The 52,484-nt window shown below is 63.1% G+C and carries 44 protein-coding genes and 6 pseudogenes; 23 read left to right on the forward strand and 27 right to left on the reverse strand.

Going from position 1 to position 52,484, the window contains the following annotated elements; genetic code table 11:
- Positions 1-331 (forward strand): annotated as a pseudogene (locus tag HNO88_RS22380) (transposase); the annotation flags it as partial.
- Between the two features lie 359 nt (positions 332-690).
- Here HNO88_RS22380 and HNO88_RS17985 read toward each other — a convergent pair.
- Complete coding sequence (locus tag HNO88_RS17985) at positions 691-993, reverse strand: hypothetical protein (protein ID WP_184248908.1); 303 nt, start codon at positions 991-993, stop codon at positions 691-693.
- 390 nt (positions 994-1,383) lie between these two features.
- Between HNO88_RS17985 and HNO88_RS17990 the strand changes: the two genes are divergently transcribed.
- Together HNO88_RS17990 and HNO88_RS17995 are read left to right on the forward strand one after the other, a co-directional pair.
- Complete coding sequence (locus HNO88_RS17990) at positions 1,384-1,731, forward strand: hypothetical protein (protein WP_184248911.1); 348 nt, start codon at positions 1,384-1,386, stop codon at positions 1,729-1,731.
- Positions 1,732-2,141: 410 nt separating this feature from the next.
- A complete protein-coding gene (locus HNO88_RS17995) occupies positions 2,142-3,011 on the forward strand; it encodes a substrate binding domain-containing protein (RefSeq protein WP_376768786.1) in 870 nt (289 codons plus the stop codon).
- Between the two features lie 1,066 nt (positions 3,012-4,077).
- Here the strand turns inward: HNO88_RS17995 and HNO88_RS18000 are convergent.
- Positions 4,078-4,707, reverse strand: coding sequence for a PEPxxWA-CTERM sorting domain-containing protein (locus HNO88_RS18000; RefSeq protein ID WP_184248914.1), 630 nt, complete (start codon positions 4,705-4,707; stop codon positions 4,078-4,080).
- A gap of 615 nt (positions 4,708-5,322) precedes the next feature.
- Between HNO88_RS18000 and HNO88_RS18005 the strand changes: the two genes are divergently transcribed.
- From HNO88_RS18005 to HNO88_RS18020, 4 genes are all read left to right on the forward strand, one after another.
- Positions 5,323-6,564: an NF038132 family protein gene (locus HNO88_RS18005; RefSeq protein ID WP_184248917.1), complete on the forward strand. Its 1,242-nt coding sequence runs from the start codon at positions 5,323-5,325 to the stop codon at positions 6,562-6,564.
- Between the two features lie 484 nt (positions 6,565-7,048).
- On the forward strand, positions 7,049-7,906 hold the full coding sequence (locus tag HNO88_RS18010) for a VgrG-related protein (RefSeq protein WP_184248920.1): 858 nt from the start codon (positions 7,049-7,051) through the stop codon (positions 7,904-7,906).
- Positions 7,903-8,130, forward strand: coding sequence for a hypothetical protein (locus tag HNO88_RS18015; RefSeq protein WP_184248923.1), 228 nt, complete (start codon positions 7,903-7,905; stop codon positions 8,128-8,130). Before HNO88_RS18010 ends, HNO88_RS18015 begins: the two co-directional genes overlap by 4 nt.
- 280 nt (positions 8,131-8,410) lie before the next feature.
- Positions 8,411-8,704, forward strand: a complete 294-nt coding sequence (locus tag HNO88_RS18020; RefSeq protein WP_184248927.1) for a hypothetical protein — start codon at positions 8,411-8,413, stop codon at positions 8,702-8,704.
- Here HNO88_RS18020 and HNO88_RS18025 read toward each other — a convergent pair.
- From HNO88_RS18025 to HNO88_RS18050, 6 genes are all read right to left on the reverse strand, one after another.
- The gene (locus HNO88_RS18025) at positions 8,688-9,089 is read right to left on the reverse strand and encodes a hypothetical protein (protein WP_184248930.1); all 402 of its coding nucleotides are present in this window, start codon (positions 9,087-9,089) and stop codon (positions 8,688-8,690) included. The genes HNO88_RS18020 and HNO88_RS18025 overlap by 17 nt on opposite strands.
- 127 nt (positions 9,090-9,216) lie before the next feature.
- Entirely contained in the window at positions 9,217-9,402 is a 186-nt protein-coding gene (locus HNO88_RS18030) for a hypothetical protein (protein ID WP_184248933.1), read from the reverse strand.
- On the reverse strand, positions 9,392-9,715 hold the full coding sequence (locus HNO88_RS18035; protein ID WP_184248936.1) for a patatin-like phospholipase domain-containing protein: 324 nt from the start codon (positions 9,713-9,715) through the stop codon (positions 9,392-9,394). Before HNO88_RS18035 ends, HNO88_RS18030 begins: the two co-directional genes overlap by 11 nt.
- Positions 9,716-9,809: 94 nt before the next feature.
- Positions 9,810-14,660, reverse strand: a complete 4,851-nt coding sequence (locus tag HNO88_RS18040; RefSeq protein WP_184248939.1) for a hypothetical protein — start codon at positions 14,658-14,660, stop codon at positions 9,810-9,812.
- Between the two features lie 3 nt (positions 14,661-14,663).
- Positions 14,664-15,728, reverse strand: coding sequence for an AAA family ATPase (locus HNO88_RS18045; protein ID WP_184248941.1), 1,065 nt, complete (start codon positions 15,726-15,728; stop codon positions 14,664-14,666).
- On the reverse strand, positions 15,725-17,119 hold the full coding sequence (locus tag HNO88_RS18050; protein ID WP_184248944.1) for a toll/interleukin-1 receptor domain-containing protein: 1,395 nt from the start codon (positions 17,117-17,119) through the stop codon (positions 15,725-15,727). Before HNO88_RS18050 ends, HNO88_RS18045 begins: the two co-directional genes overlap by 4 nt.
- Positions 17,120-17,218: 99 nt before the next feature.
- Here HNO88_RS18050 and HNO88_RS18055 point away from each other — a divergent pair, with 99 nt between their 5' ends.
- Entirely contained in the window at positions 17,219-18,640 is a 1,422-nt protein-coding gene (locus tag HNO88_RS18055) for a hypothetical protein (RefSeq protein WP_184248947.1), read from the forward strand.
- Positions 18,641-19,474: 834 nt separating this feature from the next.
- Here HNO88_RS18055 and HNO88_RS18060 read toward each other — a convergent pair.
- Together HNO88_RS18060 and HNO88_RS18065 are read right to left on the reverse strand one after the other, a co-directional pair.
- The gene (locus tag HNO88_RS18060) at positions 19,475-19,957 is read right to left on the reverse strand and encodes a hypothetical protein (protein ID WP_184248951.1); all 483 of its coding nucleotides are present in this window, start codon (positions 19,955-19,957) and stop codon (positions 19,475-19,477) included.
- A complete protein-coding gene (locus tag HNO88_RS18065; RefSeq protein WP_184248954.1) occupies positions 19,923-20,510 on the reverse strand; it encodes a hypothetical protein in 588 nt (195 codons plus the stop codon). Before HNO88_RS18065 ends, HNO88_RS18060 begins: the two co-directional genes overlap by 35 nt.
- A gap of 1 nt (position 20,511) precedes the next feature.
- On the opposite strand from HNO88_RS18065, the gene HNO88_RS18070 reads away from it, so the two are divergent.
- Positions 20,512-20,748: a hypothetical protein gene (locus HNO88_RS18070; protein WP_184248957.1), complete on the forward strand. Its 237-nt coding sequence runs from the start codon at positions 20,512-20,514 to the stop codon at positions 20,746-20,748.
- 303 nt (positions 20,749-21,051) lie between these two features.
- Here the strand turns inward: HNO88_RS18070 and HNO88_RS18075 are convergent, their stop codons facing one another.
- The 5 genes and pseudogenes from HNO88_RS18075 to HNO88_RS18095 form a co-directional block, all read right to left on the reverse strand.
- Entirely contained in the window at positions 21,052-21,570 is a 519-nt protein-coding gene (locus HNO88_RS18075) for a hypothetical protein (protein ID WP_184248960.1), read from the reverse strand.
- Between the two features lie 25 nt (positions 21,571-21,595).
- The gene (locus HNO88_RS18080) at positions 21,596-22,765 is read right to left on the reverse strand and encodes a patatin-like phospholipase family protein (protein ID WP_184248962.1); all 1,170 of its coding nucleotides are present in this window, start codon (positions 22,763-22,765) and stop codon (positions 21,596-21,598) included.
- 1,072 nt (positions 22,766-23,837) lie between these two features.
- A pseudogene (locus HNO88_RS18085) lies at positions 23,838-24,212 on the reverse strand (SDR family NAD(P)-dependent oxidoreductase); the annotation flags it as partial.
- On the reverse strand, positions 24,209-24,700 hold the full coding sequence (locus HNO88_RS18090; protein WP_312857112.1) for a cupin domain-containing protein: 492 nt from the start codon (positions 24,698-24,700) through the stop codon (positions 24,209-24,211). The pseudogene HNO88_RS18085 and the gene HNO88_RS18090, both read right to left, overlap by 4 nt.
- On the reverse strand, positions 24,697-25,623 hold the full coding sequence (locus tag HNO88_RS18095; protein ID WP_184248967.1) for an alpha/beta fold hydrolase: 927 nt from the start codon (positions 25,621-25,623) through the stop codon (positions 24,697-24,699). Before HNO88_RS18095 ends, HNO88_RS18090 begins: the two co-directional genes overlap by 4 nt.
- A gap of 113 nt (positions 25,624-25,736) precedes the next feature.
- Between HNO88_RS18095 and HNO88_RS22385 the strand changes: the two genes are divergently transcribed.
- Both HNO88_RS22385 and HNO88_RS18100 read left to right on the forward strand, forming a co-directional pair.
- Positions 25,737-25,847: a LysR family transcriptional regulator gene (locus tag HNO88_RS22385; RefSeq protein ID WP_246381999.1), complete on the forward strand. Its 111-nt coding sequence runs from the start codon at positions 25,737-25,739 to the stop codon at positions 25,845-25,847.
- Between the two features lie 3 nt (positions 25,848-25,850).
- Entirely contained in the window at positions 25,851-26,636 is a 786-nt protein-coding gene (locus tag HNO88_RS18100) for a LysR family transcriptional regulator (RefSeq protein ID WP_312857113.1), read from the forward strand.
- 32 nt (positions 26,637-26,668) lie between these two features.
- Here HNO88_RS18100 and HNO88_RS18105 read toward each other — a convergent pair whose 3' ends face one another.
- The 5 genes and pseudogenes from HNO88_RS18105 to HNO88_RS18130 form a co-directional block, all read right to left on the reverse strand.
- Positions 26,669-26,971 carry a UBP-type zinc finger domain-containing protein gene (locus HNO88_RS18105; protein ID WP_184248970.1) on the reverse strand — a complete coding sequence of 101 codons (303 nt, stop codon included), beginning with the start codon at positions 26,969-26,971 and terminating at the stop codon, positions 26,669-26,671.
- A complete protein-coding gene (locus HNO88_RS22390; protein WP_312857114.1) occupies positions 26,968-27,348 on the reverse strand; it encodes an oxidoreductase dimerization domain-containing protein in 381 nt (126 codons plus the stop codon). The genes HNO88_RS18105 and HNO88_RS22390 overlap by 4 nt, the downstream gene beginning before the upstream one ends.
- Positions 27,349-27,668: 320 nt before the next feature.
- Positions 27,669-28,735, reverse strand: a pseudogene (locus HNO88_RS22395) (IS3 family transposase); the annotation flags it as partial.
- A 288-nt stretch (positions 28,736-29,023) separates the two neighbouring features.
- Complete coding sequence (locus HNO88_RS18125; RefSeq protein WP_312857115.1) at positions 29,024-30,184, reverse strand: IS110 family RNA-guided transposase; 1,161 nt, start codon at positions 30,182-30,184, stop codon at positions 29,024-29,026.
- A 1,097-nt stretch (positions 30,185-31,281) separates the two neighbouring features.
- On the reverse strand, positions 31,282-31,536 hold the full coding sequence (locus HNO88_RS18130; RefSeq protein WP_221420090.1) for a hypothetical protein: 255 nt from the start codon (positions 31,534-31,536) through the stop codon (positions 31,282-31,284).
- Between the two features lie 63 nt (positions 31,537-31,599).
- Between HNO88_RS18130 and HNO88_RS18135 the strand changes: the two genes are divergently transcribed.
- Complete coding sequence (locus HNO88_RS18135; protein ID WP_184248980.1) at positions 31,600-31,779, forward strand: hypothetical protein; 180 nt, start codon at positions 31,600-31,602, stop codon at positions 31,777-31,779.
- Between the two features lie 80 nt (positions 31,780-31,859).
- Here the strand turns inward: HNO88_RS18135 and HNO88_RS18140 are convergent, their stop codons facing one another.
- Complete coding sequence (locus tag HNO88_RS18140) at positions 31,860-32,246, reverse strand: toprim domain-containing protein (protein ID WP_184248983.1); 387 nt, start codon at positions 32,244-32,246, stop codon at positions 31,860-31,862.
- 350 nt (positions 32,247-32,596) lie between these two features.
- On the opposite strand from HNO88_RS18140, the gene HNO88_RS18145 reads away from it, so the two are divergent.
- Positions 32,597-32,926, forward strand: coding sequence for a PilZ domain-containing protein (locus tag HNO88_RS18145; RefSeq protein ID WP_184248986.1), 330 nt, complete (start codon positions 32,597-32,599; stop codon positions 32,924-32,926).
- A 1,201-nt stretch (positions 32,927-34,127) separates the two neighbouring features.
- Here HNO88_RS18145 and HNO88_RS23235 read toward each other — a convergent pair.
- The gene (locus HNO88_RS23235) at positions 34,128-34,385 is read right to left on the reverse strand and encodes a hypothetical protein (RefSeq protein WP_512698571.1); all 258 of its coding nucleotides are present in this window, start codon (positions 34,383-34,385) and stop codon (positions 34,128-34,130) included.
- Between the two features lie 935 nt (positions 34,386-35,320).
- Entirely contained in the window at positions 35,321-35,560 is a 240-nt protein-coding gene (locus HNO88_RS18155; RefSeq protein WP_184248992.1) for a hypothetical protein, read from the reverse strand.
- 468 nt (positions 35,561-36,028) lie between these two features.
- Between HNO88_RS18155 and sciP the strand changes: the two genes are divergently transcribed.
- Complete coding sequence (gene sciP / locus HNO88_RS18160) at positions 36,029-36,337, forward strand: CtrA inhibitor SciP (RefSeq protein ID WP_184248994.1); 309 nt, start codon at positions 36,029-36,031, stop codon at positions 36,335-36,337.
- Between the two features lie 410 nt (positions 36,338-36,747).
- A complete protein-coding gene (locus HNO88_RS18165; RefSeq protein ID WP_184248996.1) occupies positions 36,748-37,002 on the forward strand; it encodes a hypothetical protein in 255 nt (84 codons plus the stop codon).
- 413 nt (positions 37,003-37,415) lie between these two features.
- Here HNO88_RS18165 and HNO88_RS18170 read toward each other — a convergent pair.
- A pseudogene (locus tag HNO88_RS18170) lies at positions 37,416-38,242 on the reverse strand (IS5 family transposase).
- Between the two features lie 636 nt (positions 38,243-38,878).
- Positions 38,879-40,327, reverse strand: a complete 1,449-nt coding sequence (locus HNO88_RS18175) for a sigma-54-dependent transcriptional regulator (protein WP_184248998.1) — start codon at positions 40,325-40,327, stop codon at positions 38,879-38,881.
- Between the two features lie 399 nt (positions 40,328-40,726).
- Here HNO88_RS18175 and HNO88_RS18180 point away from each other — a divergent pair.
- The 8 genes and pseudogenes from HNO88_RS18180 to HNO88_RS18215 all read left to right on the forward strand — a co-directional run bounded on the left by HNO88_RS18180 (position 40,727) and on the right by HNO88_RS18215 (position 51,295).
- Positions 40,727-41,936, forward strand: a pseudogene (locus HNO88_RS18180) (IS256 family transposase).
- A 753-nt stretch (positions 41,937-42,689) separates the two neighbouring features.
- Complete coding sequence (locus HNO88_RS18185) at positions 42,690-44,321, forward strand: sensor histidine kinase (protein WP_184249001.1); 1,632 nt, start codon at positions 42,690-42,692, stop codon at positions 44,319-44,321.
- Positions 44,318-44,980, forward strand: a complete 663-nt coding sequence (locus HNO88_RS18190; RefSeq protein WP_184249004.1) for a response regulator transcription factor — start codon at positions 44,318-44,320, stop codon at positions 44,978-44,980. The genes HNO88_RS18185 and HNO88_RS18190 overlap by 4 nt, the downstream gene beginning before the upstream one ends.
- A gap of 1,828 nt (positions 44,981-46,808) precedes the next feature.
- Positions 46,809-47,222 (forward strand): nuclear transport factor 2 family protein, encoded by a 414-nt coding sequence (locus HNO88_RS18195; RefSeq protein ID WP_184249007.1) that lies wholly within the window; start codon positions 46,809-46,811, stop codon positions 47,220-47,222.
- 167 nt (positions 47,223-47,389) lie between these two features.
- Positions 47,390-48,558 (forward strand): IS3 family transposase gene (locus tag HNO88_RS18200; RefSeq protein ID WP_184249010.1). Its coding sequence is split into 2 segments (ribosomal slippage): positions 47,390-47,642 and positions 47,642-48,558, totalling 1,170 coding nucleotides; the frame shifts between segments, so codons are not numbered across the junction.
- A 302-nt stretch (positions 48,559-48,860) separates the two neighbouring features.
- Positions 48,861-49,319 (forward strand): hypothetical protein, encoded by a 459-nt coding sequence (locus HNO88_RS22400; RefSeq protein WP_312857116.1) that lies wholly within the window; start codon positions 48,861-48,863, stop codon positions 49,317-49,319.
- 14 nt (positions 49,320-49,333) lie between these two features.
- Entirely contained in the window at positions 49,334-49,858 is a 525-nt protein-coding gene (locus tag HNO88_RS18210) for a hypothetical protein (protein WP_184249013.1), read from the forward strand.
- Positions 49,859-50,212: 354 nt separating this feature from the next.
- On the forward strand, positions 50,213-51,295 hold the full coding sequence (locus tag HNO88_RS18215) for a helix-turn-helix transcriptional regulator (RefSeq protein ID WP_184249016.1): 1,083 nt from the start codon (positions 50,213-50,215) through the stop codon (positions 51,293-51,295).
- A 14-nt stretch (positions 51,296-51,309) separates the two neighbouring features.
- Here HNO88_RS18215 and HNO88_RS18220 read toward each other — a convergent pair whose 3' ends face one another.
- Together HNO88_RS18220 and HNO88_RS18225 are read right to left on the reverse strand one after the other, a co-directional pair.
- Positions 51,310-52,065 carry an outer membrane protein gene (locus HNO88_RS18220; protein ID WP_184249019.1) on the reverse strand — a complete coding sequence of 252 codons (756 nt, stop codon included), beginning with the start codon at positions 52,063-52,065 and terminating at the stop codon, positions 51,310-51,312.
- 185 nt (positions 52,066-52,250) lie between these two features.
- Positions 52,251-52,484, reverse strand: a pseudogene (locus HNO88_RS18225) (hypothetical protein); the annotation flags it as partial.

The raw sequence follows: 52,484 nt of genomic DNA on the forward strand, positions 1-52,484 counted from the left end.
TTGCACCGACCCTCAAGCCCGGCGACGTCGTGGTGCTCGACAACCTGCCCGCGCACAAGGTCGCCGGCATGCGCGAGGCGATCGCCGACCGCCGTGGCCAGATCTTCTACCTGCCGCCCCCGGCCTTCGCCGGGGCAGGCTCTACAGCCCAGACATGAACCCGATCGAGATGGCCTTCTCCAAGCTCAAGGCGCTCCTACGGCAGGAGCCGGCGCGAACTGTCGACGGCCTCGTCGAACGTAACGGCAGCCTACTCGATCGCTTCCTGCCCAACGAGCGCCAACTTCTTCCATGCCTCGGCCTATCAAAGGTCATGGTGAAAGTGCTCTAAACGTCCAATCAGATTAGCACCGGCGCCTTGAACTCATTAGAGTTAGCTTGGTGACAAGAGAATGCAAACGGGGGACTTTGCCGCGCATGACCGAGGCCGTTGCGCGCGAGATAATTGTAAACCGATCTTCGCACTGGCAGCCTCGGTCAGGCTATCAAGAACCAGCAAACCGCATCACCAGCACGCCTGCTCAGCGCGACATCCTCGCCGAGTTCTGGGCGGCTCACGACAGTGTGCCGCTGTCGGCCATCGCTAATGCGCAACGACGCGCAAGCGCTGCTCCGCAGATCTTGCAGCGAACCAGAAGGCGTGGCTGATTAACGTTGCCTGCGCCCGTCGCGCAACAGGCGATAGCCAGTTCAGCAGCGCCTTCCACTTGCTACAGTAGCGTTCAAACGGCTGCCAATAATTGCGAGCTTCTTTCTCGCTCGTTTAACCAGGTCGAGCTTTGCATCGGCTTGTTGATGCGGGTCGCTTAGGCTGATCGAGCGATCCGGGCTGATGATCGTACCGATGCCGGCTGAGATCGAGACGATCGACTGCTTGATCTCGAAGGCTGCTCGATGACATTCCTGATCCTCCAGCGAGGGAGTGTCGCGGTCGCGCTCACCCGAAGCTAATTTTCGGTAGCCGATCCTGTGACATCTTGCGGGCGCCGCCACCGCGGGTCTGCCACGGGTTGGGCGGTCCCTAGTCGCTTGCGTCTGCGCATCTAAGCGAGTGCAGTGAAAGCCCGCTCTGGTCTCTGATCTGAGTCATGGCTTGCGTCGGAAAGACCAAACCAGGGCAGAGATGCTGGTAACCAGCGTAGATAAGGCAACAATGTAGGCAGGAACTATGGTCATCATCGGACGACTCCTCTCTGCCACCCTCATAACCGTTCTGGTTCTCTGTAGGAAAGTTTTATCTCTCGTGGGCGGTTTAGCGCAGCTGCAGAGCATGCGGCTTTAATCGCGATGGCGGCAAGCTGTAGCTGCGCTCCAATCAATGAGAGCTTACGTGCGAATTTATCCGGATAGCTCATTGCCGTAAACATCGCCTAAATTGGCGGGGTGAGCCGTCATCCCGCAGCCAAACCCAAAAACCTGCCGGTGTCGATGCCGCACGGTCGCGGCCGCCATTTGATTACACTGTACGAGGCGCAGATCCGCCGGCTTGCCACCCGACAGGTACATCGCCGAGCTTCGGTGATGGACTTCATCCGGCTTGTTCAGAAGATAGCGACTGAGCTGCCAATGTGTCCGGCAGCCGAGCCGTCTGCCGCCACTATCCAGCTCCAGGCCAGGCTCGAGCAGCTGCAAGAGGCTGCAGCAAAGGCTAACACGACAGACAACGATCGAGCTGTTGTGAGTTTCTTCGAGATGCTGCTCGGCATGCTCGGGTCCAGCGAGCGCCGCTGACAGCACACGCGTGCTCTCTTTCATCATCAGGTGAGGGTAACAGGTCGGCCTTGATTATCGCCCGACAACTCACTGATCTCTTGATCAGAACTAGCGTAAAACAGGATCCTTCCAAAGTCCCGATGTTGCAGGCCTGCTACCCGCGCTATGCAGGCCTGCGCGTCGCGTGCAGATCGGGGTTATCAACGTGTGAGCCGCCTGCTCTTGTTCCACGGTAAGCCCTTCCGCAGAGTAACCCGAGCAGCGGAAAATAGCCGTTTGCAGACCTAACACAATCGCAGCACCAGCAAAAATTAGGCCGGAGAAACTGCTCTCTGCGCCGAATGGTACTGCGCCATGGGGAGCGGAGAAAATAGCAGAGATAAAGTTGCGATTGGCGTAAGGCTGACGCTCTGCAGTACCAGTCGAGACTGACAAGGCCCCATTCTGCGCCAAAATTCAGCGCGACAGCGAATCGAGTCAATGGGTTAGACAAGCTGGCGGTGAGTGAGCGCGTGGCCGAGCTCGAGCGCTTGCCGGGCGCAAGCCTGATGCAGCGAACCACGCGCAAACTGACGCTGACCGTGGAAGGGGAGCTGTTCCTCGAACGCGGGCGCAGGATCCTGGGCGAGGCGGCCGAGGCGCGCGCCGAGATCGCCGAGCGTCGCGGGTCGCTGTCCGGTCCGCTCCGCGTGGCCGGGCCGATCGGGTTCGGCACGCTTCACCTCGGCCGCATCCTGAGCGAGTTCCTGAAGGCACATCCCGGGATCGAACTCACCGTCGATCTCGATGACAGGTTCATCGACGTCGCGGCGGACGGATACGACGCTGTCATCCGTCATGGTCCGGTCGAGGACTCGCGCCTGATCGCCAAGCCGCTTGCGTCCAGTCGCCGCCTGCTCGTGGCGGCGCCTTCGTACCTGGGGGAACACGGGACGCCGTCATCGCTGAGAGAGCTGGGCGACGCCTGCGCCATCCTCTACTCGAACCGGGCGGCGGACTGGCGCTTCCGGTCCCGCGAAGGAGAGACGATCCTGCGTCCCCGCGCCTGCTTGCGCGTCAACAACGGCATCATGATGCGAGAGGCAGCCATTGCAGGCCTGGGCATCGCCCTCCTGCCGACGTTCTTCATCGACGCGGAACTGGCGAGCGGCAGCTTGCGCGTAGTCGACGTCGGTGCGGAAGCGGAAGGCGCGCAGCTGTTCGTGGCCTATCCACGCAATCGCAGCACCTCGGCCAAGGTCACCGCGCTGTTAGCCCACCTGAAGCACGCCATCGGATCGCCGCCCCTTTGGGGATGAAGGTATCGGTGCTCGGCGAAGCTCCTGAAGGGCGGCCAAGAAGCATCCTTTGTCATACGTACCGCGGTACCGGTCCGAGCTGCGGAGGCTCGGTCCGGCAAATCGACTACGGCCTCGTCTACGTAGCACCATCCCCCAGCCTTCCCACCATCCCCAGCGTTCTGGAGGGTCATGACTTCCGATGATTTCCGCGCTCCGCCGGTGCTCCGCGCCCACGCATGCTTGCAGGTTTCGGAGGCGGATTTCGGAAGACTCCCTCATAATTTCGGCCGTCGGGCGACGGCCCGTGTCTCGAGCGGTACCGGCCACACTGGGTACAGCCTTGAAGATTGCAATATGTGTGAGAGCGTCGGCTTTAGCTTCTTCGAGCAGCGGCCAGCATCGCGGTAAGCGGCCGCAACTGTGGAGGGGTTGCAATCGGCAGCCAGCGTCGTATTCACGGCGGGAGAAGGGTCGCGATCACCGTTCGTAAGCTGCAGGGTTTGATCGTGTATAATACAGATGAAACCGCCTGTTACGGCGATTGTTCAGCCGTTGTTCTAACCGAACGCGATAGGCTCAGGCGCATCGCACGCTTGATCGAACTTCGAGAGCTATATCGCCTTCGAGCCCGTCGAAACTCTCTTGCTCAGCTCGAGAAGATCATAGCGCTTGAAGCGACGCCCTCTGGGTTTAAGATCGCGGCTGACTAAGCGGGAGCCCTGCCAAGCCACTAAGCGCCTAGTAAAAGAGGCGCTTCAGCCGAAACTGGAGCGCCTGCAAGGTGGTTTCGCAGATTTAGAACTTGCTGCTCTGCTGCTTGTTCCGTGCTCTGTCGCGCTTACGCAATGTTAACATGGATCAGGCAATCAGGCCCGCCATGGACTACGCAGAAGCATCGTTCTTCGAGGGTGCTTACTTCGCACATATAGCTGCTTGGCAGAAGCACAAGCGCCTTCGAGCGCTCAATCGCCAGCGCCTAGCCTATCTGAAACGAAAAGGCCGTCCCAGCCGAAGGTGGGGCGGCCTCTAAACCTTGTCATCAGGGTTGATCCGGAGCAGCGCTATCTACAACCTCAATTACTGGTCAGGCAAAGTTGGTTTGGTGCTTGCCCATCGACACTCGCTTCTGCCGAAGAGACCAGCCGACTGCGCCCATACCGAGGATCATCATCGCCCATGTGCTCGGCTCGGGAACGCCGGAGACAGGCGAGCCGAAGAAAGTCAAGTGAGACAAGTTCTGCGATTGGCCGGCATTCGGTCCGTTAAGGATGCCAGGAAGGTCGAAGGTATCCCATGTGCCGGAGCTTGCTGGCGCACTGAGCGCATATAGAACGAAGTTATTGCCAGCCTTGACCGCGAAGTAGCTCGCTATAAAGTTATCAAGCATCCAAGTTCCGCTGGTGGCGCCCGCCCCGGTGGTGCTGCCAAACGAATCGAAATTCGGATCATCGCTGGAAACGATCGGCGTCAGAGTGATGTCGGGGTTAGCGCTCGGATGCGTGTTGTTATAAAGATTATAGGCGCTTTGAGCGTTAAGGTAGCTGTTATTACCGTTCGCAGCAGTATTGATGTTTCCCTTGAAAAGGCAGCCGCTAGAAGCGGTTACAGAGCTGCAGGAGCCGTCGACGACCGTCGTCGCCGCTTGACTGACCGCCGGGACCGACAGAACTGAGAACAGCCCGATTGCTGCGAGCTTGACCAGTAACGCACGCATGGAAACCTCCTCCCGAAGACGACTCGATCATTGTTAACAACAAAGTAACTACACCATTTTCGCGGGACTAGATTAGCGAAAATGAGTCCCTGATCGGGACGTTGCTGTACAGGAGGCGGAACTGCACGACCCTTCCTGAAGTACCGACGCGACCAACATGATAAAGATTTCAGTGGCTTGCTCTCGAGTTTCGAGATCTTTAGCTGAGGCGCTCAGCCGAGCGCCAGGGAGGGGGGTAAAGCGTCCACCCTGGGCAGCCGTGCGAGACGAAATACTATCCGCGTCGATCGCCGTGGTAGATCAAGACACCCCGCCTCCACTAGGGTTCCAGTTTCCGGAAGCTCCTAGCTAACCCGAATATTTGACCTAGCCGTCTTATTACGCCGGCTTCAACCATCGATCGGCGTGTAAGTAGATCGGCCGCATGGGCGATTGTGCAGATCTAAACTGGCGCTCAAAGTCACCCCGTCATGCGACAGATCGATCCAGAACGGTGCAATGCGCCCTACGTCGAAAGTTTTATGGTTGGTTGGTTAATAATGTGTTAGCCTGAAGTACGGTCGCCACATAGATCAAGAAAAATCTAACGTTGTCTTAGTCTTAAAGGGGGCTCTCATGAAATTTGCAAAAAGGTTGATCCTTTGTTCTATCTTAACGGGGTGGATGGTATCCCCCTCCACGGCAATTGCAGCCACGTGCATTGGCAACTGTGGAAAGGTCGAAGGTTCGTTCAGCGGGAGCGTCACGCCCGCGCCAACCAACTCCGGATCGTACGATTGGGTCTCGACGACAAACGGTCAGTCCGGGGCCGCAAGGATACCCGGCTTCACCGGTTCTGCAACAACCGGTTCTGAACTGATCTCTGACTCATTCTTCGGCGCTATCGGGCAGAAGGTGAGCTTCTACTTCAACTACATCACATCTGATGGTTCTGGATTCGCAGACTACGGCTTCGCACAGCTGATCAACAGCACGACGGGCTCTGTAGCCAATCTGTTCACTGCCCGCACGCAGCCCAGCGGGACGATCGCGCCAGGACTCAACCTTCCCCCTGTCGAAGCGACGCTTACGCCGGCCAGCGTCCCGATTATCCCGGGCTCGCCCGTCTGGCAGCCGCTCGGCGGATCATCTGGTACGTGTTACAGCGCGGGCTGCGGTTATACAGGCTGGATCCAATCTGAGTATGAGATCGCTGAAGCTGGCACATACCAATTGCGGTTTGGAGCAGCTAACTGGAGCGATACAGCCTATCAATCAGGCCTAGCGTTTTCCGGGCTTGTACTTGATGGCAACGTAATTGGCGATGGAAGCTCATTTGAGAGCCCACTACTGCCTTCGGAGATTGATCCGGAAACCGGCGCCTTCGAGTTTGAGTTTATCGCATCTCCTAACATCCCAGTTGTCGTCGATCCTGATGTCGCAACTGGGTATGATTTCAGCTCATCCTTGGGAATTCTGACAGCCGAATTTGAGTTCCTTGGAGACAACGAGTATTCTCTGTCGTTTCTCGACGGTCTCGGTGTCCTTCAAAACACCACCTTTGCGCCTGCCGTCGGCAAGATATTTGATTTTTCGCAGTACAGTCCACTGGGAGTAACCGACTTCACTGTGACGGGCATCGACACGTCTTTGATGCTCGATCCTACGGACACAACGGCATTCAAGACAAAACTGACCTTCGCCGCGCAGAGCGCCACGCCAGTCAATTTGACTCAAACGCCACTGACTACTTTCGTCGATCCTGTAGCCGCAGTGCCTGAAACTTCGACCTGGGTCATGATGATTATGGGTATCGGCTTCGTCGGCTTCACCATGCGGCGTAGAGCCGGCCAGGTCATGAGCCCTACTGTCGCCTGATCGAAGAACAAGGGGCCGCTTGGATCTGCGGCCCCTTTTCTACTTGCAGCAGTCGCTCAGAACGGCACGAGCCTAGTCGCGTGACCGGCGAATACGTGATAGCTGAAGATATGGATCCAGCTCTGCCGATATCTTCCAAGCGATTTGCCTTGGCGAAACGATGCGGTACGGCTGCTCTGATCCTACTGGCCCTAGCGAACTGTGACCAAGTGAGCAGAGGCGACCTAGCCGCGAACGAGTATGCGCATTTACCGAGAGGGGCGGGCACCGCCGCAAGCGTCGAGCGGTGCCGTGTTGCACGTAACGCTGCAGAGGCCTTCTTGGCCGAACGCAACGGCAACGAATACGAGTTCTGGCTTATTCGAGTGAAGAACGACTGCTCCGAAGCCGCACGCTTGCGTCAGCGATTATAGCGCGAGCCTCCTTGACGTTGTTGCGAGGTTCGCCCGTCCAACCGAGCGGCCCTTAATCTCGGCAGCCCAACATGACGGCGCAAGCGAAGATCGCCACGACCACCGGGCTGAACGTCACCACCCGCAGCCGCGCCTTGCAGGACGTCGTGTGGTCTACCGCGGTCCAGCATGGGCCGTCGTCGGGCCTGATCTCCGGCGTAATCGGCGAGCTCGGTCTGGCGCCGACCCACGCCGCGTTCGACAAGGCGCTGATCATGGCAGTCTACGGCGAGCGCGGTCGGCGCGGCGCCGACGGCAAGCTGCATTACTTCCGCAAGAGCAGCGACACGTTTCAGGACGGGGTCGCCAAGCGCTTCGGCAGAGAGGTCAAGGACGCGCTCGACATCCTGGCGGCCGAGCAGGCCCTAAGCTCGGCGTCAAAAGCCTTGCCGCAGCCGGCGACGGCGGAAACCGCAACGGTCGTTGATATTGCGCCGCCGGCTGCGGTTGCCCCCGTTGTAGCCGATGGAGCGGTGGCGGCGGTCAAGCGGGCGAAGATCAAGCTTTCCGACGACGACGTGCGCCGGACCATTGAGAAATACGGCGATGCCGAGGCGAACGCCGAATTTCTGGGCCGCAGGAAGGTGCTGATCGTGCTTCGTCAGAACACCATTACCCGGCAATACCGGAAGGGTTGCTACGATCTGTTGTTGATCGTGCATCGCCAGGCGGACGGCTCGGTCAAGCCCTCCCGCATGCCAATCAACACCGAGCCCGCCGGCGAGTACGCATTCGACTTGGGCAACAAGAACCGCGCGAAGTATGGGTGCGACACCGATCGCGAAGGTCGCCAGGATCTCGGCCGTCTCGTCGCCGGCACCTATGATTACACGCGGCAGGCGAGCAATTTCCTAATGCTCCCTATACCAAGGCGGGCGACATCTAGGTGACGGAGCGCGACACCAACCAGGACGGCGACTTCACGCCGGGGACCGGAGACAACCTCGACCTCACCAGCGCGCAGCGGTCGATGTACATCCACCGCGGCGGGGCGGAGGGTGTCGCCACCTGGTCTGCCGGCTGCCAGACCGTCCCCAAGAACCGTTACTCCGCGTTCCTTTCGGCACTGAAGGGGCAGGACAAGCTGAGCTACATCCTGATCGATGCGCGCTAGCTTTCCGTCATGGGCCGTGCTGGCGCTGGTCGCGTGCCGGGAAAGCGCATCCGTGCCGACAGCCTCCGCTTCGCTGCAAGCCGATGCCGCAGCGCAGCAAACCTCCGCGCCGGCGGCCCCTGTCGGTGTGGTTCCACGGGAATCCAGGAAGAAGTCCAATTCGAGAGCCTCGCCGGAATCTGGCGGGTGACGGGGTCCTTCCGGGACAGGAGACGGGCTTCGAGCTCAACGATCCGCGGATCGTCGGCGCGCTGATGGACGCCTTTCCCGAAGGGTTACGGTGGAGCTACACGCCTGGCCGGACTTCGCGCCGCGCGAGATGTGCCTCGGCCCGGTGTCGGGGCTCATCGCCAGCGCCGAAATCGCCGAAGAGGCACGACCTGCGCTGCGACGCGCGCTGCTGCGCGTGGCGACCGCAACCAAGCGCCTGTCGCGTCCCCACCAATGGCTGTGCGGCGACGGCGGCAGTTGGGGGGACGATGCCGAATTCCAAGTCGTCGGCGAGGACCGGATGGTCATGCGCTGGCCCGGCGATCTGACGCTGACGCTCGAACGGGTCAGGCGTATTCGGTGACCGCGTCCGCCGGCCGTATGGGGATGTGCCGGATCGCCATTCCCGACACTCCGGCAAGCCCGGCGAAATCGGCGGTGTGGTCAAAGGTGCTCGCCTTGGGGCCGTCCCACACGACCAGCGCCAGCGCGGGTTCGGGCGCCGCAGTTACCGTTGCCAGTTCGAGCAGCCGTCGCGTCACAGCCCGGTAAAGCGCATCGTAGCTTCCTGCCGACACGGTCTCGATAGCGCTCGAGGATACGACCCGGTCGAACAGCCATTGCCACTCAGGCGCCACCGACCTCGCGCGAAAATCATCGACATCGCCCGCCAGCACGATGTGGCGGGCGATGTCGAGTTCCATGGCCAAGTCGATCGCGATCAGATCCGCACGTCGGCCCTCGAGCATATCAGGCTCTCCACACGGTCCTCGACCAGGACCCGGCGCAAGCGCGCGCGGACGTCGGGCACCCGCGACCGCGGGAAGGCGCCCGCATCGGCGCTGACACGCCGGCCGGCCAGAACCGCGACGCGCATCAGGCCGGAGAGGTCTGGAAGTCGAAATGATCGGGTTTGATTTTGTGTTTGCCGACCATCCGGCTGACTTTAAGCAAGCTGTAGATCGAGCCCACCGCATCGAGCGCCTGAACCTTCTTAGGAACGACGCCTCTGCAACCGATCTCCCGCAGCCCGGCTTCGGTCAGTTCGGCGTTAACCCACATAGCGGAACAGCTTCCCGGTCAGGGGGCCGCGCAACCCGATCAGCGTGTCGACCTCCCGGTAGATCGGATCGCCCGACACGCACTCGCGGAGAATGCGGCACAACGGATCCTGCTCGTTGAGGGCCAAGAACATCAGCTGCGAAGGGATGTTCTTGGCGTTGAAAAGAAGGTGCATGTCGTTCTCGTCGAGATCGTCGCTCACGCCCGGTGCCGTTCCCGTCCCGACCGACATCAACAGCATCCTGTCGGCGCCGGCCGGCCAGGGCTGAACCTGCGCGGTCTTGCCTTTCCAGTAGCGGTCGAGCGTCATCATCGCGCGCCCCTGCTTCGCGTAACCGCGCCTGACATCCCAGACTGCATCGGTTCTTATAATGGCCCTCCTCGCACCATCACGCCGCCGCCCGCGGTCACTGCGTGTTCGGAGTGAGCGCCGCGCGCAGCGCCGCCTCGAACATGCGCGCCCGCTCGGCGATCTTTTCGGCATTGTTGAGCCCGCCGCCCACGACGCGCCTGGCGCCTACGTAATCGTTGGTTTTGGGCGTAATGTATCTGGTCACACCTCTACCCGTGAACGAATCGTCCAACACCACCGCCAGAGCGATCTCGAGCGCGATGGCCGGTTCGAGCGCGCGCTCGGGCTCCTCTTCTAAATCGATGCCGAGGAGCTTGCCGACACGTGCGTAGTTGTCCCGGCCGACGATCTGCACATACCCCCTGCCGCGAAAGAGCGATGCGTCGCCCTCTTTCACATTGCGCAGGCTCCTACGCCTGGCTCCGGAAGCTCCATACATTGTTGCGAGCGCCTGATCGGAACCCAGTTCCGTAGTAGGCACGAATTGCCCTGCGGTTTCCTGATCGATCGTTGCCAGGAGATAAGCCGAAAGCCGGATCGTCCAGTCGGCATCCTGCGACGTCGCCGATCCTTCCGCCGTCAGGTTCCGCGCCGCAATCCGGCTGACGATGTCAGACGCAAGATTGGGCAAAGCCTGAAGTGCCGTTCCGTTGATCACCTGCTTGCCACGCCCGGCGCGGTAGCGCGCCATGAACTTGCCGGCGTCGAAGCAGGCTCTTTCAATGCATGCGCGGGTCGGGGGAGGGCTGCCGCAATCCGGGCCCGTGCATACTCCCGCGGTCTTCACGGGCGCCGATTGCGCGGTCGTATTAGGGGCGGGCTTGGCCGCGGCGGAGGCTCCTCTTCGCGATGGCGCAGCCTCCTGGGAGTTTGGCGGCACTATCGGCGAGGTCGCCGCGACCGCCTCGCGGTCCCGCCACGGGGGCATGTCGCCCAGCTTCAGTTCGGGCATAGCGGCCACGCTGCGGGTACTGTAGCCGGTCTGGCAGTCGAGCGTCAGGTGCGCGGCGGTGCCGTCATCGGCGACGAGGAGGAAGCGGTTGGTGTCGCCCGTGCCCCCCATCGGCCGGATCAGGCGTGCGCCGCCGGCGAGCCGCTCCTGCCGCCAGCCGGGGTGGGGCGGAAGCCAGATGCCCGTGATCACGCCGGCACGGCGCTCGACCCGCAGCGCGCCGACCGCGCCGTTCGCCAGCGTCCACACGAAGCAGCCGGTGCCCGCCGGCGCAGCGGCGGTCATGCGCGGCGCGTCGGGCAGGTGCAGCGTGTAGGCCGTCTTCGCCGCCATGTCGGTGAGCGTGATGTCGATCCGATCGTCGAACTTGCGCGCCGCCAGGATCGTGCCTTGCGCGTTCACCGCCAGTACCGGGGCCGCGAGCAGCGCACCGCGGCGGGCTGCGGCGACGACCAGCTTGGGCGGCAGGGCGCCGTCGACGGCGACGACCGCGCCTGTCGACGAGCTCGCCACCAGCTTGGGCCGTCCGTCGGCACCGCCATCGGTGAGCGCCATCGCGGCAATGCGGAAGGGCTCGGCGGCGCCGGTACTTGATTGGATGCCGGACCGACTGGCGGGGCGGAACACGATATGACGCAGGGCTTGCGCCGGGTCGGCGGCTGAGGTGACGATCACGCCGTCCTCGCCGGCCTCCGTGGTCGCCAGCAGGCCGTGGTCGGTCGCGGCGACAAGCCTGTCCGCCGAGGCGCCGCCGGGCAGCGTCTCGCGCGCCGCGTCGGTTGCTTCCGCCAGCCACAAGCACCCGGCGAGCAGCACTACGCCGAGCGCGAAGGGCGCGCGTCGGGCGAGCGGCCTGGCGCGATGGAGGCGAGTGAGGTCGGGCTGCGCCTTTGCCGGGGTCTTCGCCGGCAGCCGCGCGCAGCCCCAGGCGAGGAGCGGTCCGCCGACGACCGACACCGCAAGCGCATAAGGCGCGGCACCGCCAAGCGAGGAGGCGAACGCGGTAATTCCGACCGCCAGCGCGCCGCCCGCCACCGCCTGCAACGCCAGCTTGAGAATGGCACCGACGCGCGGTTGCGGGCTCCAGTCGTCGCGCGCGAAGCGGCCGAAGGTCCACCAGCAGACCGGCCAGCCGACGATCGCGATCACCAAGCCGACGAGGATGCCCGCTTTCGCGCTGCCGGCCCCCGCGCCCCATCCGAGCCGCGCCGCCAGCGCGTTGGCTGCGACCAGCGCGGTGACGAGGCCGCCCGTGGCGAACTGCCATGCCATCGCGCGCAGCCGCAGCCAGGCGCTGGCCGGGCGCAGCGCCAGGACCGTCACCGCCGCGCTCAGCCCCAGCGCCACCAGCGGCAGCCAGGCGAGCGGGTCGTCCGGCCGCTCGTCCCGGCCGGGGGTCGCCAGCCAGGCGGCGATCGCATAGCCCCACACCATGACCACCGCGCCCAGCCGCAGCCAGTCGATCTCGCGCAGCTGCTTCTGCCAGCTCGCCGGCCTTGCCTCGGGTAGGTCGACCGCCAGCTCGTCGACTTCGCCCGCGCGCATGAAGTCGACGAAGACCTCGTCCTCGTAGAGGCGCTCGGGTGGCGGGCCGGCGCTCGCCTCTTCGCGGGCATAGGCGGCGCGCGAGGCTTCGGGCTGGGCGCCTTGCGCGTCGGCTTCCTCGATCAGGCGCTGGATGAGGCCGCGTACTTCGCGGCTGCGCTCGGGCGAGAGGCGCGCGGCGAGGCGGCGGCGGATCGCGTCGGGAATGCGCCCGACGCGCAGCCACTCGAGCCGGGTGAGCGCGGCCAGCCGGGCGGGGGTGAACAGCGCCGCGCCGGTGCTACCGGCGCTCTGCAGCCGCATCTGCGTGCCCAGGTACAGCGCCAGGTCGTAGGTCGCGGCCGGGTAGACCGCGAGGGCGCAGAGCCACTCGAAGCCCGGCCCGTCGGGATACCAGCTGAGGTCCGCGACCAGCCGGTCGAGCGCGGCTTCGTTACCCTGGGCGATCCACTCGGGCACTTGCAGCAGCGCGCGGGCGAGGTCGCGCGGCATCGGCGGCACTTCGCCCAGCGGTGCGTCCAGAGGGTCGGCGGGCGCGCCGCTGTCGCGCACCTCCTGTGGCAGCTGGCGGGCCAGCGTCAGCACGCCGCTGTCGGACAGCTGCGCCAGCGGGCCGCCGATGCCGCGCGCGATCAGCAGCTCCTCGCGCGCCCATTCGGTGCGCGGCACGGGCGTGAGCATCCCACGCCGACGCCAGTGGCCGAGCATCGCATAGCCGCCGCGCAGCCGCCCGGTGAACAGGTCGAGCATGCGCGCGCCATCGGCGATCAGCAGCAGCCGGTGGTTGGGATAGCGCGCCATCAGCTCCTGGATGGTCACCCGCCGCCCGTCGCGCTCGGCGCGGGTGAACGAGGGATCGCCTTCGAAGAAGTAGACGTCGAGGCCGATGGCGCCAGTGCGCAGCGGCGCGATCATCGCCAACGCGCGCTGAGTCTCCAGATCGGTGCGCCCACGCTGCTCCATCAGCACGAGGTAGTCGGGGCGCGCCTGGAGCACGGCGGCGCGCACGTGCGGCAGGCCGCCGTCGCGGATCGTCGCGCGGATGCTGCCGCGCAAGTCGACCGCGCGGGTCATGCGCGGCATGCGCCGCTGCAGCGCGCGGTGGGCGTCGCGCAGCAGCTCGGCCCGGCCGAGCGGACGGTCGGCGGCCTCGTGCACCAGCGCGGTGCGGTGGGGCGGCAAGCGCGGCGGCCGCAGCCGCAGGAACCCGCGCCGCGGGTCGAGGAACGGCAGCAGCGCGCCGGTCAGCATCATCATCGTGAGCAAGGCGATCGGCCAGGGCACCCAGCCGGGCAGCGTCGCGCGCTCGGATGCCTGTGGTCGCCACAGCGCGTCTGGAGGGGTCCAGTCCGGGCGCTCGGCCGCAACGGCGCGGGCGATGTGATCGTCGTCCCACCGCGCAGGCTCGCCGCCGATCGCCACCAGCCGCTGCCGCACCTGCGGCACGACCTGCGCGGCCGGGTTCGTGCCGCCGGGGGGGATCAGGTCGCTCGCGGCGAGCGACGACGTGACGCGCCGCACCTCGGCCGAGTCCTTCCAATCGGAGCTGGTGAAGGATGGCAGCACGTCGGCGAGCCGCGGCTGCCGGCCCGGTGTCTCGATCTGGGCGATGGCCCAGGCGAGGCGATCCTCGTCGACCGCCTGCCGGCCCAGGACCCAGGGCGAGGAGCGCATCGCCAGCGGCCGGTCCGAAGGCTCCGCGATCAGTGCGCGCAGCCGCCGCAGGTACTCGTCCGGTTCGATCCGGAACGGCACTGACCCGGCCCGCTCGCGCGCGATCTCGCGCAGTGTCGGTGCGCCGTCGTAGCGGGTGACGATGTCCTGGAGTGCGGACCAGCTGTCGGTATCGCCAGCCGTGGCCGGTGCGCTCGGCATGGCGGTGGGCGTCTGCGTCGCAGCAGGCCGCCCGCTGCCGCCGGCCGCGTCCTCTGCCTGCGCCGGCTGCTGCGTCTGCTGCGCCGTGATGCCACCGACGCCCAAACCCACGGCGACAGCGAGCAGCCCCAGCAGACCCAGCAGCAGGACCGCGGCGACGCTGCGCGGCAGGCTTGTGGGCAGCCTTTCGCGCAGCCGGTCGAACCAGGTGGAAGGCTCGGGTTCGTCCGGCTCGATGACCCTGTCCGGCGCGCTGTCGGTGCGTGGCGGGGCGTCCTGTGCCACCGGCTCGATCCCGGCGACGATCGTCTCGAACGCGCTCCGCTCATCGCCGGTGCGGGTCAGCAGCGGGGCAAGATAGGGTCCCAGCGCCGCGATGCCCGCGCCGCCCAGTCCGCGTGCCATCAGCGCACGGGTGAGGCGGTGCGCGTCAACGCTCTCGCGCGGGGTCACGGCGAAGACCGGCATGCGGCAGGTGTCGAGCCGCTCGAGCAGCAGCTCCAGCTGCTCGATCAGGCCCAGCCGCCGGCCCAAGCGTCAGTCCTCCAGCATCAGGCCGAAGCTGTCGCGCAGGAGCTGCTTGAGCCGCTGCGTGGCCTCGGTCGACTTGGCGATCGCCGGGATCGAGCGCTCCAACAGCGCCGCCTGCGGTGCGAGGGGTTGGTTCGGATCGTAGCGGGCGAACAGCAGCATCTGGATCCAGTCGAGCAGTTCGGCCGTCGACACGCTCTCGCCGCTCCCCATGCCGCCCGACTGGCGGAAGCGGACGAACAGGTCGACGAGCTCGCCCAGCCCCTCGGGCAGCATCGCTTCGTGGTCCCGCTCGAGCTGGGTGGCGAGCCGGCGGGCGACGATGGCCTTGAGCTGGTCGGGCTCGGGGTACTTGATCTCGAAGCGCAGGCAGCGGCGCAGGAACGCCGGCGGCAGTCCGCGCTCGTCGTTGGAGGTGATGATCACGACCGGCATGTACTCGGCCGGGATCGGATCGTGCTTGCCGCCCGGCGAGAGTGCGTTGCGCAGCTCGGGCACGCGGAAGTACAGCCGCTCGATCTCGTTGAGCAGGTCGTTGGGAAAGTCGCGCGGGGCCTTGTCGATCTCGTCGATCAGCACGACGGTGCGGCGCTGCGGGCGGTTTACTTGCGCGGTTGCCTCGGCAGGTCCGAGCAGGTTCGCCACGCGCTCGTTGTCGGCGGGAAAGGCGTCGAGGATCGCCTTGCCGAGCGCCTGGTAGGTGATGAAGTCGTGCAGGTCGAGCCCATCCGCGCCGTCTCCCTGCGGGCGGCTGGCGCGGAAGGCGGAAAGCGCGTCGAAGGAGTAGAACAGGTCGCGCGCCTCGCTGGTGGATTTGGTGTCGAAGGTCTCGATTCCCCAGCCGAACCAGTCGGCGATGGCGAAGGCGAGGTCGGACTTGCCGGTCCCCGGAGGGCCCATCAGCAGCAGCGGCCGTCCTAAAATGAGCGCGCTGTCGACCGCCTCGCGCAGGCCCGGCGGCGGCAGGTAGTCGCGCGGGTCGTCGTGCCGGCGCAGCGTCTTGATCATCGTGCCGAGTCCCGAACCGGGCTGGTCCACGCCGAGCCGGAAGTAGCCTGGAACCTGTGTCATGCCGCCCTCCCGAGCGTCTGGAAGAAGGCGCGGACCCGGTCGGCGAAGACGGCGTGGTTGACCCCGTCGTCCCGCTCGGCGCGCGTGGGATAGATCGTGCTGGTGATGGCGGCCTCCAGCCGGTCGCGCTCGGTGCTGGCGAGCACGTTGGACCGGATGTCGCGCGTCCAGCCCAGCGCGTGGTCGAGCGCGATCGGCCGCAGCAGCGAGGGGAAGGCGAAGACCGGTGTCTGCGCCGCGCCCGCCGCCTCCTTCGTCAGCCACTCGCACAACGCCTTGTTGCGCTTGTAGCTGGAGCGGTCGAGCTTCTGGCGCGGCGGATAGTCGGGCCAGCCGGGCGCCGCCTCACCGAGCAGCACGGTGAGCACCGGGATCACCGGGGTGCGCGGGAAGTCGGCGGCGAAGCGGGTCCAGAACGCGATCCAGTCGGCCAGCGGCAGGCTGGTGGGCGGCGAGCGGACGGTGACTATCGAGACGACGATGGTCGGCGTCCCGCCGCGCAGGTGATCGGCAACTGCACCCAGGTGCACGTCGTAGGAATCGTGCAGGAACTCCTCGATCAGCGAGAAGGCGAAGTCCTGCTGGAACGCGTCCCCGCGCGAGGACGGCAGCTCGACGTGGCGCACGTTGACGGGCTCGGCCATGCCGCTGCCGTCGTCGGCGAGCGGCAGCGCCTCGAAGAAACGCGGCGGCAGCTCGTTGTCCGGAGTGGCAAGCACGATCGGCGGCGTAGTTCCGGTCTCGGCCAGACGCCGGCGGGCATGGGCGATGACGCGGCGCTGCTCGCGCCGGCCGACGCACAGAGGCAGGAGGTCGAGCAGGCTGCGGAACTGCTCCACGCGCGGCCCGCGGATGGCGGCGGCGACAGCGGGCTCGATCCGGGTGCTGCGCAGGATCGCGAGGTTGTTGGCAAGCTTGGCCGGATCGAGCGTGGCCGACACGTCGATCGCGTCCATCAACCGCACGTAGGAGGGCAGCACTGCCGAATCGAACGAGCCGATCTTGGCGAAGACCAGCTTCTGCAAGGCGTGGCCCCACATGATCTCGGCCTTCCACTCGACGCGGTGATGGGTGTTCTCCGCCGCCAGCCGCTGGTCGTCCTCCTCGGCAAGGCCGGGCAGGGTGAGCGCGTCGGAGGCGATCACCAGCACGCAGTCGCATTCGCGCAGCGCGCATTGGAGGCGCGCCGACCAGTTGGTCTCGCCTGCGGCCGACCACAGCGTCTCGATGCCGTGGTCGGCGCAGTAATCAGGCGTGAAGCGTGGGCCGATGCCCTCGGGATGGTCGATGAACAGGCGGTAGCCGGCGGCGATCAGATCGTCGACGATATGGCCGATGCGCGGCTTGTCGCGGCTGGCGTGGCTGACGAAGACATAGGGCGCGTCAGGCATGGCCTGCCCTCCCGCTTTTTGCGCTGTCCGCGTCAGCCACCGAATAACCCCTAGTATTCTTACCCTATTGCTTCGCCGTAGCGGCGCAATCATCCGACAATGCGCCATGATCTTGCGACGATCAACTATTTGGACGATTGTAAGCTGGTGGTAGCGCGCGGCTTTGACGGATCCGACCAGATCGAACCGCCCCGCAGCGGTGGGGATGGAGCGAGCGCGGTGTTCGCTGCGGCGGGTGACGCGCTGAACCGCTGGTGGGAGCGCCTTGTCGCCATGGCGCGCACGGACCGGTCCAGGCCACCCGAATCCGTCGTTCAGGCCGAGGCGCGGCGGGGGCGGGCGTTGTTGCTGTGGGTCCTTGCAATCGGGGCTGTCGCGCTGGCGTGCCACCTCGTCGCCCAGTCTGCGCTAGACGGCCTCTACGGCCAGCTCTACGACCGATCCGCCAAGCCGGGCCTCTTTTCGCCCGCCGACCGCGACGTGCGGCGCGCGCAGTCGTTGGGCGCTTACCTCCTGCTCGAGCATGAGGATGGTCAGGCCACGGTGCTGCGGCGCGGCTTGAGGACGGGGGAGAATGGCACCGGCAGTGCCATCTCCGCATGGTGGCGCGGTTCGGTGCTGCAGCCGTTGGTTTCCGCCGGGTTCCTGCAGGCGATGTTCAAGGTCGATCCCTGGCTGAGCTTCGCGCGCCTCGCGCCTCGGCGCGCGGGCGTCGTGCGCGATTGCAGCGATTGTCCGCAGATGGTGCTGCTGAGCGCCGGCCTCATTGGTGGCGATCAGGTCTGGTGGTCCGAGGGCAGCCCCACCGTCGACGTGCCGGCGCTGGCGATCGCGCGCGAGCCGCTGCGCGCGGTGCCATGCCAGTGGCAAGGCGCGGGGTGCGTGGCGCAGGGTGCGAACGCGAGGGCGGCGCCTGTCGGGTTCCGCAATCCGCTGCAGGACGCGCGACTGGTCCGTGCTTTCCGGCAGGGATACCGGCTCCTCACGCCCGAGGAGTACGTTGGGCTGCGCCGGTTGGCAGCGGCAGACCCGAGTGCCGGCTTGGGCTCGCTCCTGGTGCGTCGCGACGAGTGGGTGTGCCGTGACATGAGCGATCCTGCGACCTGCTGGGTTTTTGAGGGTGGCGAACCGAAGCTCCCCTTCAAGACAGGCGCGATCCGCCTGGTGCGTGATGCCGATCGGCGGGCCACCAGCGCAGCCAAGGTCGCCACGGATGCAGCCGAGCCGACGCCGCATCCGCAACGCGTCTACATTCAGTTCGCCGGCGCGCTCACGCGCCCGCAGATCACGGCGGCCAACGGCATGCTGCGGGCTGCCGGCTGGCAGGTGCAGAGCGCCAGCGGCGAGCGCATCGCCAGCGCGGCCGGGCAGAACCAGGTGCGCTACGGCGGCGACAATGCCGCAGCCGCGCGCGAGCTGGCGCAGGCGGTCGATGCGCTCGGACTTGCAAGCCGGCCGGTGACGAGCCGCTATTACGCGCCGGTCGGGGCTGACGTGCTCGAGATATGGATCTCGAACTGATCAGGTGCGCGGCGTCGCCCCGTGGGTCAGGGTGATCGCGAACAGCCGGCTGCTGGTCTGCGTGTCGACACTGCCGCCAAGACTTGCGAAGGCGTCCTCCCCCGGCGAGCGGGCGGTCCATGTCGGCCATTAGGCGCAGGAACGCCAGCATCGCCGGGTTGAACCCCGCCTTAAACCAGAACACGAACTTCTGATTGAGCCGCAGCCACTTGCGCGCGGCCTCGGCCATGTCCTCCTCGGCCTGGGCGTAGCGACGCTCGTCCCATTGCGAACCGGCCACCGCCGCGCCGACAGGGATCGCATCGTAGATCTGCGCCACCACTGTCAGCAGCCGGGCAAATGCCATGGCGCGCGGGATCAGGCGCAGGAAGGCGCTGTAGGTGTGCCCGCCCTGGCTGTGCGGCCCACCCGCCGGCACCAGGCTGGTCTTGCGCATGGCATAGGCGACCCGCCACGGGTCGGCCTCGGCCTTGAGGCTGCCGAACTTGCGCCGGGCCTCGCGGCAATCGGCGTCGAGATCGACGGCCTCGAGCCCGCCGCTCGCCATCAGTGCCTTGCCAACGTGGGCGAACAGCTCGAACTCGCGCGTCTCTGCCTGGCGGCCGAGCGCAACCATGCGCGCGACCGCCAGCCCGGTGAGCGCCATGCGCACGTCGATCCGGCCCTTCACCCGCTTGCCCGCCGGCAGCGCGGTGCGCCAGGCCTGGTACGTCTCCAGCGCCTGGTCGACGCGCGCCTGCTTCACCAGCCGCTGCTGCGCCAGGTTGCCGAGGAAGCCGGAGACCTCTTCCGGCTCGAGCTTGCTGTCGGTGTGATCGAACGCGAGCGTCACGCTCATGCGCCGCTCGCCGATGTCGGCGTTGTGCAGAGCCAGGTCCCAGGCGCTGACGAAGCTGGCGCCCGGCCCTCGTCGAAGCCGTCGACTTCGCGCGAGGCAGAGCCTTGCGCGGTGACTGCCACGTCGCCGCCGGCGGAAAGGGTGATCGAGGCCTTGCCCTCGACGATCGAGCGGATCGAGACCGCCATCCTCAGCACCACGACCTCGAGCGAGAAGCCATGGTGCCGGCCGGCGGAACGCGCCAGGCTGGAGGCGGGATCGAGGCGCAGCCCCGCCGGGGCACGCGCGGGATCGGCCAGCACGCGCTGGAACGGCTCCAGCCGTCCTGTCACGAGCGCGCGCCACAGCGCCTGGCAGTCCGCGCCCGCATCGGTGACCGTGCCGGCAAGCTCGTATTGCGAGCCCGAGCGCACGCCCCCGCTCCAGGCGAACCGCGCCTGCAGCTTAGGGTCCTTGCCTTCGGCGGTGCGGGCGAGCATTTCGCGCGAGAAGGCATCCAAGCGTTCGACCAGTGCGCGCAGGCCGGCGAGCCGCTCGTCGAGCGCCTGCGGCCGAAGACACCTCGATGCCGACCGCCTTGAGCGCCTGCGCCACGTCCTCGGTGCGCCCGACCTCCTGCAGCACCGCTTCGAACTGCGCCTGAGCGCCCAGGACCGCCTGCTCGATGCGGCTCAGCAGGTCCGTCGCGATGTTTGGCGCGCCCAGGCCCGGGAAAACGCCGGCCAGCCGCTCGCCGATCGCCTGTGCCCAGGCCCTGGCATCGGAGAGGATGCCGCCCGCGTTATCGGCGGCGAAGTCGGCGATGCGGGTGCGCAGCAGCGTTGCAAGCGCGAGTTCGGTCTGCTGTCCGGTGCCGAGCAGCAGGCCCGCATCCTGCAGGATCGCCGCCTTGAGCTGCGGTTCGCCGATGATCGAGGAGACCGCCTCGTCCAGCAGCGCGGGCGCGTGCTCCGCCAGCCAGGTGCCGAGCTGAGGAACGGGCGCACCTTGACGAGCACGCCCTGCGCCAGCCGTCGGCCTGCGGGAGCGCATCGTGCACCTTGCGCGCAAGGCCGGAGTAGTCGGCATGAATGTCGAGCCCCACCGACCAGTCGCGATCGCGCGAGGCAGTGCGGCTCAGCACGAAGGCGAGCCCGTCCTCGCTCTTGCGCAGCGACAGCAGCCAGCGCGCGCTGCGCTTGAACTGCACGTCGGCGACGAGGCCGGCATCGAGCGTGGCAAGCCCGCTGATGTCGGCGGACGTGCCCAGCGTGGCGCCGAGCCCGGCTGACACCGCGTCCTCGCCGACGAGCAGGAGCCCTTCCAACCCGGCACCCTCGACTGCCCGCCCGATCGCTACGAGGTCGAGCGGATCGGGCACGCCAGCCAGCGCCGGCAGCAGCGCCTCGGCGAAGGCGCGGTCCGGATCCTCGGGGCGGAAGAACAGGTCGAGGCGGGTGGTGGCGTTGGCCGAGATGTCGGCCTGCCCTTTGCCCACCTTGCCGAACGGGAGGGCGACGCCAGCGCTCGCCGTGGCGGTGCCGTCCGCGCCGATGCGCAGCAGGCCGGGCGCGACCGCGTCACCGCGAAATGGTCAAACGGCGCCCGCCTCACACTCCAGCTCCGCCGCGGCGCCGATGGCGAACGACAGGGTGGCCTTTCCCAGCACCGGCGCCGCGTCTTCCGCCAGCTTTGACAGCGGGGAACTAACGAGGCCCGGATTGTCGCCATCGTCCAGACCGGCGCCGCCTGCGGGCGTCGCGCCGTAGCTTTCGAGGAAGGCGCTGGCGGGCTGCAGCAGCTTGGCCCACGGCGCGTCCGGGCTTGCCAGCTCGCCGCCGAGGTCCGCCAGCTTTGCGTGCAGTTCGTCGAGGCCAAGTGTTGCGAAGACCTGGCCGATCGCCGGACCGCCGACGTGGGTTGCAAGGTAGCCCGCCAGCAGCCCCGGACTGTCCACCGGGGCGCCTGCTGCCAGCTTGGCCACCTCGGCACCGATCGCGCGCCAGTGCTGCACGAAGGCCGTGAGGGCCTCGAGCTGGGGCACGAGCGCGGTGAGATCGCCCAGGCCATGGTCGATGGTGATCCAGTTCAGCAACGTCACGGTTTGGATCATGCCGGCACCTCCTCTCTCTACGGATTCAGGCGGCGAATGTCGCGAAGTCGAAGTGCTCCTTGCGCAGCTTGGTCTCGCCCACGGCGCGGCCGATGCGCAGCAGGTCGTCGATCGCCTTGACCGAATCGAGCTGCTGCACGCTGGGTGGGTCGATCTCCACGAAGCCGAGCGACAGCAGGCCGCCCGCGGTGAGATCGGCGTTGTAGCGGGCGTAGCGGAACAGCTTGTCCGCCATCGGCCCTTTGGCACCGATCATGGTGTCGAGAGAGCGATCGATGCGATCGCCCGCCACACATTCGCCGAAGACGCGGCACAGCGTATCCTGCTCGTTGAGCGCGCCCAGCATCAGCACCGAGGCGATGCCCTTGGCATTGAACAGCAGGTGCATGTCGGGGGCGCTGAGCCCCTGGTTCTCGCCGCTGACGGTGCCGGTGCCGACCGACATCAGCAGCAGCTTGTCGGTGCCGACAGCCCAGGGCCGCACCTGCGCCGGATCGGCGGCGCGCCAATAGCGATCGAGCGTCATCATCAGGAAGAGCTGGAAGGCGGGGTTGTTGTACATGGTGACGCCGCCGTCCACGAACAGGAACTTGCGGGCGCCAAGCGGGATTTCCTCGGGCGGAAAGTACACGGGCGCGGCGGTGCTGGCGCGGATCAGGCGCCAGAGCGGCAGGCGCAGGTTGCAGTCGGGATGGGCTGGCTGGTTGTAGTGCTCGAATGGATTGTTGGTGATCTGCCAGGGAGAATCGGTGGTGGCGTTGCGCATCACCATCATCAGCACTGTGCGCAGCTCCTGCGAACCAAGCCGCAGATCGCCGAAGGCATCAGCCTGACGCAGCTTTTGCGCGAGCGCCTTTTTCTCGTACTTGTACCAGACACGCCGAACCAGCGAGGACTTGCGGAACATCTCCTTGCCGCTCTCGACGTAGAAGGCGATCAGCGACTGCACGGTCATGCCCTTGGCGAGGCCCGCTGCGACGATCGCGCCGGTGCTGGTGCCGGCGATCGCGTCGAAGTAGTCGGCCAGCACCAGGTCGGGCCGGCCGCTCTCCTCGCGCAGGATCACCTCCATCCGCTCAAGCACGCCGAGAGCAAGGACGCCGCGGATGCCGCCCCCATCGATAGTGAGCATCTTCTTGGGCCCGGGCGCGGTGACACGGGCGCACAGGGCGGTTTGCTGCAGGTCGTCCGTCATGCCGCCGACCTAAGGGAGGCAGCGGGCTTGCGCCGGGCGAAATCAAGATCGAGCGCGTGGTCGGACATGGAACGAAGCGAAACCCCCTTTCGCCTGCACCACCTTTAGGATCGATACCGCGGCGCACAGGCGCTGTTGGTCGTGACGGTCCAAGTGGTGAGCCGCCGCAAAGCTGACCCGAATACGGCATCGGGTCAAGCTACTTAGGGCCTTGCCGTCAGGCATATCGGCATACGTCATCAGCGCCGGGGCGTGCCGCTCCCGCTGCCTCGGACGGAATGCTCACGGTGTTCCGAAACTGCGGGTTCAAGCGGGCAGAATGGTTGATCAAGTAGGCAAAGACAGATTTCTGAAAGCGTTGACGCAGCTTGGCGGATCTGCCGGCAAAATGCGTCGGTGCGAAACTTGTCAGTGGGAAGAAGAAATCTACGTCAGCATCAAGGAGGCGCTCGTTAATTTAGGCGCAATCCTGACCGGCCGTGGTCGTGGCGGTTCCGTATTGTTGGCGTCCGGTGGGACCGGTTCATTCCTACGATGACATCGGGCCGGCGGAAGGTGCACTGACGAGACCGTCCCCCGATCTGTGCGTGCGGTCGACGGTCAACTAGCGCATTCAATGATAACCAGTCATGGCTGGGGGCACCTTCCATCGAAGTCGGATCAGAAGGCAAGGAAGGCACAGCATCGGTCACAGCCTCCCGACCTAACTCGTTGAATGATCGGCAGGTCACAGGCGTGCGCGAAATCAGCCTGAACGCCGAAATTAGAGCGCGTTGCAGCCAAGCGGCTCCGCACTAAGAGAATGGCCCGTTCTGGCGAAAGCTGCCGGCGAGGTTAACGTGCCAAATGTCTCGAATTGGTCGGCAGCTGCTGCCCTGCCCTTCTCCGGCGGTGACCCAGTTGTCGTCATTCAGCACCCTTGGTGAGGCTCCCAAATTTGGACACTTGTTCATGTGAGTGTCTCGCCTGATCCGGGAAGACCGGGCGAGCCTTAGCGACCAGCATGACCAGTGCTCTAGGTTCGTGTGAGAAGCGATGTCGCTGCGCGCGAGGGTGGCTAAGCCGCGAAGCCGCCACCGTCCGGCATGCTGCGCGCAGCTTCGACGGCAGCGTGGTAAGGCGCGCGCACGTTGATATCGATCATTCGGTCGATCTGGTCGGCATCCAGCTCCAGCGGGTTGCCGAGCACCAGGGCGCCGGCGTTGACGACCAGGATGTCGATCGGGCCGGCTCCTGCCACCAGCGCGATCACGGCGTTGCGGTCGGCAGCATCCGAGCGGACGGCCGCGGCACCGGTCTGGTCGGCGAGGACAGAAGCGGCATCGGGCGATCCCGCGTAGGAGAAGGTCACCGCGGCACCGTCAGCTGCCAGGCGGCGCACGATGGCAGCACCTATGCCGCGGCTACCGCCGATGACGAGGGCGTTCTTGCCTGAGAAGTCGGTCATTTCCGATGGTCCCCTTGCTCGGTGTAGTGGGTGTCGGACGGGCCCAGGCCCGTGATGTGAACGGTCGCGCCTTCAGGGCCCGTCCAGGCGAAATGCGGCTCGCGAGCCGGTTCGGTGTAGTAACTGCCGATCGGCAACGGCACCGACTTGTCCTGCGCGGCCGCCGTGCCGTAGCCGAAGTGCCAGACCCCGGCCACCACCACGGCGGAGCGTGCGTCCTTGTGCGTGTGTGCGGCAATACGGACGTTTGGAGGGACGCGGATCGAGATGGTGTACGGCCCGGCCTTGGTCGGGTCGCCCGAGAGCACGCGCGTTTCGATTTGCCGCAATCCGGAGGTCCCTGCGCCAGCGGCGACCACCGGCAGGCTGTCGATCGCGGCTGGCGTCAGGCGCTCCTGACGGTCCTGAGCAGTTGCGCCATTCGCCAGGCCGACGGCCGTCGATGCCGCCAGCGCTGCGATCGTGACACGATACCTGTGCGCGATCACCGGCGTGCATCCAGGAAGCGGCGCACCGCGGCAATGGTAGCGGTCGGCTGCTCCTCCATCAGCCAGTGTCCGGCATCGGGGATCGTCGCCTCCGTCACGTCGTCGGCGGCAAAGCGCATCACCGTCGCCATCATCGGCCCGAACGACTTCGCGCCGCCGATCGCCAGCACCGGCATCGTCAGCTTGCCCGCAGCGACGAACTGCCGGTCATCGGCCGCATCCTGGTCGAAGGCCGCGAACTGCGCAAAGCCCGCATGCATCGCCCCTGGCTGTGCATAAAGCGTGGCATAGTGCACTCGCGATGCCTCGCTGAAGCGCTCGGGCCTGGCGGAGAATTCGTTCCAGAACCGGTCGAGGTAGATGCGCTCGCGGCCCGCGACCAGGCGCTCCATGTCCGGGCCGCCGAAGCGGAAGTGCCAGAGCAAGGGGTTCTTCAGGATCTCGTCCCAGGGGCCGACACCCGGCAACGGTGCGTCCATGAGCACGAAGCGCGTCACGCGCGCGCGGTTCTGCGCGGCAAAGGCATAGCCCACCATGTTGCCGATATCGTGCGTGACCAGATCGACCTTGCCGACCTTCAGCACATCCAGGAGTCCCGCGATGTCCTGCCCCTGCGTCTTCTTGTCGTAGCCCGCAGGCGGCTTTGCGGACAGGCCCATGCCGCGTAGATCCGGTACGATCACTAGGTGATCGCGTGCGAGATCGGCGGCGAGCGGCGCCCACATGTCCCCGGTCTCACCATAGCCGTGCAGCAGGACGACGGCGGGACCTTTGCCGCCGACGCGGGTGTGGATGGTGGTGCCGTTGGTGCCGATCTCCTGCGTGCTGAAGCCGGCAGGAAAGCTTCCCACTTCCGCGGCAGCGGAGCCGGCGGTCACGATGGCGGAAAGCGCGAGTACGCTGGCGAGAATGCGAGTGATCATGACCGTTCTCCTTGCTTGCGCTCCCCTCGCGCAGCCTCGACGCCAAGATGATTTACAGCCATCGTGCGCACTAGCCGCCAAATGCCGGAACCGCCTTTCGGGAGTGCCGAACAATGATGAAGCTCGACGGCGTGGCGGCGTTTGTCACGGTGGCCGAAGCCGGGTCGATCAGCGAAGCGGCGCGCCGTCTGGGCATGGCCAAGTCGGTGGTGCTGTCAGTCTAACGCGTGGCGCAGCTCGAGCGCTTGCTGGGCGCAAGCCTGATGCAGCGCACGACGCGCAAGTTGACGCTGACCGTGGAAGGCGAACTGTTCCTCGAACGCGGGCGCAGGATCCTGGGCGAGGCGGCAGAGGCGCGTGCCGAGATCGCCGAGCGCCGTGGATCGCTGTCCGGTCCACTGCGCGTGGCGGGACCGATCGGGTTCGGCACTCTCCACCTTGGCCGCATGCTGAGCGCCTTCCTCAAGGCGCATCCTGGCATCGAACTCACCGTCGATCTCGACGACAGGTTCATCGACGTCGCGGCGGTCGGCTACGACGCGGTCATCCGCCACGGTCCCGTCGAGGACTCCCGCCTGATCGCCAAGCCGCTTACGTCCAGTCGCCGCCTACTCGTGGCAGCGCCATCGTACCTGGAGGAACATGGGACGCCATCATCGTTGGCGAAACTGAGCGGCGCATGTGCCATCCTCTATTCGAACCGAGCGGCCGACTGGCGCTTCTGGTCGAGCAATGGGGAGACGATCCTGCGCCCCCGCGCCTGCCTGCGCGTCAACAACGGCATCATGATGCGAGAAGCCGCGCTGGCGGGTCTTGGGATCGCCCTGCTGCCGACCTTCTTCATCCACGCGGAGCTGGCGAGCGGCACCTTGCGCGTCGTCGACGTAGGTGCCGAGGCCGAAGGCGCGCAGTTGTTCGTAGCCTATCCGAGCAATCGCAGCACGTCTGCCAAAGTCACCGCGCTGGTCGCCTCGCTGAAGCAGGCCATCGGATCGCCGCCCTACTGGGACTGATGCCCTGGTGGGCAAGCGAAGGATGTCCTGCCCTACACGTAGCGCGGTATCGGTCCGAGCTGGCGCGTCTGGTCGGGGAGGTCGACGACGACCTCGTCGACGTAGCACCATCCCCAGCCTTCCGGAGGGTCGTAGCCTTCGATCATAGGATGGGCGGTGGCGCGGAAATGCGCCGTCGCGTGACGATGGGGAGAGTCGTCGCAGCAACCGACATGACCGCACGTCCGGCACAACCGGAGGTGCACCCATGGACTGCCCAACGCCAGGCACTCCTCACATCCCCTGGCGCTCGGCGTGACTTGCCTGATCGTCGATGTATGGCTGCAATCGGTCATGCTTGCACTTCCGGTGGCGGTTTCAAGCCGAGCAGGACAGTGGGGATCAGCTCCGAAACCGTCGGGTGGATGGGGACCGCCCAGCGCAGCGTCTCGATCGGCTGGTCAGCGTTCATCATGTCGAGGATGCCATGGATCGCCTCGTCGCCGCTTGTGCCCAGGATCGCCGCACCGAGGATGCGCTGCGTTTCGGCGTCGGCGACGATCTTCATGAAGCCCTTGGTCTCGCCTTTCTCCACCGCGCGGCCGACGCGAGTCATCGGCCGCTTGGAGACTAGGAGCGACCGACCGCTCTTGCGCGCCTCGCTCTCGCTCAGGCCCACCCGGCCGAGCGGCGGATCGGTGTAGAGCGCGTAGCCCACCATCCTCTGGCTCACTCTGCGATCCTCGCCATCGAGCAGGTTCGCAGCGACGATCTCAAAGTCGTTATACGCCGTGTGCGTGAAGGCGCCGCGGCCATTGCAGTCGCCCAGTGCCCAGATGCCGGGAACATTGGTCTGCAGCTTGTCGTCGACTTTATATAGCCGCGCGCATCGGTCGCGATCGCGGCGACTTCCAACCCGAGGTCATCGGTGTTCAGCTGGCGTCCGACCGCGAGGAGCACGTGGCTGCCCGTTAGCGTCGGCTCGCCCGAGCTGCAGTCGACCGAGACCTCCAGGCCCTGCGGATCGCGCGAAAAGCCGATGCAGTTGGCGCCGGTGCGCACGAAGGCTTCTGCCAGGCCGTTCAATTGCGGAGAGCTGACCGGCGTGGTGCGGGGCACGAGGCCGATGTCGTGGGCGAAGCGGCGAGTGTCTTTAGCGACATAAGGGCTGCCGTTGTCGCTGAGCCACTCGATAGGTGAGGCCAAGCGGTTCAGCGTGCCAAAGCCATTCTCGACAGTCGCGACCATCAGATCACGGATGTCCTCTGCGGTGATACCGCCGGTGGTAGCAACGTGCCCCATGGCTTTACGATCACAGCAGTCGAGTGCGAAGGCGACGCGCACCTTCTCGCCATTGTCGCAGGCGATCTCCAGCGCGTCAGAGCACCAGCGGGTGTTGCGCCGATCGACGGCAACGCGGCCATCATGGCGCCGCTCCTCCCGGCTGCCGCTGTGGCGTTGAAGCAGCAGCCCGTGCACCTTCATGACCCGGTAAACCCGCTCGGGATTGGGCGCTGTGCGCCCGGTCCTGGCAGCCTGACGGCGCAGCAGGGCATGGACGCGGCGGTAGCCATAGGTGGGCAGGTCGGCGATCAGCGCCCGGGTCGCCGATCAGTTCGGTGTCCGGCAAAGGCGGTCGACCTCGCCGACGCGCAGGTGATCGGTTGTACATGGCCGACAGGTGTTGGCGGCTGATGCCCAACGCCTCGGCCACCGCGCTCACCGGTCGTCCCCTGGCAACGAGATCGAGCGCAAGAGAAGTTTTTTTGGGCCTGCGGCCCGGGACACGGCCTCACGCAGTATCTCGGCTTCCATGGTCTTCTTGCCGAGCAGGCGCTGCAGCTCGGCGACCTGGTTCTGCAGCGTCCGGTACTCGGAGGCGGGCACGACCTCCTCGCCGCACCGGCTGCGGTCAGCGCGCCCTGCGCCACCAGCCTGCGCCAGGTAAAGATCTGGCTGCCACTGATGCCATGCTGCCGAGCTACCAGCGACACGCTCACGCCCGGTAGGTACGTCTCCTCGACGATCCGGACCTTTTCCTCCGGGGTCCAGCGCCTCCGGCGCTGAACCCCGGAGAGGACCTCGCCGCCATTGTAGCGCCTAGTCGTATGCTCAGTCATATGCCTTACATGAGGGACCTTAGGTCAAGTGCTGATCATGATGCATCCTTTTCGAGTGCAATCCAGGATCTGAACCCGTCTTTGAATACCGGCCCGGATCCGAGCCTGTACCACCTTACATCCGGTCGCCGCTCTCAGCGGCTGCACCATAATCCCGCATCCGGCGGGCAAGGGTTCAGGAAAACGGGACCATTCTCAACGAGCGGCAATGAAAGCCAGAGGCATATTCGGGCCGTCTTACCCGGGTGCTAAGAGCAGTTACTGCTCCGCGAGGTTTAGCAGCATGGGTCAGGCGCGGCTTAGGACCGCCCCCTCGATTACCACACCGCGGGTGGCGTATTTCCACAAGGCAACAAGCAATTTGCGCGCTAGAGCAACTATGGCGACCTTCTTGCCCCGGCCATCGTTGCAGCGAACCCGTTCATGGAACCAGCGCGCTAGAGCTGTGTCCGGCTGATACCGCAGCCATAGCCAAGCTACCTGGATCATAGCTGTTCGCAGCCGTGGATTTCCAGCCTTTGACACGCCTTGCTCTCGATCGATGGTTCCGCTTTGCCATGGGCTGGCTGCCAGCCCGGCGTAGGCTGCGACCTGTCGCCGGTTTTCGAAGGATCGGAACAAGCCTTCACTCGTCAACACGTTGGCAAACTCGGGGCCGATCCCTCTCAGAGCGCCAAGCATGGTCTGCGGCGCTGTCTCACTCGCATCCGCGATCAGAGCATCGCGTTCACTTTCGACCGCCTCAATCTGATCGCTTATCAGGTCAAGGCGGTCCAGTTCCCGCACGAGTCTTGCCTTCAGATGAGGCGGCATGGGTTGCCCATCTTCGGTTCGGAGTTCTTCAAGCCTCTCTCGACAGTCTCGGCGCAGCGGCCGGTAGTCGCGAACGCCAATGCTGAAGAGCAACCCCTTGATCCGGTTGGTGTGGCAGGTCCGCTCATCAATCAGTGTCCTGCACTCTCTGCTGATGCGGCGTCGATCTTCATCTTCGACAGCAGGTACCCGCACCATCGAACAAACACGGGGTTCGCCTCGGACCCACGCCATCAATGTGCGGACTAGCGTCTCGCCATCGATCCGATCCGTCTTGGCCCGACGGCTCCGGCGTGGGACTGAGATGGACGCGGCGTCCACCACGTGACTTGTGATATTCTTCTCCGCCTCCAGCGCCCGATGGATCCAGAAGCCATCCAGTCCCGCCTCTTGCACGACGATCAGCGGATACAGTTTACCCTCGCGTGCGTGAGCCTTGTCCTGCAAACCTGAAAAGCAATGTAGTAGCGCGGGTAGATCGCCACCGGGTACCGAATGGCGCGTCATCTTCGCACTGCCTGGCGACAACGCCGTCACCAGCCAGCTCGACTTGCTCAACTCCAGCGAGATAAAAATGGCGCTGAGATCAACGCGGATTGCGGCAACTGCAGCGGGTTGATTGGATGTGCGATCCACCTTGTGTCTCCTGAGGGGCGTTTCAGCGACCCACTGTGTCACAGCGCAGCCGCTAATCATCCCTCATGGCATCTCACTCTTATCTAAGAGCGAGAATCTGTCAGGTCAGTTCGGGGGCCAACTCACCGCCCGTTTGTGGAGACAGGAACCACCAATCACAGCATGGGCATCATGGGTGACGCGCAGCTAAGAGTGTGCGGCACCAGTAGTGCCGACGATTAAAGATGCATTTGCACCTAAGCGGAGTCCGATACCGATCGTGCCGCCGTGTGGGACACCGCCATCGATCTGGGCGGATCCGCCCGCTCCGACGTTGACGCTGGAGGCGCCAGGAAAGAAGTTGGTGATCAGGCTAGTGTCCCGCGTTACTAGCCTGCCGCCCGTGTACAATGTGACCGTGTCAAAGGTTCTGGGCACTGAAGCTCCGGCGTAGGGATCATCAAGCTGCTTCACCTGTGCGCCGGGCAGCAGGACGATATCAAAGCCGGCGATCGGATCCGATGGATTTGAGCGGCTTGTATCGCATACCACAGCACCGCTCGTGTTCAAACAAGCTGCTAACGCGGCGTTGGCGTGAAAAAGCGCAATCACGCTTACGCAAGTCGTGCCAAGCCACTTCGCTACGCTTAGCGCGCATCTCACATCAACCATGTATTCCCCCCTGAGCCTCAGGCGCCCACCGTCTGCGCGGCTCTGCACGAGGACTGCGACAAACCGCAACGCATAACTAGCCGGGCTCTAAGTTTGGACGGGATGTTGGCCTTAAAACCACGGCGCCTGCACCGAGGCGCTTAGATTCTATCTCGCTCTCTTCATCTGCGATCCTGATCCGCAGCAACTCTGTTCCTGAGACGTCTTGTAAACAACGGCATGAAGCCGCAGTCCAGCTCGACTGCTGCGAGGTATCGCAGTACCTTGATACAGCACAGTGGAGGTTACATGCGCGAGCACATCATCCCCACCCCGTTACCTTCTGGGCAGGCGATAGGCCTACCGCGGCCATCTACGAAGGGGCGCGGGAAAGAGCACGAGAACGGCGGCTCATGAGGATCAGCGTGGGCCGGGGCAGGTGTGCCATGACGGTGCTGATCGCAGTGTCATCGTGGCGAAGATCTTCGCAGGCGGGAAAAAAGGTTCGAGGAACGGTGCCGACGCTTCTCGAGTTCGTTGACCTGCAGGCTCGTGGCCGGCGCAAGCTGGGCGAAGAGGAGCCCGCTTCCGGCGATCGGTTCCATCTCAACGTCTTCGGACGTAGCTTGCGCCAGGATCACCGCCTGCGCTGCCAGGTTCACCGGCGTCGAGACCTGCTGCCACGCAATCTGCTCTTCGTTGCCAACGGTCTGCGTCGGCAATGTCTGAAGCAGTGCGTGGCGAGCCGATGTCAGTGAAGGCAGAGCGCGCAGCAAGGACCGCAGGTGACGATCCAGGCCGCGCTCAAGGAGTTCGACGCTGCCCCGCTGCGTTCAGGCACCCGTGGCGTCGGAAGCGCCGCGCACTTAAGTCATCACCTTGGTGAGCAGTTTACGATCGATCACTCCGGCAGCGATGGCATCGGCGATCTTACCCTCCCTGATGTCAACGGCAGCGAGGACTAAAGAAAAGGTCAGCCAGGGAGATCTCCTGATGCTTCCGGTCATTCGGATCACGCCATCCCCTCCCCTTTTCTCACAGACCCTCAGACCTCCATCGGAATCGCTCCCCAGTCCTCATGCGAGTGCGGGCTGTGCCTCCCCACCTTGAAGCCCTGCTCGCGGTAGACCTCGACGGCTCGCCCCACCCTGACGTCGCCTTCGGAATCGTTATCCTGAGCGATCACGATAGTCCGGACGTGCTTGGGGGTGTCGATGAGGTGCAACCGCGCGTTTCGCAGCGCAGCCCAAGCCGGTACGCCCTTGACGCGGGTGTAGCAGGCAGCGTCCTCGAAGCTCTCGGCACCTGCGTAGAAGAAGCGACCGAAAGGTGAGATCGGCACGATAGTCTCAAAGCCGATGTCGGGCCCTTGGTTCGTGAAGTTCCTGACGCCCGCATAGAAGGCGAAGGTGTCTCCCAAATCGTACCGCATCCGAATATCGTGTCGCTATTCTCGCGCACGCGGCGCGTCGACTTGATCGCAGCCGATTGGGGTCACCTGAAGCACATAGATGCTCAAGCATTGCGTGCTGATCTCGATCGCCTGCTTGACCACGACGACGAAAACCGGGACGCGCATCTTCGAGCCGCACCACCGATCGCTTGCACAGAGCATAGGTCACCATGTATCCTCGATCGGCAAGCGGAGCTGGCTGGTCGAAGCACGATAGCGCGCGAGCGCTGTTAACATAACTCGATGTTTACTTCGTAAAATCGCACACCCTTAACACGACCTCGGCAAACAAGAGCTGCGTACGCGAAGGGCTTGAGGAGGCGGGTAAAATGCAGTTCTCTTACGAGCGAGCAGCGTTGGAGGATCGCTGCGCTCCACGCGTCTGCCTGTCTATTCTCGCAACTCTTAGCGCGGGAGGTGAGCAACTGCAGGTCTGGATCACGGACCTATCAATCGCGGGCTTCTCGGCAAAGACCCAGGCGCCTCTTTTGGTCGGGGAGCGATGCCGATTGAAGCTGCCTAGCATCATGCCACTGAGCGCGACTGTAACGAGGTCCGAGGATCTCGACATAGGCTGCTCCTTCACCCGACTGTTCGAGCCGAGGATCTTTGATCAGCTTCTTGCTGGGTGGAGAAACCATGATCCGCTCAGTTGCTGACCAGCTGCGGGCGCCCACACAGACGCAGGCGTCATTTAGGAAATCCGGCAAGTAGTCGGCTGCTGCCATCTACCTGGCCCTCATACGGCACTGGAGGCCCTGAGCCTGTGCGGGATTTCGTGGACCAGAACCACTTCACCTGCAGCGTGCTTCTGGCACATTGGTTAGCATTGGTTCTTCCGGGCCTGTCTCGGCGATATACGAAGTGAATGTGGTAGCTTCCGACATGGACGCCTCCTCCATGTGGTGGTTCAACACCTCCACTATGGCACTTCGATGCCGCCGGGTCAGCAACCCCGTCACTCACAGCCCGCTGCTGGTGCAACCAAAGGCCGCATGGCACATAATCGGCGCCTTTCCCCCCATATCGGACTTGCCGACGTGTTGCGAGCCGGGTGAATGACGGCACGGTTGGCCTCTTCAGCGGCTTACTTGCGCTCGCGCGATTCAAGCGCGCGGCTGCCACGGTCTGAGCCTTTTCAGGGTCCTGTCCGTTCAATGCGAGCAACATGCTAAAGCACTGGTCAAGATTGATCATGTGGTGTCGCATGGTCGAAAGCTTGGCATCGTGTTGCGCGTCCTTGGCGGCGATGTTGCCGAATGCGCTGCGGCTTGCCGGTCTGATCAATCTTAGCAAAGTCGTGATGCGGGCAAGCATGTTCTCGATGTCTGCTCCACGTTCGTAGCGCGCGATGACCTTTCATCGGTTTGCGCTATGACAGCCTGCCGTAAGGCCGGCGCGGCAGTGGCGAGTTCAGCGAACTTCGCGGCATTGCATAAAGCAATCTCGACCTTCCGCCACGCTACAAGCGCTGTGCCAGGTGGGCACCGCTGATCGACCTCGGCGCCTATCTCAGCCGCGAGATCCGGCCGCTCTTGCCAGTGGCTACTGACTCGGCGTTCAGGAACACGGTGTTGCTGATGTTGCCCGCAAGCACGCGGCATGCCAAACTGCAGTCATCGCATGCTCAACGACGATGCTGTCCCTCGGCGCAGCGTTCATACTCTTGAGATCTGCTCCTTCATCCGAGCCTGCGAAGATCGAAGGCTTGCGCTTTCTGCTCTCCGGAAGCGGGCTCTACAAGTTGAGCTAAGCCGAAATCGAGAACCTACTATGTTGTACGATGATAAGCTTTTCATTTACGCGTTTGTTTATGGAGATCTTTAGCCGGAGCCGCGAGACTTGTCGTAGATTGGCCAACTATGCGACGGCGTCGCTCAGCAGACGCGAACATGCTTGTTCATCTTTTCTCATAATGAGGCTTGCGAGTGGCAAACCATTGATACTCAAGGTGAGTGCAGCTGGTTGACGCTTGAGAACTCCACCAACGCTCTGCCCGCAACCCACGAACGATCGCCGATGAACGAGCTGGCTGCGACGCTCGGCGGTGTAGTCACGCGTAAGGTAAACAGAACCGTAGCAATCTGCACAGCGCAAAAAGGGATCAAGCAGCAGCACAGCATCCTCTACGCGCAGCGCATGCCAAGTACTCTCAAGGTTGATCTCAACTCGGGTCGTAGGCTTCTCAGAATGTGAGCCTACCGCGGATTGATTAACGAGGCCTTAGGCCTATGTTCGTCCGACCAAAGCCCTACACCTCCTGCCTTTGCAGACCATTTTCCACCATCTGCGCTATGACGATATGCGGGACTGCGTAGGCTAGCGCCCTTCAGCACCGCGCGGTCAATAACTATTCACCGGCGGTACCGAACGTGTATAGTTGCGGTGCGACCCGCACTAACCCTTGTCGAGCCCTAACAACCATGCGGTAACCTTCTGCTACATTAGACGTCGCCCCGTCCTTACCTGGATGTCCCAATCACATTGGTCGGCGAAGATAATGAGACAAGCTGTCCCGCAAGGTCCATGGCTCATGAGCAACAGTAGAAAGTCGTTCACCGCAGCTCGTGCACAAGACCTTGTCTCCGCCTCCAGTTTTCAGGTTGTGTACAGGTTTACCCTGCACGCTGACGGCATGACGTTATTGAACCGATCGAAATCACCCGCCGTCATGTGCCCTGAGTGCGGGCATCGTGCAACTGGCACTCTCACCGGCGTACTGGCTGCGCACTGGCGTGAGAACCACATAGACGTGATGCCGTGGCATCTGGCTTGGCCGTTGCTCCGGGACGGGATCTACGTGCCCCTTCATTTTGGCCGATTAAAGCGAAAAAAACGCCCGCTCACTATGCGGCGGCGGCATGCGGGACGTGAAGAGGCTGCGACCTAGAATTGTACTTACGGTCCGCACATGGAGAGATGGAGGAATAACAAAGGGTAGCGGTGGTAAGGGTGGCCCACCCGGTAGGCACCAAGCCAACCGCTACGTCACGCTGCTTCTGGCAGCGAGCCAACTGAGCCGGTCGCTTGAATAGATGAACAGGGCGGTGACCTCAAGCTACTCGGCTAACCCTCTCTCTTCGGGTTCGAGCGTCATACGCATCGCGCGCGAACACCCCGATTTCCCCAGCCTCGATCGGTAAGCCTTCGTTGCGCAGAGCAAGCTCCTGCTCCCAAAGACTTTGTGCGATGGTGTCGGGCAGATCACTGCTCGGCGATTGCTCGATGATCGTCGTGATGAGTGTTCGTAGCACTGATGCAGCTGTCGTACTCATTCTTACTTCCTCGATCATGGTCCTACGCCGCTGCTAGTACCCGTAGCAAGTTAACAGCGACTATCTGAGGAGGATGCTCCAGTCGCCAAAGGTCACGATCCCATACCGGCCGCGCACGCCGTACGCTGTACCCACCCCGCCTTCGCCTACACCCGACAGGCAAGAGCCCGGCGGCGTGTAGGCGACGCGTGCGTAAGTTTATTCCCCTTCATTGGAAACCAAACGAGGGCTTCGCGGTTGTGCCGGCATAACGCCCGTTTGAGTGATGGTTTGCCTTGCCGGCGCACAAGATGAACGTACGTTCCTGAAGCGCGGCTATATAACCTTACATGTTTTGATCTTGTGTGTCTCAAATACATCCTCGATTTTATCTTCTCGACAGTATTAACCCTGGTTCCGTTAACTACCTCTGACATAAACTCGTCAAGAATCTGAGCCCGTACACTTCTCAGGAGCCGTGGGAGCGGCGCTCCTCGGAGATCGAATATGTTGAACGTTGACAATCAGATCGTCCACGAAGTCATCGGTCCGCTTGGCGAAAGGTTGACGTTGGATAAGCTGCCCGACCCTGGCACGTCCCGCTGGGTCGCACGGCGCAAGGCCGAGGTGGTCGCTGCCGTTGAAGGTGGGTTGTTGAGCAAGCCGCAGGCGTGTGCCCGTTATGAGCTTTCGTTGGAAGAGCTCGTCTCATGGCAGCGCACGGTCGAACGTGACGGCATGTCTGGCCTATGCGCGTCCAAAGTCCAACAGAACCGTCAGCGGCATGAACGGCTGAATCGCCGTCAGACCGCCTGAGCTGAAGCGCGAAGGTTGCCGGCGCTGACGAGGCGATCTTGTTGTCCGTTCTGTGGCCTTGCGCACGAGCCCACGAGACGCTGCTCCATCGCGGCACTTGGTATTGCCAGGGCAAACGTATAAGCCGCGTTCGCCGCGAGATCTTCACTCGCTTGTTCCAACGCGCGTTAATCATGATCCATGCGGCCGCCCGGGCATTCCGACGGACAAGCTGCGCCAAATCTAATCGTTATGCTTGATCTAGGCAAAGCAGCATTAGTCGACGATGTCGTAACCGAGTTGCATAGTTCGGTTCGTCAGCCGGGTCTCGTGCATGAACTTCCAGATATTCTCGCTGGGTTGAGCTCCGGGTACCCCGGCCGCAGCGTCAATAGCTTGATATTGAGTGGCACGATCAACTGGGTTGATGCGTGCCAGCCAGCGTAATCAAGCAGCACGACGGCATGTACGCGGGTGGCAACATGAAGTTGAAAATTCTTGAGGTGCATGCTCGTTGTCTCACTATTGCAACGGAGCATAACAAGCTGGCCGCCTTGCCTTCGACGGAACAGATTTCGCCGAATAACTTTGTCGAGAATCGCCGCTGGTCCTCGGGAGCCGAGCGCCGGGTGCGACGCCTGGCCTTGCGCCAGATAAGCGTGGCCTGCTGGTCAACGTGGGCTTAGTCCTGCCACCACAGCTCTAGCGACGTTTCTCCTGGGTGTCTCCGCTTGATCTTTGCGAGGCAGGCAGCGAAGCTACCAAAGATTAGGGAATACCACCCTCTGTTGGCTAAGATCGCAGCCGGCGCCAAGAGCTTGCGGCAGACCGCCGTCCGCAGCTTGAGCGTGTGGCCTGTGACGGAGAACTCGAACTCGCCCCAAGTTTACTGCGCCAGATCAGCAAGCAATCAACGCACCACGCTGTTTGCTGCCGGAATCGCCGCAGCCTTGACTACTGCCGCAAGCTAGGCCGGTCGTTCAGGACGGAAGATAGACCTGACCAGTCAGCATGCAAGCGGTATCACCTTCGGGAGCAAGTTGAGCGAGTCCGCTGGACCGACAGCGCAAGCGACATGCTCAGTCCCGTTTGAAAATGTTCAGCGATGTACGATCCGGCGCATCATGAGGCTGCTGAGTGCCACATGGATCGTGGCCTCGAAGATGTCGAGGCGCTGCTCGTGATCACGAACGAGGCGCTTCCATCCGGTCATCCCCCCGAAGGTGCCCCCGACGAACCAGCGCCTTGGTACGACGTTGAATCCGGCGTTTTAGTCGGTGCGACGGACCATCTTCAGCACGAAGTCACGATACGCGGCAGCGTCCATGAGCCGGGTGCGACCGTAGGCCCCATCGGCGAACAGATGCTGAGCTACGGCCAAAGCTTCCGGACGGCCGCCACGATCACCTGCGCGCCGGCACTGTCGATGATGTCAGCTTTGGTGAGATCGAGCATCAGCAGCCTGCCATTGGTATGGACTGCCATGTGGCGCTTGCGGCCGACGACCTTCTTACGGGCATCGAGCCCGCGCATTTGCTGCCGCTGGCGCCCTGATCGACTGGCTATCGACAACGGCGGCAGCAGGGCTTTGCTCGCGCCCTTCACGCTCGCGATCGAGCATCAGCGTGACGTCGTGGATCGTGCGGAACAGCAACCGGTGCACAAAGCGGCGGAACCACCAATATACCGTCTGTTAGGGCGGAAAGTCGATCGGCAACATCCGCCAGCCACCGCCCGGCCGGGCAAGTTAGCACGCAATGCGTCAAGCACATCGCGAAGGTCTGTCTTCGGGTTGCGCCCGGGTTTCGGAACTGGTTGCAGGAACGGCTGTATGAACCGCCGCTCCTCATCCGTGAGATCGGTCGGATAGCGCTTCGTTCACTGCTCAGATCCAGCCATTCGGCATCGGCTCTCTTGCATCCACATCTCGAGCTTGCGCCACGCTCGAGCCGACGAATAAACCTATTCTCCAAGCGCTTTAGCGGCGTAGCCTTAGGTTTAACGCACCTGGTTCGGGCATACAGCCGCCCTACACCGCGATGTCGATACGCCCATCGAGTTTGCCGTTGACGTTAACAACACCATCGTCGAGGACTTTGACGGTGACGCTCTGGCCCCGGCAGCTTCAATCCAGCGCACAAATATCGTTCAGGAACTCGTTCGCCCCATAGTTGCGGCGAAATTTAGCCATTCCGTTAGCGGAACGGCTGGGCTGCTGGCTGGTTGACGTGATCACGTGTCCAGTCCGAAGGGCGACAGGTGCTGGGTAGACGGGGGCCGTCGAAGCGGGGGCCGGAGTGGGTGTGGGTGCAGGCACGCTGACGCCGCTCCCCGCGCTTCCGGGCACGGGTGAATTGCGGGTGAATTCACATTGCCCGATCCGCCGCCACCTTCGCAGGCGCTGAGCGATGCTGGAGCAAAAGCTGGCGATCGTTACGGCGTCAGATCGATGCGACAACATGGCTGCGCTTGCGCGGCGGCAGGATCCCGACGTCTCAGCTTTACCAGGCCGCACCCGGCGTCATGGTGATGTTTCGATTGAGCGATCCCGCACGCTAGCGCTTAGCGGTGTCTCCGATCGGTAAGTGGACCCGCCTCTAAATTGTTCAGCTTCCGGTACAAAGTCGAGCGGCCGATCCGTAGCCTGCGCGCAATCTCGGTCATGCGGCCGCTATACCGACCGATCGCCAATTGAATAACGTCGGCTTCGATCTGCTCAAGTGTTCGCAGATGACCGTCTGCTCCATAGATTTCGACACCAGCCTCATCAGGAACGCGGCGCGTTACGAGATCCCCGGGCGAGGTACGGATGGTCCATTCGTTCAAAGCCGGGAAATGGTCGGCAGTAAGTGCATCACCGTCGCACAGTGCTGAGGCTCGCAGCAGAACGGAACGCAGTTGGCGGATGTTTCCCGGCCAGTCATAGGAGCAAAGTCGATCATACGCTCCATCATTGATGGTCACCTCGCGTGTACGTGAGCGTTGTTGGAAGATGCTCAAGAAGAAACGGGAGAGCGCTGGGATGTCACCAACGCGTTCGCGAAGAGGGGGCATTTCAAGGCGTGTGGCACCTAGAGCTTTCGAGAGGTCGGCGCAAAAGCTATTCGCTTGGAATATCTCGTTCAGTGGCTGGTTGCTAGTTGCCAAGATACGCACGTTTAGATCGAAGCTGTGACTCGCGCCGAGCGGCCGTAACCGCCCGTCGCTGAGCGCCGCGGCTAGTCGCTGTTGCACGCTCGCAGGCATGCGATTGACTTCCTGCAGCACCAACGTTCCACCGTAACAATGCTGCAGCGCGCCGACGTGCTTGGCGAACGCACCTGGGAATGCTCCCTTCTCGTGACCGAACAGGGCAGAGGTAAGGGCGCTCTCGCTGTAGCTGCGCATGTTCACGATCTTCAGTGGACTGTCCGCTCGCGATGAGGCAGCATGGAGCGCCCGCAGCAGCGTGGTTCGACCCGCTCCCCCTTCACCTTCGACCAGTACGTGCCCTGACGCTCGCGCCGTCAGAGCAGCGCGCGCGACTGCCGCCCGGAACTTGATATCCGCGCCAACCATGTCTTCGAAACCGAGCGGAAGATCAAAGCAATGCGAGAGAGGCCGTAGCTCGCCGCGTAAACTACCGTGCGAGTTTGCCATCCGCAGCGCGCCTAGAAGGCGGTCCGGAGAGAAAGGTCTTACGAGGTAGTCGGTAGCTCCCAACCGCATCGCTTCTATTGCGTGTAAGATGTCAGAACTTGAAGATAAGACAAGAACGGGGAGGTCCCGAAAATGCCGTCGTAGTTCAGCAATCGCTTCGGGCCCGGCTTTGCCCACTGGCCAGCCATCAATAACGGCGATGAGGTTATCGGCAGCTCGCAGACCATCAAGGATGGTCGACGCCTGTTGCGGTGTTGGGGAGCAAACTGTTCGCCACCCGTGTCTGCATACCGACGAGGCAACTAGTCGCGCTTGGCCTGCATCGCTCCCGACCAATACAAGCAAGCCTTCATTAGTGGCTAAGTCGACCATCGATAACGGCTACCCAGATTTCGCACTTGGCTTTCGCGTTGCGTGCATCGCGTGACCGACTCAGCATCGGCTTAAAAGGTTAACGACAGCCCTACGCCGCCTGACAAAAGCAACCTCGCCACCGCCGGTGATCTGATCCCGAGAGCTTGGATCATCTTGACTTCTAGTGTTTTGCCGTGCTCTCTTCGCCTAGCCGGAGCGATGGACCATGAAGGCATTCTGATTAGCGGATGCGCAGAAGGCGTTTATTCTGAGCAGGAAGCGGTTCGAATCCGTTAGCGTCCGCGCTCGCGGCGTAATTTCCTGGTGTAGATAACGGTGTATGCCGGGGCGGCCGCCAGGCTCATCGGTTAAGTTGGAAGTATCGAGCTTCACCAGCACCCGAGGATTCTTTCCCCGATGACCGACGACAGACTACCGCTTGCCGAGCTGATGGCGAAGACCGGAGATTGCGATTTCCTGCGCAGCGTTGCCGAAAGCGTGCTGCAGATCATCATGAAGGCCGATGTTGATGGCCTCATTGGTGCCGGCCGCCACGAGAGATCCGGCGAGCGCAGCACTTGGCGCAACGGCTACCGCGACCGCAGCCTGGATACGCGGCTCGGCACGCTCAACCTGAAGATACCCAAGCTGCGCACCGGCGCCTACTTTCCCGGGTTCCTGGAACCGAGGAAGACGATCGAAAAAGCGCTGGTCAGCGTCATCCAGGAGGCATGGATCGCCGGCGTCAGCACCCGCGTGTCGACGATCTGGTGCAGGCCACGGGAATGAGCGGCATCTCGACGTCGAGCGTATCCAAGTTGTGCGAGGACATAAACGAGCGCGTGAACGCCTTCCTGAAGCGACCGCTTGCCGGCGATTGGCCGTACTTCTGGCTCGACGCCACCTACCTCAAGGTGCGCGAGGGCGGACGCATCGTCAGCGTTGCCGCCATGATCGCCGTGGCCGTGACCACCGAGGGCAAGCGCGAGATCGTCAGCCTGCACATCGGCCCTAGCGAGGCCGAGCCGTTCTGGACCACCTTCCTCAAGGATCTCGTCTGGCGCGGCCTGAAGGGCGGGAGGCGCGTCATCTCCGATGCCCAGGAAGGCCTCAAGACCGCCATCACCCGCGTCGCCGGTGCTACCTGGCAGCGCTGCCGCGTCCACTTCATGCGCAACGCGTTGGCGTACGTCCCCAAGGGCCAGAACACCCGGTCGCCGCGGCAATCCGGCAGGTCTTCCGGCAACCCGATCACGCCGCCGCCAACCAGACCTGGCGCCATGTCGCCGACCAACTGCGCGCCGGCTGGCCGAAACTCGGCACCTGCATGGACAACGCCGAGCACGACGTCCTTACCTACATGACCTTCCCCGACCAGCATGTGGTCAAGCTCCATTCGACCAACCCGCTCGAGCGGCTCAACAAGGAGGTGAAGCGCCGCGCCGACGTCGTCGGCATCTTCCCCAACGAAGACAGCATCATTCGGCTCATCGGCGCCGTGCTCCTTGAGCAGAACGACGAGTACCAGCTCCAGAAACGATACATGCAGATCGAGGGCATGGCCGCTCTCGCCACACCACAGATCGAGGAGAACCAAACCCTACGGATTACACCCAAGGCTGCCTGATCGATGCAGGCCTAGGGCCAGGACTTAAATTACACCAAGTTGACGGGCACGACCTGAGGGTCCGGTTGCGACCTGCCCCAAGGCCGGAACTGCCCGGCGGCTTTGCGTTCAACACCAAACAATCGAAGCTACGCGGGACATCCAAGACGGTACAGCACCGCACGGTGAACGACCGTTCATCGGCGGTGCAGTTCCGCTTATAGCTACGGTGAGGTTCGAAGAATTTGTAAGAGTCTTCTCAACTTTGCCTTCGTGATCATCATACCCGGATTGCCGCCGTCCTTCTTGACACGTTCGTCACTCCGCAATCACGAAGGGGCAAGTTGCCTCTCATGATAGTAGGACGTGGCCATGCCCGCTGAACTGACATGACCAAGTCAGCGGGGCGCGCTATCTAGACAACTGCTAGCAAACAGGACCATCCGCTGGGCTGGTCCATCCTCATTATCGACATACAGCCATAATCAGCATCGACGCTTTTTCAAGGCAACAGTCTGCGCTGGGTGACGGTCCCACGCAGCTCTGGATTTCTACGTGGGAGAGGTCCGATCGGCGCGGCTCGCTCGTAACTCCCATGTATGCTGTGCCATGTGCAGCTCTTCAGCGGTAGCTTGTTTGTGTCCACCTCTCGAGAGCCTATGCAACGAGTAAATTGCGCCCAAGCCAGTTTCTCCTCGGGCCGCACGTGTGGCAGCGATTTCCGGATAAAAATTCGGGTATCGCAGCCGCCCGTGTGACGCCATTGCTGCAACCATGAAGCAGGGTCATTTCACCATCAAGCCTAGTGCTCACAAGCTTGCGCGGAGGGCTTTCAGCGCGAACAATGCTGGCCTCATCCTGTTGTACGCAGTCGGCTTTGCGGTAGCGAACTGGGCGGCGCGGCCGTGGGCAGGCGCGGGCTTTTTCTCGCTGTGGTACCCACCAGCAGGGCTGCGCTTCGCGGTGCTTTGGAGCCGAGGCGCGAGACTCACGCCGTGGCTGGTGCTGATTGAAATCATTGCCGACATCGTAGTTGGCACAATCTCGCTGACTCACGGCTCAGCCCTTCAGGAGATCACCGGCGCGGCGCGGCCAGGTCTGAGCTACGGAACCGCCATGGGGCTGGTGCGCCATCTCTCGCGCGGTCGATCAGGCACGCTTGGCCTGCCACCCATGATCTTCGGCATGGTCGCTATCGCTGCGCCAGCGCTGAATGCCATTCTGGTCATTCCCTTCGAAGCATGGCTACCTGCCGAGTCAGATCGCTATCGCAGCGGTGTCGACGCGGCAATTTCGCTTACTGGCTTAGCTGTCGGCGATCTTCTAGGCATTCTTGTTTTGGCTCCGCCTCTGCTTTGGCTAAGTACCATCGCACGGCTAAAACATCCGTTGCCCTGGCGATGGCCAAGCCTTCGGCCCGTGCTGGAGGACGGCCTTGTGATGAGCGGCTGTTTAGGGCTCACCATCGCCTTGTGGCGCGCTGGGTTGGGCGCGCAAACGACTCCCAGCTTGCTGGCTGGCGCTTGGATCGGCTTGCGTCATGGCCGGACTGCTGCCTGGTTCGCGATCCTGTCACAAACGCTGGTCTTCCTGCCTTACTCCGCCGGCGCTCTCGACGATCCGTTACGGCTGGAACTGCATCTGGGCATCGCCTCCTCCGTCCTAGTTACATGGCTTGCTGGCAGCTTTTCTGATGCTCAGCAGAAGGCGCAGGCCGCGCTCGATCGGCGCAACCGCATGCTTTACCAGGCTCAACGGCTCAAGACTTTGCGCGCGATGTCCGTGGCAGTGATCCACGAGATCAGCCAACCGCTCAGTACGCTTGCAATAGAAGCCGCGCACTTGCGATCAGCGACCCTGGGTCTGGGACACGATATCGCCGAAAGTGCTGCACTCGTAAATCGCAAGGCTGTCGCGCTCTCGGACATGGTTCGCCGCCTTCGTCGCTTTGGGGGGCGCGAAGTGGATGAGCCGTCCGCGTTGCCCGTCGCCATGCTGATCCAAAGCGCTTGCCAGATCGTCAGCTTCGAAGTGCGCGATCAAAGCAAAAATCTGCACTGCGGGCCGATCTCACCCGATTTGGTCGTGCATGCACAGGAGATCGAATTGACTCAAGCACTCGTCAACTTGCTGCGCAATGCGCTTGCGGCCGGTCAAGGGCAAGTTGTTAGCCTGCTCGCGTGCGCTCATGGCGAAGCTGTAAGGATCATCGTGAACAATCCAACGAGTCTGGTGACAGCGACGCGCGAGGGTACTGGGATGGGCATCGGCCTGGCAATTGCACGCACCATCGTGGAGGCACACGGAGGTCAGCTCCTGCGCGAGGACAAATCAAATAGCGTCCGCTTCGTGATTTCCTTACCGCTTTTCAAGGGACCTGCGAGGCTTGAAGGAGGAGCAAGATGATTGATCCAGTGCCAGCTCGCGCCTCGTCGGTGGCAGTACTCGACGACGATGCTGATCTTGCCGCGACTGTCTCCCGGCTACTGGCACGCCATGAGATTACGGCATTGCCATTCACCGACCCACATGACCTGCTCAACGCCTGGCCCACTCGTCACTTCGCATGTGTGGTCAGCGACATTCAGATGGGCGACATGGACGGGTTTGCCTTCGCCGATGCTTTGCGTAAGCACGACCCGGCGGTGGCAATGGTGTTCATGACTGCTTGGCCTACCACCACGCATGCCGTCGATGCCGTGCGGCGCCATGGGGGGTTAGACTACCTTGAGAAGCCGATTGATGAGGCTCGGCTGATCGCCGCTGTGGGTGACGGTGTCGCCTGGTCAGCGCGGCAGCGCCGGATTGCGGCGCTCACCGCCGCTTTCACTAAGCGTGAGCGGGAGGTCTTCGACCTGCTGGTGCGCGGTCATTCCAACAAAGAAATTGCCCAGCGGCTTGGCATTTCCGCTCGAACGGTCGAAGACCATCGCGCTGCAATTACCGCGAAGACGCGCACGAACGGTCTTGCCCAGCTGATCGCGCTTAGCCGCGGCGATGTGCTCCGACCTTTGCCTGCCAACCCCGGAAATTTCCCGGATAGTTTGTGGGAGCCGGCTAAGTGATAGGATCCGCAAGTTCCGGGGCGAACACATCTTTCACGAGGCGACCCGAGGCCTCTTCGCTGAGCGAAGAGGCTTCAACTTGACCGGCGGGAACTGCAAAGCTCCCGCCGGCTCTCTTAGCGCGGAGCGATCGCAGTGCTAGCCAGATCGGAGGTTTCTGTCAGCTAAGACACGAGCTCAGACCAGATGACGCGAACCACCTGTTGAACGGCGATCATAATGCAGCGCCGCCACCACCCTAGGGCTTGTTCTCTGGAGAACCCAGAAGCCGCCATTCAGGTCGGCCACTGCGCTGCCCAACTCCGGTCCGTCGTTCGCGCTAAACGCGCAACGCTGGCAGCAATCCTTTCAGTCGGCCTGTGTTGGACGCAGCGGCCGTTCTCGCCGTCTTCAGACGCGGCTGTTGGTGCTCCCGGCGAGTTTTCATCGTCTGCGATAAGATTTGCGGCTACGGTCAGCCGCATGGGTACTGTGCACAATTTCAAGCGTTCGCCGGCGAACGACGGACAGTTCAGGGGCTATCAGCCAAAATCAGCCAGCGGGGCTTCCCATGCTGCGGCAGCCAAGTCGCGACTGCGGCCATGGCAGCGAAGTCTGCTCGCCTGGTCGTCACTTGCGATGTTCGCTACGGGAGTATGGGCCGCTGGAAAGCTCCTTGGTGCCTGATGCGGCCAGCACGGCAAATCTGAGCCGTTACATGATGCTACGGCCTGCCGGCCGTTGCGACCGACACGGGAGGCTTAGAACTCCGGTGGAAGGTCGGCTTCGAAGATAGGCACCAGCACCAGCATCGCTGCTGTCATGCAGACCCGATCCCGCACGGTGGAAATGCTCAGCGGCCTGCGTTTGCCGTTGGTTTTCGGTATATGTGCCCGTCTGATCGGTTCCGGTCGGTACGGCTTCCCTCTGAGCGCAAGCGCCAGTTCCGCTAGCCATTGCTCGACGTTGTACGCCTCGATGTCCGCAAAAAATTCTGACCATCCACACCCGGTGCCCCGCTGGCGGAGCGGCACTTGGCGTTAGCATGAGCCAGAATGTCATTGCGGCTGATCTTGTCGTACTGTGCATAGAATCAGTAACCAGCTTTCGCCTTCGCTTTCGCGTGTAAAGCCATCTGCGGTTTTTGGACGCTCCTCGGAATTGAGAGGTTTCCCAATCTCCTGTCCCTTCCCGCTTGCTGCGTTCGCCTTGAACTAAGACGCCTCCCCTCCACCGCCATCACTCGGCTTCACCGGTACTACTACGGGCGCCTCGGCCACCCCACCGCGCCCGTTCCTCCCTCGCGGGTGTCCGGTTTTCATCCCTGAGCACGTCACCGGACTTCCTGTGTTGTGTGCGCTTTCCTTGTGTACATGCTGCCGCCATTACATTGGTGAAGCAGACGGGCTTCAAACGTCGCTCAAACTCACCCATCCATATCAGCCTTCCCCGAGATGGGTGTCGCGCCGGCCTACACATCATCGTTTTCGAGGATTGCTCAGCGTTCACTCACGTTGCGGCCCGCACACTCACCTACGTGACCGTCATCAAAGGCTTCAGATATCTCGTCACCTCCATGCCTGCCCCGGTTGCTTCCGGCGGGAGAGGCATTCGTCGGGTGAGACTTGCACCCACTAGAAAGCGCCGCCTTTGCACGGCCTACCCCACTTACACCCATTCGGAACCCGCCCGTCGCTTTCCAACGTTTACCGCTCGTCCATGGCATTATGACGCAGCAGTCGGAAAGCAGAGGGAGCCATCTGCTCAGTTTAATAGTGGTATTGCAAGTCCGCAGCCCTTGGAACAACATCGGTCGTGAGAATGGCTGAGCGCAACGAAGGAGCGCAGAATGCAACGAGCGCTTAGCAAGATGATCGCCGCGGCGTTGGGCGTAACACCTGTAGCGGCCGCACAAGCGTCACCCTCCCGGACCCCAGCTCCGATTTTGATCGTGCAAGCGCAGGTGGACGCCTTCAACAAGGGCGACTTGGACGCGTTCGCTTCTTTTTATGCTGAGGATGTAGAACTCTTCGATCTTGGACCTGAAGCCAAGCCGAACCTCTCTGGTCGAGCGGCCCTAATTGAGCGCTACAAGCCGATCCTGACGAAATACCATCCGAAAGCGACGATCCTCTCGCGCATGGAAGCAGACGGCTTCGTTATCGACAAGGAACGGACTGAGGCCAGCGGTAAATCAAGCGAGGGCGTTGCCATCTATCAGGTCGAGTTCGGCAAAATAAGGAGGATTTGGTTCACTCCCTGATCACGAAGCCCACCGGTGATCCTCTCGACTTCGTCTGCCTTCAAGGCGCAATCGCCGGCCCTACCGGGGCGCTACGATCCAGTTGTCGCCATTCAGACCGCCCTGACCTGCCACGGGTAATTTCCTCCATTTAAGATTAGAGTCTGGCCTTCACGAGGACGGACGAGATGAAGCGCAAGAGGTTTACGGAAGAGCAGATCATCGGGGTGCTGAAGGAAGCGGAGGCGGGTGCGAAGACCGCCGACCTGGCCCGGCGGCACGGCATATCCGAAGCGACGATCTACAACTGGAAGGCCAAGTACGGCGGCATGGAAGTGTCGGAGGCGAAGCGGCTGCGTTCGCTTGAGGACGAGAACGCCAAGCTGAAGCGACTGCTGGCGGATACGATGCTGGACAACGCCGCGCTGAAGGATCTTCTATCAAAAAATTGGTAACGCCCGCTGCCAGGCGCAGAGCAGTCGTTCATCTCGGGGATCATCACGGGATGAGCGAGCGGCGGGCGTGCCGTGTCATCGATGCTGACCGCACGAGCGTGCGCTACCAGTCCCGGCGACCGCCCGAGACGGAGTTGCGCGCCCGCTTGCGCGAACTTGCCAACGAGCGCCGCCGGTTCGGCTACCGTCGGCTGCACATCCTGCTGCGGCGAGAAGGAGAACCTTCGGGCATCAACCGCGTCTATCGGCTCTATCGGGAAGAAGGTCTTGGTGTTCGCAAGCGTCGGGCACGGCGCAGGGCGGTCGGCACACGGGCTCCGATCCTGGTCGAGGCTCGGCCCAATGCCCGTTGGAGCCTGGACTTCGTCCATGACCAGTTCGCCTGCGGCCGGCGGTTCCGTGTGCTCAACATCGTCGATGACGTGACCAGGGAATGCCTGGCCGCGATTCCTGACACGTCGATCTCGGGACGCCGAGTGGCGCGCGAACTGACTGATATCATCGCATGGCGCGGCAAGCCGGGGTTGATCGTCAGCGACAACGGGACCGAGTTCACCGCCAATGCGATCCTGGCCTGGTGCAAGGATCACGAGATCGAGTGGCACTACATCGCGCCCGGCAAGCCGATGCAGAACGGCTACGTGGAATCCTTCAACGGGCGGATGCGGGACGAGCTGTTGAACGAGACGTTGTTCCACGGCCTTGACCATGCCCGTGCCGTGATCCGGGAGTGGGCGGAGGATTACAACACCTGCCGCCCTCACTCCTCGATCGGATACCAGACCCCGGCCAGCTACGCGGAAATGATTTTTGCAATGGGGTCAGGCATGCCTGACCCCATTGCAAACAAAGCGCCGAAAAGCATAACCACAACCGCCGCGGCTCTAATCAGAGCTGGATGAAAGTCCCGTGGCAGGTCAGCCCTCCTCCTCGCTTACAAGTCTTGCCATACTTCCATTTGGACAACTGACCGCTTCGGATGAGCCAAGTTCGCTCCTGCGGGCACTCAGACGGCGGAACAGTTGCACCCTCCCTATGAACAGCTTCAGCAGTCTCAGACCGCCCTGCGGCAACCCGGGCGGTTGGACGCTGGCTCAGCGCGTATCCAGATGGAACGCAGTTTTACTTGTCTACGCTGAAACGCGTAGCTTGACCTTGGCTGCGCTGCCGATAGCAAAGAGCTGGGTAATGAGGGGGGAACATCGTGATTCGCATATTCTTTTCTGCTTTGGCAGCTGCAGCTGCATGCTTTGCTGTCTCTTTATTCGCCGCCGCGCCGGTGCCTGAAGGTGCGGTGGTCAACCAAGATTTCGGGGTTCCAGTATTCCCGTACGACGTCACCGACCGGCCTTATACAGTGCTGGGCGAAGTCAAGGCCGGTGTGCGCAAGGCCACGATCTTCAGCAAGGCGCCCGACCAGGGCAAGGTCTACCGTGAGCTATGGGAGCGTGCCCACAAGCTCGGTGCCGATGCCGTTGTCAAAGCGCAGTACGGAGATCCGCATGTCACTGCGTTCAGCTGGGGCTCGGTTGGCGCCACTGGGCTTGCCGTGAAGTTCACCGGGCCGGCGGCTGCAACAACGGCCACGGTTGCTTCGCCGAGCACGCCAGCCGCACCGGTGTCAGCCGCACCAGTTGAAGCTACATCGTCACCTGCGCAGTGAGCCTGGCAATCGCTATGCTTGCTGCCGCAAGCTCGGTTGCGCTGGCAGGTGGCAATTCCGCAGCCGAGCCTTCGGAAACTGCCCCCACCATTGCCGCGCAGTTGGCTGCACCTGTACCGGCACAGCAGCTACTACCGGTCGGAACTCCGGTCCGGCTCATGGTCTTGCGTGAGATCACCAGTAGGAATGCGCATCCCGGTGATCGCTTCGAGCTGCGGGTCGACGAACCCATTTTCATCAACGGGCAAGTTGCGGTCCCTGTTGGTACCCGCGCATGGGGTGAGGTTATCTCGGTCAAGGCGAACGGAGCTGTCGGCAACGCTGGGCGCCTCGCCGCTCGCCCTATGTACCTCGACCTTCCTCAAGGGCGGGTTGCACTTAGAGGTTCGCTCTCCGAGCATGGTCAGGGTTATGGACCCGGCGTGGCGATGGCCGTGGTGGGCTTCGGCATCTTCGGCCTGCTCACAGCAGGAGACAGCGCGCGTTTGAAGGGTGGCCAGTCTTTCACAGCATATGTCGATGCCGCGCCGGGCACCTGAGAGTGCCGACACGGCGGAGGCTCGCCAGTGACGGCTGCGTCGCTACCCATCTTCGGCCCGAGAGCGAAGCTAAATACCGCTTCTAAGCTCAGAGAGGGCACTCGAGCCGTGGACACGATCATTCCAGCAAGCGTCTCAGTGCACGTTAGATCGAGATTTTTACCGGCGAGTACATCAATTGCATGATGCGGTGTCCGCGAGCTTGCAGCAGGGCGGAACTGCGACCCGAAGGCCGGCTATGCCGACCTTTTCAACTGGGCCTGAGGTTTCGGCCTCAGGCCTCTTTGCTTCACTGGACGCGAACGCCTTCAGCCCTGATCATGACACCGGGATCGCGGGACTAAACTGCCAGCCATGAACCAGGAGAACGTCAGCAGGCTGGTAGATCGGATCTATGATTCGGTGGTAGCTCCCGAAGAGCACAATCGTGTCTTACACGAGGTTCTGGAGGCCACCCGGTCACACTTCATGCTGGTGACCGGCTTCCGCCCTGGCGAACAAGCCCCAATCGCTCCAAACTTCATCGGCGAATTGAGCAGCCGTCGGCTTGACGGCATAGCTGATTACGAGGCCGGAGCAGCAGCAGACGATCTTACCGTCGCTTTCGTGAACGCGAACCCGAGGGGCGGCCTGTTCGAGACAGATGTCTTCCTGGATTGTGAAGCGCACGCTGCACACCCGTACATCAAGTGGAACCGGCACTACGTGGGCAACGCCCACTGGCTAGCGCAATTCCATGCAAAAGACGGAGCGGTCTTCGGTGCGTCACTTCATCCCTCGTCGCGAGAGGAACCGCATGCTGCATGCGACCGGCGCGTTTTCAACACATTGTTCGAGCACATGTCACGAGCGTGGACGCTGGCGACACGCCCGGCTGACCTATCCAGCCACAGGGAGGCCGTCGCTGTCGTGAACTGTGCTGGCCACGCCGTGGCGATGTCGCCCGCAGCAGAAGCGCTTGTGGATGCAGAAGATGGAGTGGTGATCCACCACGGCGAACTGCTTCCGAGTGACCGCCGGATGTGGACGCGCTGGCGAGATGCAATACGATGCGTCGGGTTCGAGCGTTGGCGAGATGATGAGGCGATGCTGCTGCCCCGTCGAAGTGGAGCTAGGTCGCACCTAGTGTCGATCGGCGCTACGCCTCTTCAACCTGGCTTCGGTGGATATGCGCGGGACGTCTTGATCCGGATCGTCAACCGTGACGCGGTGCCAAACGATTTAACGGTCAGGTCGATGCGTCTTTGGAAGCTAACTCCGGCCGAGGCCCGGCTGCTGCAGGTACTCGTGCAGAACGACTTCGCTTTACGAGATGCAGCCGAGCGGTTCGGCGTCACCTACGCCACGGTACGTACGCAGCTTGCGAGCGTGTTCGCCAAGACAGAAACGGGCGGCCAACCCGAGCTCATGCGCCTTGTGACGCGTCTCTCGGGTTAGCCGTCCGACTCGGATTAGAAGCGGAAACGCACGCCAGCGGTGAAAGCGTTCGTGCGGATCTTGCCGACGCGTACGCCAGCGTCCTCGAAGTCCTCGTCGACGATCGCGGCACCCTTCGCCTGACGGTGGCGATAGTCGAGGGTGATTGCAGCGGATGGCGAGACGTTGAACGCAACGCCAGCGCCCAGCTGCCATGCGAAGCGTGCCTTGCCCTCACCATCGAGCTCAAAGCCGGCAACACCTAGGCCGCCGCCAACATATGGCGTCACCGCGGAACCGGTCGGGATGTCGACCCAGACATTGCCCAGGGCACTGAGCTGACGGAGCTTGCTGCCGTCGAACTGGAACGTGTTGCCAGAGCCGGCGCAGGTATCAACCTCCAGGTAGTCGCAGACGTCTGCGCGATCTGCGGCGGTGAGGGTGGCCGGCGTGCCGTTGATGCCCTCTACCTTGAGAGCCTTGATCTTGTTACGCGAGTAGGCAACTTCGATGTCGGCACGGATCAGACCGAAGTCATAGCCGATCGCGCCCGACACGTTGAAGGCGCTTTTCAGATCAGCCTCGAACTCAGCTGTGTCCTGCACTCCGGTGCCCCCGAATGCGCCGCCCTCGTCGAAGTAGTCGACGTCAACATCGTTGACCTTGGCAACACCGGCGTGAAGCGAGACATAGACACCCTGCTTATTCTGGTCCGCAGTCTGCGCGAACGCTGCTTGTGCAGAAGACATGGCGACAAGCGCGCCGGCGATCATCACAAATTTCGAAGTCATACTTCCCCTGTAGGCTGCTGCTTGTCGGGTGCTCCCGTGCAAGCGGGCCGAGCATGGCAGGTTCTGCGAAGAGGCCGCATCAGCCAGTTGATGTATGAAGCCGCATCTAACGACGTAAGTGGCTCAAGCGTCACACTGAAGTGGTGCTCTCGTGGATGTCGGAGATGACCAACCCTAGAGCGCTTTCACCATGACCGTTGATAGCCTGGGGCATGGAAGAAGTTGGCGCATTCGTTGGGCAGGAAGCGATCGAGTAGGCTGCCGTTACGTTCGACGAGGCCGTCGACAGTTCGCGCGGGCTCCTGCCGTAGGAGCGCCTTGAGTTTGGAGAAGGCCATCTCGATCGGGTTCATGTCTGGGCTGTAGAGCCTGCCCCGGCGAAGGCCGGGGGCGGCAGGTAGAAGATCTGGCCACGGCGG

The sequence above is a fragment of the Novosphingobium chloroacetimidivorans genome (assembly GCF_014204535.1).
GTDB classification, from domain to species: Bacteria; Pseudomonadota; Alphaproteobacteria; order Sphingomonadales; family Sphingomonadaceae; genus Novosphingobium; species Novosphingobium chloroacetimidivorans.

What these genes read in the sequence shown, in the direction of transcription:
- HNO88_RS18000 (WP_184248914.1), bottom strand. Translation starts at nt 4,707, where the DNA reads ATGCGTGCGTTACTGGTCAAGCTCGCAGCAATCGGGCTGTTCTCAGTT.
- HNO88_RS18005 (WP_184248917.1), top strand. Translation starts at nt 5,323, where the DNA reads ATGAAATTTGCAAAAAGGTTGATCCTTTGTTCTATCTTAACGGGGTGG.
- HNO88_RS18010 (WP_184248920.1), top strand. Translation starts at nt 7,049, where the DNA reads ATGACGGCGCAAGCGAAGATCGCCACGACCACCGGGCTGAACGTCACC.
- HNO88_RS18025 (WP_184248930.1), bottom strand. Translation starts at nt 9,089, where the DNA reads ATGCTCGAGGGCCGACGTGCGGATCTGATCGCGATCGACTTGGCCATG.
- HNO88_RS18030 (WP_184248933.1), bottom strand. Translation starts at nt 9,402, where the DNA reads ATGTGGGTTAACGCCGAACTGACCGAAGCCGGGCTGCGGGAGATCGGT.
- HNO88_RS18035 (WP_184248936.1), bottom strand. Translation starts at nt 9,715, where the DNA reads ATGATGACGCTCGACCGCTACTGGAAAGGCAAGACCGCGCAGGTTCAG.
- HNO88_RS18045 (WP_184248941.1), bottom strand. Translation starts at nt 15,728, where the DNA reads ATGACACAGGTTCCAGGCTACTTCCGGCTCGGCGTGGACCAGCCCGGT.
- HNO88_RS18050 (WP_184248944.1), bottom strand. Translation starts at nt 17,119, where the DNA reads ATGCCTGACGCGCCCTATGTCTTCGTCAGCCACGCCAGCCGCGACAAG.
- HNO88_RS18055 (WP_184248947.1), top strand. Translation starts at nt 17,219, where the DNA reads ATGCGCCATGATCTTGCGACGATCAACTATTTGGACGATTGTAAGCTG.
- HNO88_RS18060 (WP_184248951.1), bottom strand. Translation starts at nt 19,957, where the DNA reads ATGCTCGCCCGCACCGCCGAAGGCAAGGACCCTAAGCTGCAGGCGCGG.
- HNO88_RS18065 (WP_184248954.1), bottom strand. Translation starts at nt 20,510, where the DNA reads ATGCGCTCCCGCAGGCCGACGGCTGGCGCAGGGCGTGCTCGTCAAGGT.
- HNO88_RS18075 (WP_184248960.1), bottom strand. Translation starts at nt 21,570, where the DNA reads ATGATCCAAACCGTGACGTTGCTGAACTGGATCACCATCGACCATGGC.
- HNO88_RS18080 (WP_184248962.1), bottom strand. Translation starts at nt 22,765, where the DNA reads ATGACGGACGACCTGCAGCAAACCGCCCTGTGCGCCCGTGTCACCGCG.
- HNO88_RS18095 (WP_184248967.1), bottom strand. Translation starts at nt 25,623, where the DNA reads ATGATCACTCGCATTCTCGCCAGCGTACTCGCGCTTTCCGCCATCGTG.
- HNO88_RS22385 (WP_246381999.1), top strand. Translation starts at nt 25,737, where the DNA reads ATGATGAAGCTCGACGGCGTGGCGGCGTTTGTCACGGTGGCCGAAGCC.
- HNO88_RS18105 (WP_184248970.1), bottom strand. Translation starts at nt 26,971, where the DNA reads ATGACCGATTGCAGCCATACATCGACGATCAGGCAAGTCACGCCGAGC.
- HNO88_RS18140 (WP_184248983.1), bottom strand. Translation starts at nt 32,246, where the DNA reads ATGCGGTACGATTTGGGAGACACCTTCGCCTTCTATGCGGGCGTCAGG.
- HNO88_RS18145 (WP_184248986.1), top strand. Translation starts at nt 32,597, where the DNA reads ATGCAGTTCTCTTACGAGCGAGCAGCGTTGGAGGATCGCTGCGCTCCA.
- HNO88_RS18155 (WP_184248992.1), bottom strand. Translation starts at nt 35,560, where the DNA reads ATGATCGAGGAAGTAAGAATGAGTACGACAGCTGCATCAGTGCTACGA.
- sciP (WP_184248994.1), top strand. Translation starts at nt 36,029, where the DNA reads ATGTTGAACGTTGACAATCAGATCGTCCACGAAGTCATCGGTCCGCTT.
- HNO88_RS18175 (WP_184248998.1), bottom strand. Translation starts at nt 40,327, where the DNA reads ATGGTCGACTTAGCCACTAATGAAGGCTTGCTTGTATTGGTCGGGAGC.
- HNO88_RS18185 (WP_184249001.1), top strand. Translation starts at nt 42,690, where the DNA reads ATGAAGCAGGGTCATTTCACCATCAAGCCTAGTGCTCACAAGCTTGCG.
- HNO88_RS18190 (WP_184249004.1), top strand. Translation starts at nt 44,318, where the DNA reads ATGATTGATCCAGTGCCAGCTCGCGCCTCGTCGGTGGCAGTACTCGAC.
- HNO88_RS18195 (WP_184249007.1), top strand. Translation starts at nt 46,809, where the DNA reads ATGCAACGAGCGCTTAGCAAGATGATCGCCGCGGCGTTGGGCGTAACA.
- HNO88_RS18210 (WP_184249013.1), top strand. Translation starts at nt 49,334, where the DNA reads ATGCTTGCTGCCGCAAGCTCGGTTGCGCTGGCAGGTGGCAATTCCGCA.
- HNO88_RS18215 (WP_184249016.1), top strand. Translation starts at nt 50,213, where the DNA reads ATGAACCAGGAGAACGTCAGCAGGCTGGTAGATCGGATCTATGATTCG.
- HNO88_RS18220 (WP_184249019.1), bottom strand. Translation starts at nt 52,065, where the DNA reads ATGACTTCGAAATTTGTGATGATCGCCGGCGCGCTTGTCGCCATGTCT.